The 49,327-nt window shown below is 48.8% G+C and carries 51 protein-coding genes (1 of these 51 cut by a window edge); 48 read left to right on the plus strand and 3 right to left on the minus strand.

Features of this window, described 5'->3' with window-relative positions; all coding sequences use genetic code 11:
- From rplE to rpsI, 22 genes are all read left to right on the plus strand, one after another.
- Nucleotides 1-414, plus strand: partial view of a 50S ribosomal protein L5 gene (rplE, locus tag OCU14_RS03205; RefSeq protein ID WP_057879255.1) — the 3' portion only. 129 nt of this gene lie to the left of the window's left edge; 414 of the gene's 543 nt are visible here — the last part of the coding sequence; the start codon falls outside the window, past its left edge; it ends in the stop codon at nt 412-414.
- Nucleotides 415-432: 18 nt separating this feature from the next.
- The gene (locus OCU14_RS03210; protein WP_083488579.1) at nt 433-618 is read left to right on the plus strand and encodes a type Z 30S ribosomal protein S14; all 186 of its coding nucleotides are present in this window, start codon (nt 433-435) and stop codon (nt 616-618) included.
- 33 nt (nt 619-651) lie between these two features.
- Nucleotides 652-1,050, plus strand: a complete 399-nt coding sequence (rpsH, locus tag OCU14_RS03215) for a 30S ribosomal protein S8 (RefSeq protein ID WP_057879254.1) — start codon at nt 652-654, stop codon at nt 1,048-1,050.
- Between the two features lie 30 nt (nt 1,051-1,080).
- The gene (rplF, locus tag OCU14_RS03220; RefSeq protein ID WP_057879253.1) at nt 1,081-1,617 is read left to right on the plus strand and encodes a 50S ribosomal protein L6; all 537 of its coding nucleotides are present in this window, start codon (nt 1,081-1,083) and stop codon (nt 1,615-1,617) included.
- A gap of 31 nt (nt 1,618-1,648) precedes the next feature.
- Nucleotides 1,649-2,014 carry a 50S ribosomal protein L18 gene (gene rplR / locus OCU14_RS03225; protein WP_309296919.1) on the plus strand — a complete coding sequence of 122 codons (366 nt, stop codon included), beginning with the start codon at nt 1,649-1,651 and terminating at the stop codon, nt 2,012-2,014.
- A gap of 22 nt (nt 2,015-2,036) precedes the next feature.
- Entirely contained in the window at nt 2,037-2,540 is a 504-nt protein-coding gene (gene rpsE, locus OCU14_RS03230; protein WP_057879251.1) for a 30S ribosomal protein S5, read from the plus strand.
- 14 nt (nt 2,541-2,554) lie between these two features.
- Entirely contained in the window at nt 2,555-2,737 is a 183-nt protein-coding gene (gene rpmD / locus OCU14_RS03235) for a 50S ribosomal protein L30 (RefSeq protein WP_057879250.1), read from the plus strand.
- Between the two features lie 35 nt (nt 2,738-2,772).
- Nucleotides 2,773-3,207 (plus strand): 50S ribosomal protein L15, encoded by a 435-nt coding sequence (gene rplO, locus OCU14_RS03240; RefSeq protein WP_057879249.1) that lies wholly within the window; start codon nt 2,773-2,775, stop codon nt 3,205-3,207.
- On the plus strand, nt 3,207-4,517 hold the full coding sequence (secY, locus tag OCU14_RS03245; protein WP_125544908.1) for a preprotein translocase subunit SecY: 1,311 nt from the start codon (nt 3,207-3,209) through the stop codon (nt 4,515-4,517). Before rplO ends, secY begins: the two co-directional genes overlap by 1 nt.
- 92 nt (nt 4,518-4,609) lie before the next feature.
- A complete protein-coding gene (locus OCU14_RS03250) occupies nt 4,610-5,260 on the plus strand; it encodes an adenylate kinase (protein ID WP_309296920.1) in 651 nt (216 codons plus the stop codon).
- A gap of 162 nt (nt 5,261-5,422) precedes the next feature.
- The gene (gene infA / locus OCU14_RS03255) at nt 5,423-5,641 is read left to right on the plus strand and encodes a translation initiation factor IF-1 (RefSeq protein WP_057879246.1); all 219 of its coding nucleotides are present in this window, start codon (nt 5,423-5,425) and stop codon (nt 5,639-5,641) included.
- A 30-nt stretch (nt 5,642-5,671) separates the two neighbouring features.
- The gene (gene rpmJ / locus OCU14_RS03260) at nt 5,672-5,791 is read left to right on the plus strand and encodes a 50S ribosomal protein L36 (protein WP_008855781.1); all 120 of its coding nucleotides are present in this window, start codon (nt 5,672-5,674) and stop codon (nt 5,789-5,791) included.
- Nucleotides 5,792-5,818: 27 nt separating this feature from the next.
- Nucleotides 5,819-6,184, plus strand: a complete 366-nt coding sequence (gene rpsM / locus OCU14_RS03265; RefSeq protein ID WP_057879245.1) for a 30S ribosomal protein S13 — start codon at nt 5,819-5,821, stop codon at nt 6,182-6,184.
- Nucleotides 6,185-6,201: 17 nt separating this feature from the next.
- Nucleotides 6,202-6,591, plus strand: coding sequence for a 30S ribosomal protein S11 (gene rpsK, locus OCU14_RS03270; protein ID WP_125544904.1), 390 nt, complete (start codon nt 6,202-6,204; stop codon nt 6,589-6,591).
- 87 nt (nt 6,592-6,678) lie between these two features.
- Entirely contained in the window at nt 6,679-7,629 is a 951-nt protein-coding gene (locus OCU14_RS03275; protein ID WP_057879243.1) for a DNA-directed RNA polymerase subunit alpha, read from the plus strand.
- Nucleotides 7,630-7,659: 30 nt separating this feature from the next.
- On the plus strand, nt 7,660-8,043 hold the full coding sequence (gene rplQ / locus OCU14_RS03280) for a 50S ribosomal protein L17 (protein WP_125573697.1): 384 nt from the start codon (nt 7,660-7,662) through the stop codon (nt 8,041-8,043).
- 313 nt (nt 8,044-8,356) lie between these two features.
- The gene (locus OCU14_RS03285; protein ID WP_261809798.1) at nt 8,357-9,199 is read left to right on the plus strand and encodes an energy-coupling factor ABC transporter ATP-binding protein; all 843 of its coding nucleotides are present in this window, start codon (nt 8,357-8,359) and stop codon (nt 9,197-9,199) included.
- Nucleotides 9,175-10,047, plus strand: a complete 873-nt coding sequence (locus OCU14_RS03290) for an energy-coupling factor ABC transporter ATP-binding protein (RefSeq protein ID WP_261809770.1) — start codon at nt 9,175-9,177, stop codon at nt 10,045-10,047. The genes OCU14_RS03285 and OCU14_RS03290 overlap by 25 nt, the downstream gene beginning before the upstream one ends.
- A complete protein-coding gene (locus OCU14_RS03295; protein ID WP_261809771.1) occupies nt 10,040-10,840 on the plus strand; it encodes an energy-coupling factor transporter transmembrane component T family protein in 801 nt (266 codons plus the stop codon). Before OCU14_RS03290 ends, OCU14_RS03295 begins: the two co-directional genes overlap by 8 nt.
- Nucleotides 10,841-10,848: 8 nt before the next feature.
- A complete protein-coding gene (gene truA / locus OCU14_RS03300) occupies nt 10,849-11,646 on the plus strand; it encodes a tRNA pseudouridine(38-40) synthase TruA (protein ID WP_261809772.1) in 798 nt (265 codons plus the stop codon).
- A gap of 137 nt (nt 11,647-11,783) precedes the next feature.
- Entirely contained in the window at nt 11,784-12,227 is a 444-nt protein-coding gene (gene rplM, locus OCU14_RS03305) for a 50S ribosomal protein L13 (RefSeq protein ID WP_057879237.1), read from the plus strand.
- Nucleotides 12,228-12,240: 13 nt separating this feature from the next.
- Entirely contained in the window at nt 12,241-12,633 is a 393-nt protein-coding gene (gene rpsI, locus OCU14_RS03310) for a 30S ribosomal protein S9 (RefSeq protein ID WP_057879236.1), read from the plus strand.
- Between the two features lie 136 nt (nt 12,634-12,769).
- On the opposite strand, the gene OCU14_RS03315 is transcribed toward rpsI, so the two are convergent.
- Nucleotides 12,770-13,081: a helix-turn-helix domain-containing protein gene (locus OCU14_RS03315; RefSeq protein ID WP_125544884.1), complete on the minus strand. Its 312-nt coding sequence runs from the start codon at nt 13,079-13,081 to the stop codon at nt 12,770-12,772.
- A gap of 429 nt (nt 13,082-13,510) precedes the next feature.
- On the opposite strand from OCU14_RS03315, the gene OCU14_RS03320 reads away from it, so the two are divergent.
- The 6 genes from OCU14_RS03320 (at nt 13,511) to OCU14_RS03345 (ending at nt 20,208) form a co-directional block, all read left to right on the plus strand.
- Nucleotides 13,511-14,299 carry a CAP domain-containing protein gene (locus OCU14_RS03320; protein ID WP_261809773.1) on the plus strand — a complete coding sequence of 263 codons (789 nt, stop codon included), beginning with the start codon at nt 13,511-13,513 and terminating at the stop codon, nt 14,297-14,299.
- A gap of 40 nt (nt 14,300-14,339) precedes the next feature.
- Nucleotides 14,340-15,128, plus strand: a complete 789-nt coding sequence (locus tag OCU14_RS03325; protein ID WP_261809774.1) for a CAP domain-containing protein — start codon at nt 14,340-14,342, stop codon at nt 15,126-15,128.
- 184 nt (nt 15,129-15,312) lie between these two features.
- The gene (locus OCU14_RS03330) at nt 15,313-16,677 is read left to right on the plus strand and encodes a TrkH family potassium uptake protein (RefSeq protein WP_261809775.1); all 1,365 of its coding nucleotides are present in this window, start codon (nt 15,313-15,315) and stop codon (nt 16,675-16,677) included.
- A gap of 12 nt (nt 16,678-16,689) precedes the next feature.
- Nucleotides 16,690-17,352 (plus strand): potassium channel family protein, encoded by a 663-nt coding sequence (locus tag OCU14_RS03335; protein WP_057879231.1) that lies wholly within the window; start codon nt 16,690-16,692, stop codon nt 17,350-17,352.
- A 162-nt stretch (nt 17,353-17,514) separates the two neighbouring features.
- Nucleotides 17,515-18,939 (plus strand): APC family permease, encoded by a 1,425-nt coding sequence (locus OCU14_RS03340; protein WP_261809776.1) that lies wholly within the window; start codon nt 17,515-17,517, stop codon nt 18,937-18,939.
- A 186-nt stretch (nt 18,940-19,125) separates the two neighbouring features.
- Nucleotides 19,126-20,208, plus strand: a complete 1,083-nt coding sequence (locus OCU14_RS03345; RefSeq protein WP_261809777.1) for an LCP family protein — start codon at nt 19,126-19,128, stop codon at nt 20,206-20,208.
- Nucleotides 20,209-20,334: 126 nt separating this feature from the next.
- On the opposite strand, the gene OCU14_RS03350 is transcribed toward OCU14_RS03345, so the two are convergent.
- Entirely contained in the window at nt 20,335-21,282 is a 948-nt protein-coding gene (locus OCU14_RS03350; protein WP_261809778.1) for an NAD(P)-dependent oxidoreductase, read from the minus strand.
- A gap of 287 nt (nt 21,283-21,569) precedes the next feature.
- Here OCU14_RS03350 and OCU14_RS03355 point away from each other — a divergent pair, with 287 nt between their 5' ends.
- From OCU14_RS03355 to cydC, 4 genes are all read left to right on the plus strand, one after another.
- On the plus strand, nt 21,570-23,021 hold the full coding sequence (locus tag OCU14_RS03355; RefSeq protein WP_261809779.1) for a cytochrome ubiquinol oxidase subunit I: 1,452 nt from the start codon (nt 21,570-21,572) through the stop codon (nt 23,019-23,021).
- On the plus strand, nt 23,014-24,024 hold the full coding sequence (gene cydB / locus OCU14_RS03360) for a cytochrome d ubiquinol oxidase subunit II (RefSeq protein WP_261809780.1): 1,011 nt from the start codon (nt 23,014-23,016) through the stop codon (nt 24,022-24,024). Before OCU14_RS03355 ends, cydB begins: the two co-directional genes overlap by 8 nt.
- A 181-nt stretch (nt 24,025-24,205) precedes the next feature.
- Nucleotides 24,206-25,942 carry a thiol reductant ABC exporter subunit CydD gene (gene cydD / locus OCU14_RS03365; protein ID WP_261809781.1) on the plus strand — a complete coding sequence of 579 codons (1,737 nt, stop codon included), beginning with the start codon at nt 24,206-24,208 and terminating at the stop codon, nt 25,940-25,942.
- The gene (gene cydC / locus OCU14_RS03370; RefSeq protein WP_261809782.1) at nt 25,939-27,681 is read left to right on the plus strand and encodes a thiol reductant ABC exporter subunit CydC; all 1,743 of its coding nucleotides are present in this window, start codon (nt 25,939-25,941) and stop codon (nt 27,679-27,681) included. Before cydD ends, cydC begins: the two co-directional genes overlap by 4 nt.
- A 352-nt stretch (nt 27,682-28,033) precedes the next feature.
- On the opposite strand, the gene OCU14_RS03375 is transcribed toward cydC, so the two are convergent.
- Complete coding sequence (locus OCU14_RS03375; RefSeq protein ID WP_261809783.1) at nt 28,034-29,011, minus strand: polyprenyl synthetase family protein; 978 nt, start codon at nt 29,009-29,011, stop codon at nt 28,034-28,036.
- 106 nt (nt 29,012-29,117) lie between these two features.
- Here OCU14_RS03375 and OCU14_RS03380 point away from each other — a divergent pair, with 106 nt between their 5' ends.
- The 16 genes from OCU14_RS03380 to OCU14_RS03455 all read left to right on the plus strand — a co-directional run bounded on the left by OCU14_RS03380 (nt 29,118) and on the right by OCU14_RS03455 (nt 49,241).
- Nucleotides 29,118-30,026, plus strand: coding sequence for a 1,4-dihydroxy-2-naphthoate polyprenyltransferase (locus OCU14_RS03380; protein WP_261809784.1), 909 nt, complete (start codon nt 29,118-29,120; stop codon nt 30,024-30,026).
- 90 nt (nt 30,027-30,116) lie between these two features.
- Entirely contained in the window at nt 30,117-30,692 is a 576-nt protein-coding gene (locus OCU14_RS03385) for a xanthine phosphoribosyltransferase (RefSeq protein ID WP_261809785.1), read from the plus strand.
- Nucleotides 30,693-30,830: 138 nt separating this feature from the next.
- The gene (locus OCU14_RS03390; RefSeq protein ID WP_261809786.1) at nt 30,831-31,970 is read left to right on the plus strand and encodes an ATP-grasp domain-containing protein; all 1,140 of its coding nucleotides are present in this window, start codon (nt 30,831-30,833) and stop codon (nt 31,968-31,970) included.
- Between the two features lie 202 nt (nt 31,971-32,172).
- On the plus strand, nt 32,173-34,401 hold the full coding sequence (gene pcrA, locus OCU14_RS03395; RefSeq protein ID WP_373875068.1) for a DNA helicase PcrA: 2,229 nt from the start codon (nt 32,173-32,175) through the stop codon (nt 34,399-34,401).
- A 22-nt stretch (nt 34,402-34,423) separates the two neighbouring features.
- A complete protein-coding gene (gene ligA / locus OCU14_RS03400; RefSeq protein WP_261809788.1) occupies nt 34,424-36,457 on the plus strand; it encodes an NAD-dependent DNA ligase LigA in 2,034 nt (677 codons plus the stop codon).
- Nucleotides 36,454-37,626 (plus strand): CamS family sex pheromone protein, encoded by a 1,173-nt coding sequence (locus OCU14_RS03405; protein WP_261809789.1) that lies wholly within the window; start codon nt 36,454-36,456, stop codon nt 37,624-37,626. The genes ligA and OCU14_RS03405 overlap by 4 nt, the downstream gene beginning before the upstream one ends.
- Nucleotides 37,627-37,784: 158 nt before the next feature.
- Complete coding sequence (gatC, locus tag OCU14_RS03410; RefSeq protein WP_057879216.1) at nt 37,785-38,096, plus strand: Asp-tRNA(Asn)/Glu-tRNA(Gln) amidotransferase subunit GatC; 312 nt, start codon at nt 37,785-37,787, stop codon at nt 38,094-38,096.
- Entirely contained in the window at nt 38,097-39,566 is a 1,470-nt protein-coding gene (gatA, locus tag OCU14_RS03415) for an Asp-tRNA(Asn)/Glu-tRNA(Gln) amidotransferase subunit GatA (RefSeq protein WP_261809790.1), read from the plus strand.
- Nucleotides 39,566-40,987, plus strand: a complete 1,422-nt coding sequence (gene gatB, locus OCU14_RS03420; RefSeq protein ID WP_261809791.1) for an Asp-tRNA(Asn)/Glu-tRNA(Gln) amidotransferase subunit GatB — start codon at nt 39,566-39,568, stop codon at nt 40,985-40,987. Before gatA ends, gatB begins: the two co-directional genes overlap by 1 nt.
- A gap of 18 nt (nt 40,988-41,005) precedes the next feature.
- Nucleotides 41,006-42,022, plus strand: a complete 1,017-nt coding sequence (locus OCU14_RS03425; RefSeq protein WP_261809792.1) for a diacylglycerol kinase — start codon at nt 41,006-41,008, stop codon at nt 42,020-42,022.
- A 63-nt stretch (nt 42,023-42,085) separates the two neighbouring features.
- Nucleotides 42,086-43,453 (plus strand): 23S rRNA (uracil(1939)-C(5))-methyltransferase RlmD, encoded by a 1,368-nt coding sequence (gene rlmD, locus OCU14_RS03430; RefSeq protein ID WP_261809793.1) that lies wholly within the window; start codon nt 42,086-42,088, stop codon nt 43,451-43,453.
- A gap of 178 nt (nt 43,454-43,631) precedes the next feature.
- Nucleotides 43,632-45,152 carry a gamma-glutamylcysteine synthetase gene (locus OCU14_RS03435; protein ID WP_261809794.1) on the plus strand — a complete coding sequence of 507 codons (1,521 nt, stop codon included), beginning with the start codon at nt 43,632-43,634 and terminating at the stop codon, nt 45,150-45,152.
- A 232-nt stretch (nt 45,153-45,384) separates the two neighbouring features.
- Complete coding sequence (gene rbsD / locus OCU14_RS03440; RefSeq protein ID WP_125573670.1) at nt 45,385-45,780, plus strand: D-ribose pyranase; 396 nt, start codon at nt 45,385-45,387, stop codon at nt 45,778-45,780.
- A 31-nt stretch (nt 45,781-45,811) separates the two neighbouring features.
- Nucleotides 45,812-47,296 carry a sugar ABC transporter ATP-binding protein gene (locus OCU14_RS03445; RefSeq protein WP_261809795.1) on the plus strand — a complete coding sequence of 495 codons (1,485 nt, stop codon included), beginning with the start codon at nt 45,812-45,814 and terminating at the stop codon, nt 47,294-47,296.
- A complete protein-coding gene (locus OCU14_RS03450) occupies nt 47,293-48,270 on the plus strand; it encodes an ABC transporter permease subunit (protein ID WP_057879208.1) in 978 nt (325 codons plus the stop codon). The genes OCU14_RS03445 and OCU14_RS03450 overlap by 4 nt, the downstream gene beginning before the upstream one ends.
- 14 nt (nt 48,271-48,284) lie before the next feature.
- Nucleotides 48,285-49,241, plus strand: coding sequence for a substrate-binding domain-containing protein (locus tag OCU14_RS03455; protein WP_261809796.1), 957 nt, complete (start codon nt 48,285-48,287; stop codon nt 49,239-49,241).
- The last annotated feature ends 86 nt before the right edge of the window (nt 49,242-49,327 follow it).

Here is a 49,327-nt window from a genome sequence, read left to right on the forward strand (position 1 = left end):
GCTGTTACCAACGCTAAGAACCTTGATGAAGCCGTTGAAGAGCTTGGTTTGATTTCTGGTCAAAAGCCATTGGTTACTAAGGCCAAGAAGTCAATCGCAACCTTCCGTCTTCGTGAAGGCATGTCAATTGGTGCTAAGGTTACCCTCCGCGGGGACCGCATGTACGAATTCCTGGATAAGTTGATCAACGTGTCATTGCCACGTGTTCGTGACTTCCATGGTGTTAGCTCCCGTGCCTTTGATGGCCGTGGTAACTACACTTTGGGGATCAAGGAACAATTGATCTTCCCAGAAATTAACTTTGATAACGTTAACCGTGTTCGTGGTTTGGACATTGTTATCGTAACGACGGCTAACACCGATGAAGAATCACGTGAATTGTTGACTCAATTCGGTATGCCGTTTACACACTAAAAAGGAGGTTCACACAAATTGGCTAAGAAATCACAAATTGCTAAGAACAAGCGTCCTGCGAAGTTCTCTACTCAGGAATATACTCGTTGCGAACGTTGTGGACGTCCACACTCTGTTTATCAAAAATTCCACCTTTGCCGTTTATGCCTACGCGAACTTGCCCACAAGGGTCAAATTCCTGGTATGAAGAAGGCTAGCTGGTAATACGAATTTTAAACAAAGGGAGGGAAATCGTTAATGTCCATGACTGATCCTATTGCAGACTTCTTGACTCGGATCCGTAACGCGAACATGGTTCGCCACGAATCACTCGAAGTACCTGCATCAACAATTAAACGTGACATCGCTGAAATCCTGAAGCGCGAAGGTTTCATCCGTAACGTTGAATACATCGATGATGACAAGCAAGGTATCATCCGCGTATTCCTCAAGTACGGTAAAGACAACCAACGTGTTATCAGTGGTTTGAAGCGTATTTCAAAGCCCGGCTTACGTTCATACGTTAAGGCCGATGCTGTTCCAAAGGTATTGAACGGTTTAGGTATCGCTATTATCTCCACCTCTGAAGGTGTAGTTACTGATAAAGAAGCGCGTGCCAAGAAAATCGGTGGCGAAGTTCTCGCCTACGTTTGGTAAAACTTTTAAGAAGATAGGAGGTGCCTTACAGTGAGTCGTATTGGTTATAAAACTGTCAAAGTCCCAGCTGGCGTTGATGTTAAGCGCGATGGCGATCAAGTTACGGTTAAAGGTCCTAAGGGTTCTTTAACCCGTACTTTCTCTGACTTCATTACGATGAAGATCAGTGACGGTGCCGTTGATTTCGACCGTCCAGATAACAACAACAAGACGCGGGCCCTTCATGGTACGCAACGAGCTAACTTGAACAACATGGTTGAAGGTGTTGTCAATGGCTTCGCAAAGACCTTGAAGTTAGTCGGTGTTGGTTACCGTGTTCAGGCTAAGGGTAAGACCTTGGTATTGAGCGTTGGTTATTCTAACCCTGTTGAAATGGCTATTCCAGAAACTTTAGAAGTTAAGGTTCCTGACAACACCACTATCAACATTTCAGGCATTAGTAAGCAAGAAGTCGGTGACTTCGCTGCTGAAATCCGTGCCGTCCGTTCACCAGAACCTTACAAAGGTAAGGGTATCCGTTACGAAAACGAATTCGTTCGCATTCGTGAAGGTAAAACTGGTAAGTAAAGCAGCTTAATGCTGATAATTCTACAAAGAGGTGACTATTTTGATTACGAAACCAGATAAGAACAAGACACGTCAAAAGCGTCATATGCGTGTCCGCAACAAAATTTCTGGAGATGCAGTACGCCCACGCTTAAACGTTTTCCGCTCTAACAAAAACATCTACGCTCAAGTCATTGATGACGTAGCGGGTGTCACGCTTGTTAGTGCCTCGACGTTAGATAGCGAAGTGACTGGTGACAACAAAACTGACCAAGCTAAGGCTGTCGGTGTTTTAGTTGCTAAGCGCGCTATCGAAAAGAAGATTAGCAATGTTGTGTTTGACCGTGGCGGATACTTATATCATGGCCGGGTACAAGCATTAGCAGAAGCTGCTCGTGAAAACGGGTTGAAATTTTAACAGTAAGGAGGAATAACCACACATGGCAAAATTTATTGATCCCGACAAGTTAGAACTTGAAGACAACGTTGTTGCTATCAACCGAATTACCAAAGTTGTTAAGGGTGGCCGTCGTCTTCGGTTCTCTGCTTTAGTAATCGTTGGTGATAAGAACGGCCACGTTGGCTTTGGTACTGGTAAAGCACAAGAAGTCCCAGAAGCCATTCGTAAGGCTGTTGAAGCCGCTCGTAAGAACTTGATCGAAGTTCCAGTCGTGGGAACGACCATTCCTCACGAAGTACTGGGAACATTTGGTGGTGGCAAGATTATGCTCAAGCCAGCCGCTGAAGGTTCTGGAGTTACGGCCGGTGGTGCCGTTCGTTCCGTCATGGAACTTGCAGGTATCGCTGACGTTACTTCAAAGCGTTTAGGTTCTAACACGCCGGTCAATGCAGTTCGTGCCACTTTTGCTGGCCTGACTGAATTGAAGCGTGCTGAAGAAGTTGCCGCTCTCCGTGGTGTCTCTCTTCAACACTTAGCTGAATAAGGAGGGGTATTAAAATGGCTCAATTAAAAGTTACTTTAATTCATAGTGTCGCTCACCGCCTCCCTAAACAGCGGAAGATTGTGGAAGCTATGGGCTTACACCGAGTTAACAGCTCAGTGGTACAGCCTGATAACGAAGCAACTCGCGGTGCGCTTTTCCAAATCGCACATTTGATTAAGGTTGAAGAAGTTAAGTAGTACTCATATCATTAAATAAGGAGGTGCGCAATAGCATGAAGTTGAATGAATTAAAACCTGCTGAAGGCTCACGGAAGGTTCGTAACCGAGTTGGCCGTGGTGATTCTTCTGGTAATGGTAAGACCTCTGGTCGTGGCCAAAAGGGTCAGAAGGCTCGTAGCAAGACTCGTTTGGGTTTTGAAGGGGGCCAAATGCCTCTTTACCGTCGTATTCCAAAGCGTGGGTTTACCAACATTAACCGTAAGGAATTTGCTGTCGTAAACGTATCCGCTTTGAACGTCTTCGATGACGGCGCCGAAGTAACCCCAGTTAACTTGGTAGAAGCTGGTATCGTGAAGAACGAAAAGGCCGGTATCAAGGTTTTGGGTAACGGTGAGTTAACGAAGAAGTTGACGGTAAAGGCCGCTAAGTTCTCCAAGTCAGCTGTACAAGCTATCGAAGCTGCTGGTGGTAAGACTGAGGTGATCTAATGCTATCAAGCTTGAAAAACGCCTTTAAGATTAAAGACATTCGTAATAAGATACTCTTTACTCTTCTGGTTTTGATTGTCTTTCGGTTGGGTACCTACATTACTGTCCCCGGCATTAACGCGAAGGCACTTCAAAGCGTCGCGTCTTCTGGGTTGGTTAGTATTTTAGATACTTTTAGTGGTGGTGGGTTGAGTAACTATTCCATCTTTGCGATGGGGGTCTCACCTTACATCACGGCACAAATCGTTATTCAATTGCTACAAATGGACATCGTACCGCGCTTCGTTGAATGGAGTAAGCAGGGTGATGTTGGTCGTCGGAAGTTAAACCAAGCCACACGTTACTTGGCGATTTTTCTCGCTTTCGTTCAGTCTATCGGGATTACGGCTGGTTTCAGTGCCTTAAGTTCACTGAAATTAGTTCAAAACCCGAGTGTCACAACGTACCTCTCGATCGGGTTAATCCTGACCGGTGGGACGATGTTGACGACTTGGATGGGTGACATGATCACCGACCGTGGGTTAGGGAATGGGATCTCAATGATTATCTTTGCGGGTATCATTGCTCGGACACCTAATTCCGTCTACAAACTTTACAAAACTTATTTTGTCGACATTGCATCAGGTGACATGTGGAAGAGTGTTTTGTTCATCTTAGGCTTGATTGTTTTGGTTCTGATGATCGTCACGTTTACGACGTGGGTTCAACAGGCTGAACGTCGAGTACCGATGCAATACACACGTCGAGTATCTGGTTCGCCAGATAGCAGCTACCTTCCTTTGAAGGTTAACGTTGCTGGTGTTATCCCAGTTATCTTCGCAAGTTCGTTTATTGCGACGCCTCAAACTATTTTGATGGCGTTCCAAAATACGCACTCATCGGATGGCTGGTATCAAACGCTCTCGAACATCTTTAACATGCAAACCTTGGATGGTGCCATTTTGTACACCGTTCTGATCGTTGTGTTCACGTTCTTCTATGCGTTTGTTCAGGTTAACCCTGAAAAGTTAGCTGAGAACCTGCAAAAGCAGGGGAGCTACATTCCAGGCGTTTGGCCAGGACATGAAACGCAGTCATATGTTTCCAACTTACTTATGCGTCTCAGCACTGTTGGGGCCTTGTTCCTTGGATTCATTTCCTTAATTCCGTTATTAGCCCAAAACCTTTGGGACTTAGATGAGTCAATTGGTTTGGGTGGTACCAGCCTCTTAATCGTGGTTGGGGTTGCCATTGAAACCATGCGCCAAGTTGACGGATTGATGATGAAGCGCGAATACGTTGGCTTTATCCAAGATCCAGAACCAGCTTAATGAGTTTCCAGCGGGTGTGTTGATCTCTTAGCACACCTGCTTGTGTTTTTAAGGCGAATAATTTCGAAGTAAGGAGCATGAACATGACAGCAATGAATTTAATTCTCATGGGCTTACCGGGTGCCGGTAAGGGGACACAAGCCCAAAAAATCATCGATGAGTTCCATTTGCCACATATTTCAACGGGAGATATCTTCCGTGCGGCAATGAAGAATGAAACGAAGATGGGCTTGGCCGCTAAAACCTACATCGACAAAGGCGAATTGGTTCCTGACGAAGTCACTAACGGCATCGTTAAGGAACGGTTAGCCGAAGCCGATACGGCTAAGGGGTTCATGTTGGATGGGTTCCCCCGTTCCATTGTTCAAGCCGAAGCTTTAGATAGCTTTGGCCCAGAACTGGACCGGACCATCAACGCCGTGATTAATATTCACGTCGAACCGGATGTTCTAATCGAACGACTCTCAGGTCGTTACATTTGCCGGAATTGTGGGGCAACTTACCACAAGCTCTACAACAACCCTAAGGTTGAAGGAACTTGTGATGTTTGTGGTCACCATGACTTTTACCAACGTGAAGACGACAAGCCGGAAACGGTTAAGAATCGTTTAGCAGTTAACTTAAAGGCCAACACGCCTTTGGTTGATTACTATACGAAGAAGAACCTCTTGTTTACGGTGGATGGTAATCGAGATATCGATGACGTTTACGTCGACATTGAAAAGATCTTGAAGGCCCTGTAAGTCGAGGTAATTCTTGCGTCAATGTAAGAATTATGGTAGACTTATTCAGGTTTAGCCTGTAAATGGCGCGCTGTCGCAATTCACAGGTGCTAGGTGGGTGCCGCATCCGCGGCCCGACCGCTTTTACGTGTGTATGCACGCAATTAAAAGGGAGGTACTTTCGTGGCGAAAAGCGATGTCATCGAAATCGAAGGTAAAGTTACCGAAACATTACCTAATGCAATGTTTCGAGTCGAATTAGAAAACGGTCATGAGATTCTTGCTCATGTCTCCGGTAAGATTCGGATGCATTATATCCGGATTCTACCTGGTGACCGAGTAACTGTTGAAATGTCACCGTATGACTTGTCTAAAGGCCGGATTACTTATCGTTTCAAGTAATCGGTTTGGACAGATGTAGGAGGGATATTCATGAAAGTAAGACCATCAGTTAAGCCAATGTGCGAACACTGCAAGGTTATCAAGCGTAAAGGCCGAGTTATGATTATTTGCTCAGCCAACCCTAAGCATAAACAACGCCAGGGTAAGTAATTTCAATTTATAGGAGGTGTACATTCAATGCCACGTATTGCTGGAGTGGATTTACCACGTGATAAGCGTATCGCTTATGGTTTAACTTACATTTTTGGGATTGGTATCAACACGGCTCACAAGATCGTTGCTGCTGCCGGTGTCTCTGAAGACGTTCGGGTTCGTGATTTAACTCCCGACCAAGAAGACAAGATCCGTGCTGAAGTCGACAACTACAAAGTTGAAGGTGACTTACGGCGTGAGGTTACGCTGAACATCAAGAACTTACAAGAAATTGGTTCTTACCGTGGAATGCGTCACCGTCGCGGATTACCTGTTCGCGGTCAACACACTAAAAACAATGCCCGCACTCGGAAGGGTAAAGCCGTTTCCGTTGCCGGTAAGAAGAAGTAAAGGAGGGTTATCACTTTATGGCTACTAGAAAAACTAGTCGCAAGCGTCGGGTCAAGAAAAATATTGAAGCCGGTGTTGCACACATTCATGCTACGTTTAACAATACATTAGTTATGATCACTGACGTTCAAGGGAACGCCATTGCTTGGTCATCAGCTGGTGCCTTGGGCTTTAAGGGTAGTCGGAAGTCAACACCATTTGCTGCGCAAATGGCTGCTGAAGCCGCTGCTAAGTCCTCAATGGAACACGGTGTCAAGTCCGTAGAAGTTGCTGTTAAGGGTCCTGGTTCAGGACGTGAAGCTGCTATCCGGGCCATCCAAGCTGCTGGTATCGAAATCACCGCTATTCGCGATGTTACGCCAGTGCCTCATAATGGGACTCGTCCTCCAAAGCGCCGTCGGGTTTAACGTGAGCGTTTCATTAATGAGGGCAACCTTCATGATGGGATTGACTTATAGAAGCTCAACGCGGTTTGAAAGGGGTAAACGATAAGAATGATTGAATTTGAAAAGCCTAACATTCATAAAATTGACGAAAGCAGTAACTACGGTAAGTTCATTGTCGAACCGTTGGAACGTGGTTACGGGACAACGCTTGGTAATTCCTTACGTCGGATTCTGCTTTCTTCATTACCTGGTGCAGCTATTACCAGCATTCAAATCGACGGGGTTTTACATGAATTTTCAACTATCGAAGGTGTTGTTGAAGACGTCACGCAAATCATCTTGAATGTTAAGAAGATTGCGCTGAAGCTCAACGGTTCTGACGAACAAGAAGAATCCATGGAAATCAACGTTAAAGGACCAGCACAGGTCACTGCCGGTGACATTGTTGCAGGTGCGGACGTTGACGTTTTAAACCCAGATCTGTACATTGCTACGGTTGCCGATGGGGCAACGTTCCATATGCGGATGACTGCGGATAAAGGCCGGGGTTATGTTTCTGCTGACGAGAATAAGACTCGCAACACGGACATGCCAATTGGTGTCTTAGCCGTTGATTCCATTTATACCCCTATCGAACGGGTTAACTACCAAGTAGAGAATGCACGGGTTGGCCAACGGGCTGACTACGATAAATTGACCCTGGATGTTTGGACAAACGGTTCAATTAATCCAAGCGAAGCCATTGCTCTGGCTGCAAAGATCTTAACCGAACATTTGGCAATGTTTGTCGACTTGACTGACGAAGCTAAGAATGCGGAAATCATGGTTGAAAAAGAAGAGACGCACAAGGAAAAGATGCTTGAGATGACCATCGAAGAGCTCGACTTGTCCGTACGTTCTTACAACTGTTTGAAGCGTGCTGGTATCAACACGGTTCAAGAATTGACTAATAAGACTGAAGCAGACATGATGAAGGTTCGTAACTTGGGTCGCAAGTCCCTCGAAGAAGTTAAAGCTAAGTTAGCTGACTTAGGTTTGTCACTTCGGAAGGAAGACTAATTTTAGACACTCAAAGGAGGGTTTCTGGTTATGAGTTACCGTAAATTACAACGGACTAGTTCACAACGTCGCGCATTATTACGTGACTTGACCACTAGTTTAATCTTAAACGGCCGCATCGAAACGACTGAAGCACGCGCTAAAGAAGTTCGCAAGACGGCTGACCAAATGATTACTTTAGGTAAGCAAGGCGATTTACATGCTCGTCGGCAAGCTGCTGCTTTCATCCGTAACGTTGTTGCAGATGTTAAAGAAGATGGCGACGATGTTGTTGTTACCAGTGCATTACAAAAGGTATTTAGCGAATTAGCACCTAAGTACGCAGACCGTAAAGGTGGTTACACGCGTATCTTGAAGACGATGCCTCGTCGTGGTGATGGTGCCGCAATGGCTATCTTAGAATTCGTTGACTAATTTTTAATTAGTTAAAGGGTGTGTCGTCCCTTAAACGGCTCACGGTTACAAATTAATCACTAGGATCATGTGGTATAGAGCGTTATGATGATGGATTTTTCCGAGTCTAGCTTGAATGGGGGCAATCGCCTCAGCGCCGCTGGTTTGTTAGTGATTTTTTTTGTGCCCAAAATTTGAGATGGCCATTTACATAGACCGTTGACTGGTTGGCGACTACCTGTTTCTCCTGGTGGCAAAAGGACCCGAAAGTTTCGTAAATGTCGAGATTTTTGGTATAATTACGGGTGACTTTTCAAAAGGAGAATCGACAGCGCTGATGGAAAATATTATTGATGTACAACACTTGAGTTACCGTTATCAGGACACTGATGGACGGCCGGCTTTGGATGATATCAGCTTCACCGTGAGAGCGGGGGAGTGGTTGGCACTGGTCGGTCATAACGGTAGCGGAAAGTCCACATTGGCGCGAGCCGTTGATGGACTTCTCCCGTTCAGTGAAGGGACGGTCACCGTGGGGGGGATTAAGTTAACCCCGGAAACGGTTTGGGAAGTTCGCGAGAAGATCGGCATGATCTTTCAGAATCCCGATAATCAGTTTGTTGGCGCCACGGTCGAAGACGATGTCGCCTTTGGCCTCGAGAATCGGCAAATTTCACGTGCTGAGATGGTTCCACGCGTTAAAGCAGCCCTCGATGAGGTTGGCATGCAGACGTTCGCACAGCGCGAGCCAGGGGCCTTATCCGGTGGGCAGAAACAGCGGGTGGCTTTAGCTGGAATTGTGGCGATTGCCCCTGACATTCTGATCCTGGACGAGGCGACCAGCATGCTGGACCCACAGGGCCGGCGAGATATGTTGGCCTTGGTTCAACGTCTCCGTGAAGAGAAACATCTGACGGTTATTTCCATTACCCATGACATTGACGAAGCCGCCAGCGCCGACCGCATCCTGGTGATTGATGACGGCAAGCTCGTGGAAGAAGCGCAACCGGCGGAGATTTTTGCTCAGGGTGAGCGTCTGGTTCATTTGGGATTAGACGTACCGTTCACTGCTAAATTAAAACAAGCCTTACAAGACCGTGGAATTACGGTTCCTGCGGGTTATCAAACGACGACAGAAATGGAGGAATGGTTGTGGCAATCACTTTCGAACACGTAGGGTATACCTATCAGGCGGGTACGCCGATGGCGACCCCTGCACTGAGTGATATTTCCTTTACCGTTCCCGACCATGGCTACCTGGCGATTATTGGTCATACCGGGAGTGGCAAATCTACATTGATTCAGCAGATCAATGCGCTCCTGAAGCCGACTACGGGAAAAATTACTGTGGATGATTTCACGATTACCCCTCAGACGACGAATGCCGATTTGAAGCCTTTACGTCGGCATGTGGGTATGGTTTTCCAATTTCCAGAAAGCCAATTGTTTGAGGAGACTATTCAACGTGACATCGCATTTGGTCCGCAGAACTTTGGTGTGAGCGAAGAAGAGGCAAATCAACGTGCCTTGGACATGTTGAAAACGGTGGGGCTAGACGAGAGTTTTGCTGACCGGTCACCATTCGAATTGTCCGGGGGACAGATGCGTCGGGTGGCGATCGCTGGGGTATTGGCCATGCAGCCTAAGGTCTTGATTCTCGATGAACCGACCGCAGGACTTGATCCCCAGGGACGCCAAGAAATGATGACACTCTTTAATCGGCTACACCAGGAACAGGGACTCACCATCATCTTGGTCACGCACCAGATGGAGGATGTGGCCGCTTATGCCGATGAGGTGGCGGTGATGCAGGCTGGCAAGCTCTTGACCTGTGCGACCCCTCAGGAGGTCTTCAGTGACCCCACTTGGGTTCAGAACAGTGACATTGACGTCCCACGGGCAGCGAAGTTTGCCCAACGTCTCGGTAAACGTGGTGTGAAGTGGGACCAGCTTCCCTTGACCGCCGACCAGTTGGCCGATCAATTGGTTCAGCACTGGCCGGGAATGGGGGGCCAACATGAGTAATTTTATCTTTGGGCGTTATTTACCCCTGAATTCCATTGTCCATCGCCTGGATCCCCGATCAAAGCTCCTATTGAGTTTCTGCTATCTCATCGTGGTGTTCCTTGCCAACTCTTGGTTGAGCTATGCCATCCTGATTGGGTTTACCTTGGCGGCCATTTTGTCGTCTAAAATCAGTTTGGGATTCTTTCTCAAAGGACTCCGGCCCATGCTGTGGCTGATCGCCTTTACTGTAGTGGTCCAGCTACTATTCAGTCCGGCTGGGGGCCACGTCTACTTTCACTGGACAATTCTTAACATTACCCAAGCGGGTCTGGTGAATTCGGGTGTGATTTTCATTCGGTTTTTATTAATTATCATGATGTCCACGCTCTTGACCCTGTCAACGCAACCCCTGGATATTGCCACGGGGTTGTCCTCGCTGATGAAGCCGCTACGTTGGGTGCGTATTCCTGTAGATACGCTGGCAATGATGCTGGCGATCGCCCTGCGGTTTGTGCCTACGTTGATGGATGAAGCAACTAAAATTATGAATGCGCAACGTGCACGGGGCGTGGACTTTGGTGAAGGTGGTCTGATCAAGCAGGCCAAGTCCTTCATTCCCTTAATGGTGCCGCTGTTTATGAGTGCCTTTAATCGGGCAGAAGATTTATCGACGGCCATGGAGGCTCGCGGTTATCGTGACAGCGAGCATCGCAGTCAATATCGTATTTTAACTTGGCAACGACGGGATACGATGACCTGGATTGTCTTTCTCATGGTCGTAGCGACCATGTTAGCAACACGTCGTTGGTAGGAGGAAACATGCCACGTTATAAAATTACTTTGATGTATGATGGAACAAACTTTGCGGGCTTTCAACGCCAACCGGATCGCCGGACCGTCGAAAGTGTTTTGACCAAGGTCATTAACAAGATGGCTAAGAATCCGGATCCCAAGATTCTTGTGTATGGGTCGGGGAGAACGGATGCCGGCGTGCACGCCTTAGCGCAGGTCGTCCACTTCGACTTTCCCTTTACGATTCCGGAAGAGAGCATGCGCAAGGGCCTTAATAGCATGTTACCCATGGATATGGAGATTCGACGCGTTGAGATTGTGCCAGCAACTTTTCATGCCCGTTACGACGTATCCGGCAAACGGTACTTGTATCGCATGGATATGGGGGAATTCCGCAATCCCTTTAAACGCAATTATACGGGCCACTGGAAGTTTCCAGTTGATTTAGATAAGATTAATCAGGCCTTGGGTGATCTCGTCGGAGAACACGATTTTACCAGTTTCGTGGCCTCTGGGGCGCAGACTCGCACCTTCGTGCGGACGATCTATGAGGCAACCTGTCATATTGACGAGACGAACCACGAGCTCGTCTTCGAATTTTATGGGAATGGCTTTATGTACAATCAGGTCCGGATTATGGTCGGGGTGCTGGTCGAAATTGGTTCTGGAAGCCGACCTGTTCACGACATTCTGCGCCTCTATCAGGTCAAGGATCGCAGGCAGGCACGGCGAACCGTCCCGGCAGCGGGGCTTTACTTAAAACATGTGTATTATCAGGGGGAAGACCCCGAACATCCGACAAAATTGCCGCAAAGACAGCGCTAATTTTGCTGAGGGCATAAACAATCATTGACTTTAGGGTGAAAACTTTGTATTATGGTCATTGGTATTGTTTGCCCCACGATAAGCCCCGGAAAGTTTACTTGGTGTCAGACAAACTCAGATTTATGGAGGAATATAACGTGCGTACAACTTATATGGCAAAACCCAACGATATTAACCGCAAATGGTACATCGTTGATGCAACTGACGTTAGTTTAGGACGTCTTGCTTCAGTCGTTGCTTCTGTATTACGTGGCAAGAACAAGCCAACGTTCACCCCTAACGTGGACACTGGTGACAACGTAATTGTTATCAACGCAAGCAAGATTGCTTTGACTGGCCGTAAGGCTTCGGGCAAGATTTACTATCACCACACTGGTTTCCCAGGTGGTTTAAAGTCCCGTACTGCTGGTAACTTCCGGGCCCAAAACCCAGAAAAATTGATCGAAACTTCTGTCCAAGGTATGCTTCCTAAGAACTCCTTAGGTCATCAGATGGCATTGAAGCTTCATGTGTATGCTGGTGAAGACCACAAGCACGAAGCCCAAAAGCCGGAAGTATTAGACATCACTAACCTAATCTAAGGAGGAAACCAAAATGGCACAAGTTCAATATCGCGGCACTGGCCGTCGTAAAAACTCCTCTGCTCGGGTGCGTTTAGTACCAGGCTCAGGTAAGATTGTTATGAACAAGAAGGCAATTGAGGATTACATCCCATTTGCTAGCATTCGTGAAGTTGTTTTACAACCATTCAACGTTACGGAAACGCTCGGTAACTACGATGCATTAGTTACTGTTCACGGTGGCGGTTTCTCCGGTCAAGCCGGCGCAACTCGTCATGGGATCGCTCGGGCATTGCTCGAAGTTGACCCAGACTTCCGTGGTCCGCTGAAGCGTGCGGGTCTTTTGACTCGTGACCCACGGATGAAGGAACGGAAGAAGCCAGGTCTCAAGAAGGCCCGGAAAGCTTCCCAATTCTCAAAGCGTTAATATTTCGATATTATCTATTTGGGGAAAGCTCTCGCCGTTATGGCGGGGGCTTTTTTTGTGCAATCAGGGATTGGGGATGAACAAGTCATAAAAAAACAGGCCAGCCTTCCTGTAGAAGACAGCCTGTTACATTGGTCTATGCTTTGTCGATAATCTCGTTGGCGCGTTCAATTAAGGCAACGAACTGTAAGACACTTTCGACTTGTTCGTCAGTCAGGCCCCCGAGACTAAAGGGTAAATCATCGGTTCTACCAAGTAGGTAATCTGATGAGGTGTCCAAGACATCACAGATCTTGGTCAGTGTTTCAATTGAGGGATAGGATAGGCCTTGTTCGTAAGCCGAAATCGTTCCCTTGCTGACTTCAAGCCTTTGAGATAGTTCGAGTTGCGTTAAACGCTTGTGCTTGCGAACGGCTTTTAACCTCTCGCCAAAGAATTGTACAGTCATGAGTTTTCACCCTCCGTTTAGGGTAGCAAAAACTTGTAACAGAATTACGTGCATTAGGTATATGTAATATTGATTTTCCTGTGATTTATTGATAATATTAGACATATGAAGTATCAGCCCAAGATATATTTTTAACACGAAAATATTTTGATGGATTAACGAGTCAACTTGTTTTCCCGTTGTATTTTATATTTAAGGGGGTGTACTCTATTAATGGGTGAAGTTCTTTGGCGATAAGTTTGCTAAACGTTGGCATTAAGCGTGTAGTGACGGGCCGGAGAAGTGAGCCAACCTAAGTCGAGAGTGAGTCCCGAAATCCTAGTGGAACCCAGTTCACGGCCACAGAAAGCAAAGTGATAATTAACTTTTTTGTTCGGATGTAGGCATCACCAATTTTGATTGAGTTAACACAAATGGAGGGTATCAAGGATGAAAGCAAAAAAGATGATGATTTCGGCACTCACGGTTCTCAGTGTGACTGCCATGGGGCTCACCACCGTAACGACTGGTTCGAACACGGCTTTTGCCAAGTCTAAAGCGGCAAAAGTTTTGAAGACAAGCACTTATAAATCTAAGAAAAAAGTACACGTCACTGGCAGTTGGATGTATTCAAATACGAAGTTGACGCATAAGAATCACCACATGACGAAGTTCCTCTACACCAAGTTCTATGCGACGAAGAAGGTTCAGATTCGTCAGGCCAATGGCAAGAAAGTTACATACAATTACTTGAAGTCTAAGGACGGCAAGACGAAGGGCTATGTCGCGACAAAGTATGTTTATAATCAGTGGGGGCACGGCAAGTATAGTGTGGCCGCTTACCGAAAAAACGCTGTGAAGGAGCTTAATAAATTCCGGGCCGAAAACGGTGTCGCACCGCTAAAGGAAGACGCTAAGCTGGACAAAATTGCCCAGAAGAATGCGGACCGGATGCGTAAAGAAGGTAAGTCCTTTAAGATCAATGTCGAAGGTACGCCACATGCTGGGATGATTTACGATGACTATGTTGCACCTAGGTCGACGCCAATTATTGGCTATGAAAATGGGGCGCAGTGGGGCCAAGGGACGATTCTTTCATGGATGCGGATTACCGACAGATGGCGTGATATTGGTGCCATCCCTCATTTGATGAATCCTAACCAAACCAAGGTTGGTTTTGGTGCGATGCAGCATGGCCAAGAACTCTATGAATTTGCTATCTTGTCCCATAAAGACTAAGCAACGGTTTCGATGATGACATAATTTGGAGGAATCAGGCATGAAAGCTCAAAAAATGTTTCTCTCGACCTTAGCCGTACTGGGAATTTCCGTCATGGGGTTGTCGGCGATTACGATACCAGCCGACACGGCGTTAGCCAAGACCAAGGCTGCCAAGGTGGTTAAGACCACAACTTACAAGTCCAAGCATAAGGTCCACGTCCGTGGGAGCTGGATGTATTCAAACACGACCCTCACCCACAAGAATCACCACATGACCAAATACCTCTACACTAAATTCTATGCGACCAAGAAGGTTACCCTGCGTAAGGCCAATGGAAAAACGGCCACGTACAACTACTTGAAGTCTAAGGATAGTAAGGTCAAAGGTTACGTGGCTTCGACCTATGTTTGGAACCGATGGGGCTATGGCAAGTACAGTGTGAAGGCTTACCGGAAGAGCGCTGTTGCAGCTATCAACGAGGACCGTGTCGCTCAAGGCTTAAAGCCCTATAAGGAAGATCCTAAGTTGGACAAGATTGCGCAAAGCAACAGTGACCGGATGCTCAAGGATGGCAGTAAGTTTAAGCGAGACCTTGAGGGGACTCCGCATGCTGGCTGGATTCAAGACCACTATATTGCACCTAAATCCAATCCAATCGTTCACTACAAAAATGGTAGAGAATGGGGAATTGGGTCCGAAAACTCTTGGATGCATCGAAGTGACATTGACCGACCGGCCTTTGCCATCCCTTACCTGATGAGTGCTCACCACACGTCAATCGGCTTGGGCGGGACGCAACACTGTGAAGCTGTCTATGAATTTGTTCTGTTTTCTCATAAGGGTTAAGTTCAACACTAATGTTAACTAACTGGATGGTGACATCCGAGGTACCGCTAATTCTATAACTGAATTAGCGGTACTTTTTTTGGTACCACGGCTAACCCCAGAATTCTCCGGAAAGGGTGTTGTGTTCCCCCTGGGGATGTCTTAGACTTAAGGATAAGTATAGTTAGACGGGATAAGGGCGGTTATGGACAAAATACAACATTCAAAACTTTATTCGATTTTCTTTGATACCTTGTCGAAGAAAATGGTGGCGGGGTTCCTATTGATTATTTTAATCGGGACGGTGCTCCTTAGCTTACCGATTGCGACTCGCAGCGGGCAGGGAACGTCATTTATTGATGTGCTCTTTACGGCCACCTCGGCGACCTGTATCACGGGGTTAACGGTGGTGAACACGGCGGCCAACTGGACCACGTTCGGTCAGGTGGTCATTATGGTCATCGCGGAAATTGGGGCGTTGGGCTACATGACCTTCGCCGTCCTGCTCTTCAACGTGATGCGCCGCAATCTGAATCTGTCGACGCAGATCATGGTCAAGGAATCCTTAAACTTGGAAAATTTGCACGACACAAAGAGTGTGATGCGCTACGTGATTGGGTTGTCTGCCTTGTTCCAGTTACTGGGGATGGCGTTGTTTGCCTTCGATCTGGTCCCACGTTTCGGCTGGGGCCGGGGGTTGTATGTCTCTGGGTATCACTCGGTGATGTCCTTTTGTAACGCCGGCTTCGATGTCTTCGGAAACAGTCTCATGAGCTTCCGCAATGATTCCTACTTGCTTCTGGTCACGACGATTCTGATTATTGCCGGCGGGCTGGGGTTCTTGGTTTGGCGGGATCTCTTACTCTATCACGAACGCCATCGTTTAACGCTAAATTCTAAGCTGACACTAACGACGACGATCTCACTCTTTATCGTGGGGTTCCTGATGTTGCTGGTCACGGAGCGTAACTTGAATTGGTTACCAGCGGGGACATCCTGGTTTAATCGGACCGTTAACACACTGTTCCTCAGTGTGACGCCGCGAACGGCTGGCCTGATTTCACTGCCGACCGACAGTCTACATGCTGGGAGTATCTTCCTGATTATGATTTTGATGTTTATTGGGGGAACGCCTGGGTCGACGGCCGGGGGGATTAAGACCACGACTTTTGGGGTTCTGATGATTCAGAGTATCGCACAGCTTCGTGGGAAGAAGGACGCGGAGTTTGCCCATCGGCGTTTCAGCCAATCCAACGTGAGCCGGGCCCTTCTCCTGATCTTTATGGCGAGTGTTGTCATCTCGTTAGCAACGTTGATTCTGACGCAGACGGAAACGATTCCTTCTCGTTATGGGTTGGAGTACATCGTCTTTGAGGTCTTGTCGGCCTTTGGAACCGTGGGCCTCAGCCTCGGTCTGACGCCACATCTCACGGTCATTGGCAAGGTTGTGATCATGCTGCTGATGTTCATCGGTCGAGTCGGGATCTTCACCACGCTGTACTCACTGTCGAAGCGGCAAGTTAAACAGAATCTAATTCGCTATCCGGAAGAAAATATTCTAATTGGTTAAGGAGTCGAAACGATGAAGAAGAGTTTTGCAGTGTTGGGTCTCGGACGATTTGGCCAGAGCGTAGTTGAAACATTGGCGGAGACCAATCAAGACGTGTTAGCCGTCGATGTTCGCGAGGAACCCGTCAACGAGGTGATGGATATTGCTACCCAGACGTTGATTGCGGATACCCGTGATGAAGATGTTTTGCGTGGTCTCAACATCGACACCTTTGACTACGTCATTGTGGGGATTGGGAATAATATGGAAGCCAGTATTCTGACAACCATGCTGACCAAGGAGCTCGGGGCCAAGAAGGTGATTGCCAAGGCCGAAACCAACGACCACGGCCGAGTCTTAAAGCGGGTCGGGGCCGATCAGGTAGTCTTTCCAGAACGCGACATGGGCCACGGCATTGTCCGTAAGCTCCTGTCGAATCATATTTTGAATTTTATCGATCTGAGTGACAAATACACGTTGGCGGAACTGGTGATTACCGATCCGACGTTCGTGGACCAGGACCTGATCAAGTTAAACTTACGGCAACGTTTTGACCTGACCGTGATCGCTATTCAACATGGGCAGGACATCAATATTTCTCCACAACCGACCGATGTTGTCCGGTTACATGATGTGTTAACCGTGGTCGGTCCAATCGACAGCGTCGAAGAACTCGATGCCACCCTTAAAAAATAAGAAAGTTCACCTAAAGGGACCTCACAATGTGGGGCCCCTTTAATGTGGGCCGAATCGGTTGTCTTGGGCAATCTTCTATTGACATTTGGGCCAAAAAAAATTACACTATTACAATTGGCTTCATCGAAATCTCATCATTTACTCATAAAAGGAGGCTGCGCCATGGCTAAGCCCATGCACCTATTTATCAAGAAGCAGGTCCAGACCGATCTGTACAAGAAAACCGGTCTAGAAAAGACGCTGACGGCGTTTAGTCTGACAACAATGGGGATTGGCGCCATCGTCGGCTCCGGGATCTTCATTACTCCGGGGCTGATTGCTGCCAACTATACGGGACCGGGTGTAATGCTTTCCTACCTGATTGCCGTGATAGTCTGTGCCATGGCCGCTCTGTGTTACTCTGAATTTTCATCGACGATTCCACTGGCAGGGAGTGCTTACACCTATGTTTATGCGGTCTTTGGCGAGTTCCTGGCCTGGATCCTTGGGTGGGCCCTGATTTCCGAATATCTCTTTGCAGTGTCGTCAGTGGCTGTGAGCTGGTCGTCGTACTTTCAAAATCTCCTGGCGGGCTTCGGTCTGAACCTGCCGCCGTACTTACAAGCGGCCGCCGGAACCGCCGGTGTTAAGGGCGGGGGCGTCGACATTGTGGCGCTAGCGATTACGCTACTCGTTGCCTGGCTCCTCTCAAAGGGCATTCGGGAGTCTGCCCGTATCAATAACATCATGGTTATTGTTAAAATTCTCGTGATCCTACTTTTTATCGGCATTGCCGTCTTCTACGTGAAACCCGCAAACTACCGACCATTCTTACCATTTGGTGTTCACGGTATCTTCAAGGGAGCCGCGGTGGCGTTCTATGCCTACATTGGGTTTGATGCCGTTTCCACAGCCAGTGAAGAAGTGAAGAATCCTAAAAAGAATATGCCAATTGGGATTATCTCATCGTTACTGGTGGCCGCCGTGCTCTATATCAGTCTCTCGGCCGTCTTGGTTGGGGTCGTTCACTACAGCAAATTAGGTGTGGCGGATCCCGTAGCCTTAGCTCTCAGCCTGATTCATCAGAATTGGGCTGCTGGGGTTATCTCGTTTGGGGCGATCGTGGGGATGACCACGGTGCTCATCGTGATGTCTTATGGGGGGACCCGGTTACTCTTTGCGATTAGCCGAGATGGCTTGTTGCCACAATCACTGCGCAAGCTTAATCCTAAGACGCATGTGCCCGTCGCCAACACCTGGATCTTTGGCATCATTGCGAGTGTCTTCGCCGCGTTTATCCCGATCGACAAGATTGCCGAACTGGTTAATATTGGCACGTTGTCGGCCTTTGCCATGGTTTCACTGGGGATTGTCTTCCTCAGGCATGACGAACGGTTTAAGGACTTTGACGCGTCGTTTAAGGTGCCTGGTTACCCAGTCCTACCCATTGTGTCATTTCTAGCTTGCGTGTACCTCATGACGCAATTACAGCCCTTCACGTGGGAAGCATTTGGTATCTGGGTAGCCATTGGGTTGGTCGTCTACGCTGCCTATGGCTATCACCATAGTGAAGTCCGGTCACAATTGGATCAAGATCCACAAGCTTAATGAGCCAAGATTAGATAGCAAGGGATTTACTGCTTAGCCGGTGACCCCTTGCTTTTTGGTAAAGATTGGGGCGTCCTTAGGTAGTGTTAAGAAAAGCCTATTATAATGGCTAAGTCGATTAATATGAGAATAAATTAACCCCATCTAATAAATAATAGGTGGATGAAAGGTGGTTTAACCAATACCATGGAGAAACGACAACGACCGATAAAAAAACATCATCCCATTCGAAACATCATTTTAACGTTGATTCTGGCCCTCTTAGTCGGAGGTACAGCTTACGGGATGCATCGCTATCAGAACCTAAAGGAAACTGTCAAGAGTTCCTATAAGCCCTCTGGAGCAACCAAACTGCGTAATGTTGATAAACAGTTGAAGAACAAGGAGCCCATTTCGATTCTCTTGATGGGGACCGATACCGGCGCCCTGGGCCGAACCTTTGCCGGCCGAACTGACAGTATGATGGTCGTCACGATTAATCCGAAGACTGACAAGACGACGATTACCAGTATTCCTCGGGATACGGCATTGACCATTCCTGGCTACGAGAGTTATGGCCTCTCCAAGATTAATGCGGCCTACGCTTACGGGAAGTCCAAGACGGCCATTACCACGGTTCAGCAGATGCTAAACGTACCCATTGATTTCTACGCCATTATCAATATGGGTGGGATGAAGAAGATTATTGACGAGGTTGGTGGCGTGACCCTGACCCCAACGTTGAGCTTTAGCTATGGTGGTTACACCTTTGAAAAAGGCGTGAAGACCCACATGAACGGGAAGAAAGCCTTAGCCTACGCTCGGATGCGTGACGACGATCCGAAGGGGGACTATGGACGTCAGACGCGGCAACGGAAGGTCATCATGGCCTTGCTCCACAAGTCTGGATCCATTTCCAGCTTGCTAAACGAGAGTTTTGTGAGCTCGCTGACCAAGCAGACGCAGACCGACTTAACCTTTAACGATCTGACGGCCTTGGCCAAGGATTACTTGTCGGCAACGAAGCACATCAAGACGACCCACTTGCAGGGGACTAGCGAAACCTTAGACGGTCAGAGTATGGAAGTCATGACGAAGACTGAACTTCAACGCGTGACGGACTACATTCGATCCGGGTTGAGCTTGAGTCACAAGTCAACTGGGACGATTGCGCAGATCGATTCGACGACGGGGACGACCAGCACGACCACGGATTCTACCGATACCACGACTAACGATAGTAATAATACCGGTAGCAACAACGCCGGCGGTTCAGGCAATGGTTATTAACCGCCACTGAAATAGACTATCTGTCGCTTAAGGGCGAGCTAAGAAGCCACACTGACTCAGTAATAATCGAAAAGCGCCTCCTCCACCAATTGGTGAAGGGGGCGCTTATTTTAGTTGCTAATGTTTTTAGTAGCCTTGCGTTGGGTTGGTGAAGTTGACGGTTAATTTGCCGTCACTTAACCAGCCTTGCAGGTTCTTCATGAACATGTCGAAGACAGGCTTTTCGTCATCCTTGGCGAAACCAGTTTGATGCGGTGTGATCAAGACGTTAGGGTAATCCCAGAGACGTGACGTCTTTGGAAGTGGTTCCGTCTCGAAGACGTCCAGGGCGACGTGAAGGACGTTTTGATAGAGCAACGCGTTCATCAAGGCCTTTTCGTCCACGGACTTACCACGGCCAACGTTGACGAAGATCCGAAGACCATCGAGTTGCTTGAAGAAACTCTCATCGAAGTAGCCAACGGTCGTCGTGGTTGCGGGCATCGCGTTGATAATGATATCAGCATCTTTAATAACCGAGCTGTCCTCATCAAGCGAAACGGCTGACTGGAAGCCTGGCACATCATGGCCGGTCCGGTTAACCCCAATTGGTTGATTGCCAAAGCCATTCAGGAGCTTAGCAATTGCTTGGCCGATACTCCCAGTCCCGTAAATCACGATGGTTTGGCTACCGATCATGGCCAAATCACTGCGAAGGGGACGCTGCCAGAAGTGACCGGCTTGGTTCTTAACGGCTTCGTTGAAGCCCCGTAAGAAGTAAAGCAGGTAACCGATAGTGGATTCAGCGATGGCCGGTGAAAAGGCCCCGCTGGCGTTGGTGACGGCAATGTCATGCGCGCGAATCCAGTCTAGTGGCAGGTAATCGATCCCGGCGCTGGTCGTTTGAATCCAGCGAACTTGATTGTTGGGTGCCATCAAAGCGGCAGGGCCCACTTCTGGGTCCCAGCCGAAGATCGCTGTGATTGGTTCGGAAGACTCCCAGTTAGCGGCGTCGACAATTTCGACGTTCGTTTTGGCCAGGCGGTCCCGTTGTTCGGTGGTTAATGGTTGTAAGGCAAGAATTCGTTCTGTCATAATGAAAAACCTCCTCATACCTTGTACTTACTTTCATTCTAGCACGAGATCTCATAGTTTTTGAACATAATTTCACGAACCGCCAATAAAAATCTGGCAACAAATAGCACACATTCCCAAAAGTGTTACGAAAGTTAACGAACAATCCCCATAGTAATTTCGAATATTAGCCATTAACTTTCAGTATATTAGTGGTGAATCATTGAAAGTTGACTTATCACTCGATATAATGAAACCAGGATAGCAATTATTTATTCACACCAAAAACGTTTGGGGAGGTTGGAAAAATGCTAAATCTAGGTCTGGATATCCTGGGCCTCGCGCGATTTCAATTTGGAATGACCACTGTCTTTCATTTCTTCTTCGTTCCATTTTCAATCGGGTTGGCCTTTGTTGTGGCAGTCATGGAAACCATGTATGCCATCAAGGGTGACCAGGATTACAAACGCATGGCGCAGTTCTGGGGCAAGATGTTCCTCTATAGTTTTGCCGTTGGGGTTGTGACTGGGATTATTCAAGAATTCCAATTCGGGATGAATTGGTCGGAATATTCACGGTTCATGGGGGACATCTTCGGTGCACCACTGGCCATCGAAGCCCTCGCAGCGTTCTTCATTGAATCTACGTTCATCGGAATGTGGATGTTTACCTGGGATCGCTTTAACAAGTGGGTCCACACACTCTTTATTTGGTTAGTCATGTTCGGGTCTTCACTTTCCGCTTTATGGATTCTGGCGGCCAACAGCTTTATGCAAAACCCATTGGGTTACATCATTAACAAGCAGACTGGCCACGTTCAAATGGTTAGTTTCTCGAAGGTGTTGAGTAACCCACAACTGTGGAACGAATTTCCTCACGTGATCTTTGGGGCCTTCGTCACCGCAGCCTTCGTGATTGCCGGCTGTTCAGCTTGGCGGTTACTCAAGCGTGACCATGTGACCTTCTACCGGAAGTCACTGAACGTTGCTTTGATTATTGGTCTCATCTTCTCTCTGGGTTCCATTGCCAGTGGGGACTTACAGACCCGTTACTTAATTAACAACCACCCGATGACATTCGCTGCCATGGAAGGGTTGTACAAGGATTCCACAAACAAAGGGGAATGGACGGCTGTTGGGGGATTTGATACGAAGAATCATAAATCCACTTGGTCAGTCGATGTTCCTTATGTCTTGAACTTATTGAGTTACCACAAGACGACTGGGACCGTTAAAGGCATGAATAAAGTTAACAAAGAATTGCATGCTAAGTATGATAAGAAATTTGGTAAAGACATTAACTATTACGTGCCTACCAAGACCTTGTTCTGGAGCTTCCGGATCATGGCCGGTGCCGGCGCCTTATTTGCCCTGTTGGCGGTTGTCGGTTTGATTATGAACCGTAAGAAGTCGCAGGCCATTATGAAGCAACGTTGGTTCCTGTACATCTTGGGGCTGTGTCTGTGGTTACCATTCGTGGTTAACACTGCGGGTTGGTTTGTCACCGAATTTGGTCGTTACCCATGGGTTGTTTATGGGCTCTTAACGATTGCAGATGCCGTCTCACCAAACGTTTCAGTAGCCTCGCTGCTGACGTCTAATATTGTTTACTTCCTGATGTTTGCCGGTATGGGACTTGTCATGGTTGTTCTGTGTCACCGGACGTTGAAGGCTGGTCCTGATGCCGCCAATACCGATGGTTATGCAGCAGGTGACAAGGAGATTGACCCATATTCGAAGGGGGCGTTCAACCATGACTAGTTTTCAATTAATCTGGTTCATCCTCATCGGGGTGCTTTTCAGTGGGTTCTTCTTCCTTGAAGGCTTTGACTTCGGTGTAGGAATGCTGATCAAGAGCTTTGCACGTAACGATGCTGAGGAGGACGTGGTCATTCGGACCATTGGCCCTCACTGGGATGGTAACGAAGTTTGGTTAATTACGGCTGGTGGGGCAATGTTTGCCTCATTCCCAATGTGGTATGCCACCTTATTCTCAGGTTACTACTTGGTGCTGTTCCTCATCTTAGCTTCTCTGATCTTCCGTGGGGTGTCATTTGAATTCCGGGCTAACATGGAAACCGCTAAGTGGCGGAATTTCTGGGGCTGGGCCGGGACCATCGGGAGTCTCTGTGCGGCGTTCCTCTTTGGGATGCTGTTTACCTCAATGATTGCAGGGATGCCAATCGATAAGAATGGGGACATGACCGCGCACTTCCTGGATTACGTCAACCTGTTCTCCGTGGTTGGTGGGGTTGCCGTCACGGTACTCTGCTTGGTCCACGGGTTGAACTTCATTCGGTTGAAGACATCTGGCGAATTGCGAGAACGAGCCTTATCTTGGAATAAGATTCTGTATCCAGTGTTGTTTGCTGGTGAAGTGGTCTTTGCCATCTTACTGTTCTTCTCCACCGATTTCTTTGACAAGAAGCCATTGTCAACGACCGCGATTGTGGTGGCCTTAGTGGTTGTCACCGTCCTGGCTTACTGGGGCGTTCTGGGGAATCACGAGTGGTTGTCATTTATCGGGAGTGGCTTGTCCTTAATCAGTGTTGTGGTGCTCATCTTTAATGGTTTGTTCCCACGAGTCATGATTGCCAATAACTCGGCTTACTCCTTACTCATTAAGAACTCGTCAAGTTCACCATACACGTTAAAATTGATGACCATTTTGGCCTTTAGTATCCTGCCAATTGTCCTGGTTTACTTCATCTGGAGTTACTGGGTCTTTTACAAGCGGTTGGCTTCACCAAAGCAAAATGCTTAGGCTTAACAATTGATTTATGGGGATGTGATTTCGGTCACATCCTTTTTTGTTATCTCTGAGTGTCCATTGGCGAAATGGGGGCTACCTTAACGCTTTCTGGTACACGTCGAACTCGATAAATACCCATGAAAGCTGTATCATGGCAGTAAGAGATATCACTTGTTACGAGGGGGCGTTTGTTTTGATTGATCAACGGGTTTTTAAGTTTCCTGGGGTGAAGCCGGCCGCACTTATCATGGCCGTTTTGACCCTGATTCAGGCGGGGATGATTATCCTGCAAGCCAAGTACCTATCGCTAGCCATCGTCAATCTTTGGCAGTTGAAGGGGATTCGGACGATTGTGATGCCTTTGGCTATTTTTGGCGTTGTTTTCTTAGCCCGTCATTTGTTAACGCTATCAAAAAATTGGCTGCTGTATCCATTTGTAGAGACCACCACCAAAACGTTGCGTAAGCAATTCATGGCGAAGCTCTTCGATCTGGGACCCAGTGTGGTGGCCCAGAAGGGGACTGGAAATGTGGTCACCATGGGACTGGAAGGGATCGATAAGATTCAAACCTATCTCATGATGATTATCGGTAAGGTCTTGGACCTTGGGATTACCCCATGGCTGATTCTGATTTATATTGCGTTTATCAAATGGGAAGAGGCCTTGTTCCTACTGGCCATCTATCCTTTAATTATCTTCTTCATGATTATCCTGGGCTTGGCGGCGCAGGCCAAGGCCGACCGACAGTATGCCGGCTATCAACGGCTATCCAATCACTTTGTGGATACCTTGCGGGGTCTGCCGACCCTGAAACAACTGGGGTTGAATAAGGCGTATGCGGACAACGTCTATCAGGTCAGCGAGGACTATCGGAAGAAAACCATGGCGACACTGGTGATTGCGATGACCTCGACCTTTGCCTTGGACTTCTTTACTACATTATCAATTGCTATTATTGCGGTATTTCTAGGATTTGGGTTGATGAATAGCACGATTCAATTGTTGCCGGCCTTAATTATTTTGACCCTGGCACCAGATTACTTTGCGCCAATTCGTAACTTTGCCAACGATTATCATGCAACGTTGAATGGGAAGAATGCGTTGACCGCTGTACTCGATATTCTACAGCGACCGACGCCGAAGGACCGCGAACAATTGCCATTGCGCGACCCGGTCTGGGAAGACCAGGATACGCTGACCTTCGATCACGTGAACGTTAAATATGGGGATTCGAAGCAGGCCACTCTCCAAGATCTTAATTTCAAAATCAAGGGCTTTCAGAAGGTCGGCATCATTGGTGCGTCTGGTTCTGGGAAGTCGACACTGATTAACACCCTAGGTGGCTTTCTCAGCCCCCAGGACGGCCAGATTACGGTTCGGGGGACGGCAGTACCTCATTTGGACCAGCAGGCCTGGCAGCGGAGTTTTGTGTACATACCGCAAGCACCCTATCTGTTCCATGCGAGTCTGCGAGAAAATATTACCTTTTACGATCCTCAGGCCAGTGAGGCGGCCGTTCAGTCGGCGGTGGCTAAGGCCGGTCTGAGTGACTGGATTGCCACCTTACCCGAGGGACTTGAGACGGCGATTGGTGAAGGGTCGCGAGGCGTCAGTGGGGGCCAAGCCCAACGAATTGCGTTGGCTCGGGCCTTTCTGGACGATTCCCGCCGGGTCCTGTTGTTCGACGAACCCACGGCGCATTTGGATATTGAAACCGAAGTCGGTCTGAAGCAAACGATGATGCCGGTCTTTGACCACCATCTGGTCTTCTTTGCCACGCACCGCTTACACTGGATGAATGAAATGGATTATATTCTGGTCATGGATCACGGCCGGATTGTGGAACAAGGGACGCCAGCTGAACTGCAGGAGAAGAATGGGGCCTACGTCAGATTACGGTCAGAGATGGAAGGGGCGACGGTGAAATGAAAGGGTTCTTCGCGACATTTAAGCACGATCACTGGGTCATGCCATACCTCCGTCGCTATCGGAAATTGCTAGCGCTAGTGCTCTTCTTAGGTTTCATGACGTTCTTCTGTGGTGGGGCGCTGATGTTTAACTCAGGCTACCTGATTAGCCGAGCGGCGACCCATCCCTACAACATTCTCATGATTTATGTGCCCATTGTTTTGGCACGAGCCTTTGGGATTGGTCGGCCAGCCTTCCGTTATGCGGAACGCTTGACCAGTCACAACTGGGTTCTCCGCATCGTCTCTGATTTTCGTAAGCGACTGTATCAGGCCGTGGAAAAGCAAGCGGTGGCGATTCGTCAGACGCATCAGACTGGGGATGTCCTGAGTATTCTGGCCGAGGATATCGATCATATCGAGAACCTCTACCTACGGACGGTATTTCCGCTGGTCATTGGTTGGTTACTCTATCTATTTGTGGTGTTAGGCATTGGGTATTTCAACTGGGCCTTTGGCTTGTTAATGCTGGTCTTGTTGGGGGTCATCGTGATCGTGATGCCGCTCTTGTCGGTCGCCGCAAACGGTCGGCGAGAATTTCAAGCGCGACAGATTCAGCGACGATTCTACACGCAACTGACTGATTCCGTCTTAGGATTGGGTGACTGGTTGATTTCCGGTCGACGTCAAGATTTCCTGGATCAACAGGACGCCCCCATTGACCAGATTGCGGCCTTACGGCGTAGTGACCATCATTTCCAGTGGTGGCGTAACTTTGCCATTCAGGCGATCTTTGGGGCCGCCGTCATCCTCATCGTGTGGTGGGCTGGGTTGACCTTTACAGGGAGTCAGGCTCAGGCCAACTGGGTCGCAGCCTTCGGGTTGGCACTCTTTCCAACTGTGGAACCCTTTGCCGATATGAGCCAGGGGGTCAGCGAGTGGCCAGTCTACCGGGATTCCATTCAACGGGTGAATGCCTTGGATGAATCGGAACCTGAGCAGGCGGCGCAGACGACGATCGGCGACTTTGAAGTGTTGGCCATTGATCACGTTGATTTTCAGTACCAAGGTGCCCAGCGCCAGGTCTTGCGCGATCTGTCATTGACGGTCCATGCTGGTGAAAAATTAGCCTTACTGGGGCCGAGTGGAACCGGGAAGAGTACGTTATTGAAACTAATTCTCGGGGATGAAGCGCCAACCCGTGGGACGGTGCATCTAAACGAGGTGCCTATCGCACAATTACAACAACAGCGCGCCCAGCTTTTTGGTGTCTTAGACCAACAGCCTTACCTGTTCAATACGACGGTCATGAATAATGTTCGTTTGGGGAACCTGAACGCGACCGATGAACAGGTTCGCGCGGCCATCAAGGCGGTTGAGCTGGATGATCTGATCTCTCGACTGCCGATGGGCTACGAGACTCAGGTTCAAGAGGCCGGTAGCCGGTTCTCTGGTGGGGAACGGCAACGGTTATCCCTGGCCCGGATCCTGTTACAAGATGCACCGATCATTATTTTAGATGAAACAACTGTCAGTCTGGATCCAATCACGGAACAGCATCTCTTAGACACGGTCTTCGATGTTCTTAAGGACAAGACGATTATCTGGGTGACCCACCATCTGGCGGGAATCAACCACGTCGATCAGGTTCGTTTCATCGAAGATGGGTCGTTTGATATGCAAGGGACGCCGGCGGAACTTTACCGCGACAACGCCCGTTTCCGCTCTCTCTACGACTTGGACCGAGGACATAACGATTAAGTGAAATGAAAAAATCCTGTTTGATTTAACCAGTAAAGGTTAGGTCAAGCAGGATTTTTGTTTGAATTTTTAACTTAAATAATGAGTTCTGGCAAACTATCCAAGGCTAGATTTTGGTTAGGCATGCGTTACTGTTACGTTGCGTTAACGGTCGATCAAAGCCGGAGGAGGCCAGGGATGGAGCCGGCCGTGGTGGTGCTGTTAACTGGTGATTTTCCAGTTTACAGCACGGGCGACTTTGAAGACTCGCGGTCTTGGCGAGGCTTCAAATCGAGCGAGAAGCCCAAGGGGCTGAAGCGTCCCCACAGCAGGCGTAATCCCTGGCAGCCGCAGGCGGCCAATTGAAACAGAATTAATGATCGCGCTGCAACAGCAGTGTCGTCAATTTGGCGAGATCGTCGCGAGCCGTTCCAGCCGGCAAAGCCTGAATATCAGCAAGTGCCTGTTCCGTGAACTGGGTTGCCAGTGCCTTAGCCGCGGTGACCCCACCGTGTTGGGTCACTAGCTGTTGAACGGCAATAATGTCGGCCTCGGTCATTTCGTGACGTTTCTTTAGGAGCTGATGGAAATCTTTGCGAGCCAGAGGCATCGCCAGAATCAGGGGGAGTGAGTAAACACCTGACCGCAGATCTTCGAGCACTGGTTTGCGGGTCTTGTGGGGATCGCCGGTGTAATCAAGAATATCGTCCAAAATTTGATAGGCGCTCCCGATGGCCAACCCAATTTTTCGAGCACGGGTGATCACGCTCTGTGGCGCATTGGTCAGCGCGGCACCTTGATAGCAACTCAAGGCAAAGAGCTCTGCCGTTTTTCCAGCAATCTCTTCTAAGTAGCTTTCCTGAGTGACGTCTTCGCGGTAGTTCAACGTCATTTGATGAAGTTCACCTTGAAGGATGCGGTGCATCGAATCAATGTGGCCCTGGACCAAGGCCCGGTCACCAGTAGATTTCAAGACTTGATTGAAGTAGACCGTGAACATGAAGTCACCGGCATAGATGGCGTTACGCTGGCCGTATTTCATTTGAATGGTGCGGACCCCGCGCCGGGTAGGAGACTCGTCGATCACATCGTCGTGAATCAAGGTCCCAACGTGGAGAATTTCGAGCGCTGCCGCCCCAGCCTGAAGCGCCAGTGGATCCACTGGTTGGCCGAAAGCAGTAAATAAGTAAAAATATCCGGGGCGGAGAAGCTTGCCACCGGATGTTAACAGACTGATAATTTTGTGATGAATCGGTTGATTGTCGAGTTGAATGGCCGCCAATAAATAGGCTTGCAAGTCATTTAACTGCGGCGCCACTGAAGGGAATCGCCGCCAAAGTTGTTGATCCATACTGCACCTCACTATGTACCCGTTAAAATTTATCTTACCGACAAGTGGAAACGTTGTCAAATAAAGGTTATCATCGAATTTAGAAAAGACATTCGGGGGGATTTGTGTGACTGTCAAAAACTTTTTAGAATTAGTGGAAATTAAGGCTAAGATTGCTTCGGTTTGGCCCTTTTTATTGGGACTGATCTTCGTTGCCTTTAACTATAATCACGTGAATTGGGACGTGACGGGGGTCTTCTTTGTGGCGATGTTTCTCTTTAACATGGCTGTTGATATTAACGATAACTATCAGGATTACCGTCATGCCGGGACCCAGGCCGAACGGTGGAAACGTGAAACCAACATTATTGGCGTCCAACACCTGCGGATGGCGCGCGTGTTCGGCCTCATGGCAACCTTCGTGGTCATCGCTGGGGCACTGGGCCTCTGGTTGGTCTGGGTTACGGGGTGGCCGCTCCTGATCATGGGGGTCGGGTGTTTCTTAGTTGGGTATCTTTACGCCGGCGGACCGCGGCCGTTATCCGGGACTCCAACGGGAGAATTTTTTGCTGGCTTTACCATGGGGTACCTGATCACATTGATCACGGTGTACCTCAATGTCTATCAGCGCGGAGGGTTGTCTTGGCCACTCGCCGGCCGGGTTCTACTAGCGTCTGGCATTGCGGTGACAGCGATTGCGGCCTTACTCTTGGCTAACAACATCTGTGATGCCAAGGAAGACCTCGCCTTAAACCGCCGGACGATCGTTTATTATCTGGGAAAACGCGGATCACTCATCCTGTTCGCAGCCTTTTATATTGTGGGCTACTTAGCACTCGTGGGATCGGTGGCTGTCGGTGATCTGCCAAAGTGGTCGCTCCTGGCCTTACTTGGTATCCCCTTAATTTACCGAAATGTCCGGGCCTTCTTTGCCGTTCAGGTGAAGAAGCAGACGTTCATTCTAGCCGTACGAAATCTAGCAATTTTGGCAGCCACGACGGTTTTAGCAGAGGTCATTGGATTATTTTTCGGTTAAGCCTGCTAAAATGTAGCGCACCACCGTTGTTTTTTTAAGGTTCAATCAGGTAGAATATAAACAAAACAAAGTGATGGAGGCCGCGAAAATATGAAAATTTTAGAAGATCGGATTCGACGTGACGGCACGGTGTTGCCAGGTGACGTTCTTAAGGTGGATAATTTCTTAAATCATCAAATTGACCCCCAACTCATGAATGAACTGGGAGCGGAGTTTGCCCGTCGATTCGCCGATGCCGGGATTACCAAGATCCTGACAGTGGAATCGTCTGGTATTGCGCCGGCTGTGATGGCAGGGTTGCATCTCAAGGTGCCCGTCATCTTTGCCCGCAAACACAAGAGTCTGACGCTAACGGATCACCTCTACACGGCCAAGGTTTACTCTTACACCAAGCGAGTAAACAATGATATCTCAATCGACCGGCGTTTCCTGGATGCCAAAGATCGGGTGCTGATTATCGACGACTTTTTAGCCAATGGCCAGGCCGTTCAGGGACTCTTGGATATTGCCGAGACGGCTCAGATTTCGGTCGCCGGGGTTGGTGTCGTGATCGAGAAGCGGTTCCAAAAGGGGCACCAGTTAGTTGTGGATGCTGGCATTCAGTTGGAAGCCTTGGCTAGCATCGCTTCATTTGACCACAATGAGGTTCAGTTCGCCCAGGATTAGGGGACGGATACTTGTGTAATTGTCAGGCAAACTTTAAACTTATAGTGAAGGGCTGAACACGAGCGTCCGCCAGGATCTCGTGATTTAGTGACAGTGATCATTGTTTAGATAATATTAAGTCAGAAAGTAGGGAGCAAATTGGCGAACACGGTCTTATATCCGGGAGATACAATTGGCGTGATTGGAAATAGCGCCAACGCAGCAATGTTGGTGACCACGGCTCGAAAGATGGGGTTACGCGTGGGGGCTTACGGTCCCGATGAAACTAGCGAAGCTCTCCAATTGGCTGATTTCAAGGCAGTTGGGACGCGCAAGGATCATGACAAGCTCCAGCACTTTGCCGAGAGCTGTGCGGCCATCGTCTATGATTCCGAACAGGTTAGTACCGATGTTGTGAAATTTTTGTCCCAGTATACGCGGATTCCTCAGGGGACGGATATGCTGGAAATGATGCAAGACCGGTTGCTTGAACGGGCCTTCTTCGAACAACTCAATGTCAACATCGCGCCATATGCCACGATCATTAACCTGGATGACGTTTATCAGTCTGTTAATTCTATCGGGTATCCTTGCGTGTTGAAGCCCATCCAAAAGGAATGGTCACACGGCAGAGAACTCGTGATTAAGACGCAGACCGATATTGCTAAGGCGGCCGGTCTTTTGGACTGGGGAACCTACATCCTGGAATCCCAAATCGCCTATGACCGGGAATATTCAATCGTCGTTGCCCGTGATCAGGACGGCAACCAACAGGATTTTCCAATTACGGAAACGGCCTCTGTATCCGACCGGCCGGTGAAGACTTGGGTGCCTGCTCAGGTCGACGATGCGGTTGCCAGTGAAATTCACCGGATTGCCAACGAAGTCGCCAAGCACGTTAGTTATGTGGGGGTCTTTGAGGTCTCCTTCTACCTGACCAGCAGTGGCGCCATCTACGTGAAGAAGATCGTGCCAGCACCAAGTGAGACGGGTTACATCTTTGACGCCTCTGCCACGGTCAATGAGTTTGAACAACATCTGCGGGCAATCGCTGGTTTACCATTGGCTACCCCAGAAATCTTGACGCCGGCAGTTACGGCGGCCTTTACCACCGATCAGCTCTCAGCCATTCGGACGCAGTGGCAGTTGAAGTCTAACTGGCACTTCACCTTCTATCACCTGAAGAAGCAGGCGGGAGATGAGGTCATGGGTCACATCTCGGTTCAGGGTGAATCGGTTAAAACGATATTAGATCAATTGGATGATACCGGAATCTGGAACACGCCGGCGGAATCTTAATTTAGAACTTCTTTAAGGGTTGCCAAATGACCCGAAGGAGCGGGGGTCGAGGCAGCGGTCTCGACCCTTTTTCATGGACAAAAGTAACCCACGTAACTGGGGGAGTTCACCTCGCAGAACGTATGTTTTTTTGCTATAATGGTCAAGACTAATTACAGAGAGGATTGTGTTCACGGTGGCAGGAGAAGAATTGTTAACTGGCATGAATGATAAGCAGACGGAGGCCGTTCTCCAAACGGAGGGCCCTCTGTTGGTATTGGCGGGTGCCGGTAGTGGCAAGACCCGAGTATTGACGCACCGAGTGGCATATCTCATTGAACACAATAATGTGATGCCTTGGCGGATTCTGGCGATTACCTTTACGAATAAAGCCGCTAAGGAAATGCGCGAGCGGGTCGCCAAACTCTTGGGGCCAGATGGCCGCGACGTATGGGTTTCCACGTTCCATGCCTTGTGTGTTCGGATCTTGCGTCGCGATGCTGATAAATTAGGGTACAATCGGGCGTTTACGATCGCCGATCCCGGTGAGCAACGGACCCTGGTTAAGCGAGTCTTACAAGACTTGAATTTGGATGTGAAGAAGTTCGATCCCCGTTCCGTTTTAGGGGCCATTTCGAACGCTAAAAATGCCTTACAGACACCGGCCATGATGCGCGCAGCCGCTGGTAATCCTTTTGAGGAAACGGTGTCGAATGTTTACGAGAACTACCAGCGTGAACTCAAGGCGAACCAGGCCATGGATTTCGATGACCTGATCATGCTGACCATCAAGTTATTTAAGGAAAATGACGATGTGCTGGGTTACTACCAAGAAAAGTTCCAGTACATTCACGTTGACGAATACCAAGATACCAACGATGCGCAGTACACGCTGGTAAACATGCTGGCTAAGAAGCACGGCAATCTCTGTGTTGTTGGGGATGGCGACCAAAGTATCTACGGTTGGCGGGGTGCCAACATGGAAAACATCCTGAACTTTGAACATGATTATCCCAGTGCCCACGTGACACTGTTGGAACAGAACTATCGGTCAACCAAGACCATCTTACAGGCCGCTAACGACGTGATTCAGAAGAACGTTAACCGGAAGAAGAAGGATCTGTGGACCGAGAATCCCGAGGGCGACAAGATCTCCTATTACCGGGGTCAAAATGAAAACGACGAAGCCCATTATGTGGTGGCCAAGATTCAAGAGGAACGGACGCAGAATCACCATGACTACGGGGATTTTGCAATTCTGTACCGGACCAACGCGCAGTCACGGGTGATTGAAGAAACGCTGGTTAAGGCGAATATCCCTTACACCATGGTCGGGGGCCACAAGTTCTACGACCGTAAGGAAATCAGAGACGTCCTGGCTTACCTGACGTTAGTGGCTAATCCCGCGGACTCCATGAGTCTCGAACGAATCATTAACGAACCCAAGCGAGGGATCGGGGCTACGAGCCTGACCAAGCTCCGGGAGTTCGCCGAATTCAATGATTGGACGGAACTCGAAGCCACCCAGAACATTAGTCTGGCCAATAACCTGGGGACCCGAATTCGCAATTCGATGGAAAAGTTTGGGTTGACCATCAAGGCCATTCAGGAGGCCGCACCAACTAGTGGGGTCTCCGATATTACCAACCAAATTTTAGATGAGACGGGCTACATGAAGGCCTTGAAAGCCTCTAAGTCCCTGGAAGCCGAAACCCGAATTGAAAATATCGAGGAATTCCTGTCCGTGACCCAGAAGTTTGATACGGATTGGGACAACGCCGATCACGACGAGGATGAGGACCGTCTAGTTGAATTTCTAGCTGATTTAGCCTTGGTTTCTGCCCAAGACGACGTGGAGGAAGAACCTGCTGAGGTCACGTTGATGACGTTGCATGCGGCTAAGGGACTAGAATTTCCAGTCATCTTCCTCATGGGGCTGGAAGAGGGGATCTTCCCTCTGTCCAGAGCGATGCTTGAAGACGATGAGCTCGAGGAAGAACGGCGGTTAGCATACGTGGGTATCACGCGGGCCCAGACCAAGCTTTATTTGACGAATGCGTATTCCAGAATGCTTTACGGTCGCCGGCAAACGAATCCCCAGTCCCGTTTTGTGACCGAAATCGAACCAGAACTGCTTCATTTGGATTACAGTGAAACGAAGTCTGGGCTGACACCAAGTCGGCGTGACTTACCATTTGAACGGCGGACAGCCAGTGCCGTTGCGACACCTTATCGCGGTAAGACCGGTCGCGTCAGTGAATCCGGCGGAACCGGTGCTGGCAAGGTTACTTGGGGTGTGGGTGACAAGGCCAGCCACAAGAAGTGGGGTATCGGAACCGTGGTTAAGGTTAACGGGACCGGTGAAGATGCCGAACTCGATATTGCCTTTCCAGAACAGGGTGTCAAGCGGCTCTTAGCAGCGTTTGCCCCAATCAAACGAGTGGATGACTAGAAGTTAACGTGGGAGGAAAACAATGACTGACAAACCTACTAATACTTTAACGGAAGAACAGGCCGCTACTGAGGCCGCTAAGCTCCGTCCTCAGCTCTTAGCCTGGGGAAAACAATACTATGATGCCGATGCGCCTTCGGTAGAAGATGACGTCTACGATCGCGTGTATGCTCGGTTGGTCGCGCTGGAAGAAGCCTTTCCTGCCATCGTGACACCGGAGTCGCCAACACAGCACGTGGGTGGCACCACCCGTGGTGACTTACCTAAGGTGGCGCATACGATTCCCATGCTTTCCCTAGGGGATGTCTTCTCCTTGGAAGAACTGAGTGAATTTAACGATCGCCTGCGGGCCAACGTGGACGAGGACTTTGACTACAATTGTGAATTAAAGATTGATGGTCTGGCGATTTCCTTACGCTATGAGAACGGGGAATTTGTTCAGGGATCCACACGAGGAAACGGGCAAATTGGGGAAGACATTACGGCCAACCTCAAGATGATTTCCTCCATCCCACAGACGCTGAGTCGTCCGCTGACCATCGATGTGCGCGGTGAGTGTTACATGCCTAAGGCGGCCTTTCTCGCGCTTAACGAGCGTCGTGAGGCCGCAGGGCAGGCACCATTTGCCAACCCACGGAATGCCGCGGCGGGTTCGTTGCGTCAACTGGATACTCAGGTGACGGCGGACCGGAAATTGGCGACCTTCATGTACAACATTGCGGATTATGAACCGCTGAATACTCGGACCCAGAGTGGGTTGCTCGACGAGCTAGCGGAGTTGGGTTTCACGACCAATCCAGCCTATCAAGTTGCCCACAACATGGACGAGGTGAATGCCTATATCGATACCTACCAGGCCCAACGTTCCGATCTTCCCTATGGGATCGATGGGATCGTCATTAAGGCCAATTCGTTGCCACTTCAACGGGCGATCGGGGCAACGGTGAAGGTGCCTCGCTGGGCGATTGCCTACAAATTCCCACCAGAAGAGGTCCAAACAATTGTCGAGGATATCGAATGGACGGTTGGTCGGACGGGGATTGTGACGCCAACGGCGGTCATGGATCCCGTGGTTTTAGCCGGAAGTACGGTGGCCAGAGCGTCATTACACAATCCAGATTACCTGCAAGCCAAAGATATTCGGCTGGGCGATACGGTGTTGTTGCACAAGGCTGGAGATATCATTCCAGAAATCTCACAGGTTGTGGCCGACAAACGGCCAGCCGATGCCGAAGTCTACCCGATTCCGACACACTGTCCTTCCTGTGGGGCCGAGTTAGTTCACCTAGACGAGGAAGTTGCCTTACGGTGTATCAACCCGAACTGCCCGGCACAACTGGCCGAGGGGATGAATCACTTTGCCTCCCGGAATGCCATGAACATCGCGGGCTTAGGTCCTCAGATCGTGGCCCAGTTATTTGATCGCCAGCTGGTGACCAATGTGGCCAGTCTCTACCGGTTAACGGCGGACCAATTATTAACTTTAGATAAATTTGGGGAGAAGTCGGCCCAAAACCTCTTGACAGCCATTGACAATAGCCGCAATAATTCATTAGAACGTTTGCTGTTTGGGTTAGGTATTCGTCACGTGGGCGCCAAGGCTGCGCGGTCATTGGCCGCAGATTTTGGCGATCTCGACAGCCTCATGGCCGCCGATAGCGAGACGATTGCTGCCATTGATACCATCGGTGGCATTATTGCCGATAGCGTCGTGACCTACTTCAGCAGTGAGCCAGTTCAAGCATTGATGCAAGAGTTAGCCACGGTGGGGGTTAACCTCACCTACACTAGTGGTCCGAGTGAGCCGGTCGATCCGACGGGCACCTTCGCCAATCAACGTGTGGTTCTGACGGGAAAGCTCAATGAGCTGACTCGACCGGAAGCGACGGCTTGGTTGGAACAACACGGGGCGACCGTCACAGGGAGTGTCTCGAAGAAGACCGACCTGTTGATCGCGGGGGAAGCCGCTGGAAGCAAACTCACGAAGGCCCAGAGCCTCGACATTCCCATTTGGAATGAGGCCCGGCTGTTAGCAGCGATGAATGAAAACAAATGAAGACCTTTAGGAGGAAACAAGTCGTGAAACGGTTACGAATCTTGATTGCGTTAGCCACAGTACCGTTATTTTTGGCTGCGTGTGGTAATTTAAGTAGTTCCAACATGTCTTCTGGTTCGGGTTCCAACAAGACGGGGAGTACCCAACTGACCGGCCAGTCGACGGATGGCGACTACGAAGGGGTCATTAAGAGTGGCCACTACCAGACCAGTAAGTCACGGGGAGTCACGAACAGTCAGGACTCCGGGAACACCTATAATTTGAAGAGCTTTGAAACGGGGATGTTGAACGTCTCCAAGAAGGTCTTTTCAACCAAGAAGTACGTCTTCCAGGAAGGTCAATACCTGAGTTCATCCACGGTTCAGAACTGGTTAGACCGTCAGTCGAAGTCTAATGACACGGGATTGAATCCCAAAGACAATGGTTCAAAATCACCTAACAAGCGAAATCCAGTTTACATCCAGGCACTGGAAGAACAAGACTACATGACGCAAAAGAACAGTAAACTTTCGCTCAGTGGGGTGACTGTTGGGATCGCCGTGAACTCCGTGGACTACTACAAGAAGGAACAGTACGGGGCCACCTACGAGACCAAGATCAGCAAGGCAGCCGGCCTGGCATACGCCAAGAAGGCCGCCAACACTGTTTTGAAACGGATGCGCCAGAAGTCAGCCTTGAAGAACGTGCCGATCGTGATTGCTATTTACCGGCAGGCTTCTAACGACAGTCTGGTGGGGGGAACCTTCATGGCTTACTCTCAGAACAAGGCAGGCGCCACGACGGTCAATAGCTGGACGGCATTAGGTCAGAAGAACGTGGTCTTTCCAGTTGAAAGTGGAGAAACGGCACCGAACAGTAATGATGCCAGCTCCTTTACCAACTTTAAGTCGCAGGTCGAGAACTTCTTCCCGAACTTGAGTGGGGTGACCGCTCAGGCGCAATACGACGGGAACACGTTACAGGGGATGCACGTGAACATTAATACCCAGTTCTACAGTCAAACGGAAATCATCAGTTTCACACAGTATCTCCAGACGGCGGCCCAGAAATACCTGCCAACCGGCGTGCCAATTGACGTCAAGGTTTCTTCGACAGATGGTGTTCAGAGTTACCTGTCACGGGCAAGTGGCGAAAAGAAATTCACGAGTCACGTCTTTAATAGTTATTAAACAGATTGCGAGTCGGTGGCCGTCAGTTGAACGGTTGCCGATTTTTTGTCATTATCCTTTGTCTGACGTGGATATATGGTAAAATGGCAATGTATGTTTATCTTTGGATTTTAGAAGGTAAATGGTGAATGCGGATAAATTAGAAAGAGGGATAATTGATGGCTAATCGAATTACTCGAGAACAAGTTCAACACGTTGCCGGATTGGCAAAGCTTGAATTTACGGATGCCCAGTTGGACGCGTTTACGCCCCAACTTGACGACATTATTGGCCTGTTTGAGACGCTGAGTGAAGTCGATACGACCGGTGTCGAAGCAACCAGTAGTGTTTCTGACCAATTAAATGTGATGCGTGAAGATGTCGCCGATAACTGGGGACAAAGTGAGGCGTTGTTAAAGAACGCGCCGGACGCTGCCCGCGGCTTCATCAAGGTACCAGCCATCATCGATGAAAGCGAGGATAATGAATAGATGAACTACTTTAACCAAGATCTCGCTAGCCTCCACGCCGACCTGGTTGCCAAAAAGGTCAGTGCCAAGGAATTAACCCAAGCGACACTCGACAACATCAAGGACACGGATACCAAGATTGACGCTTTCTTAAACCTCAATGAAGACGCCGCCTTGGCTCAGGCCGCAAAGATTGATGAGGCCGGTATCAGTGAAGACCAGCCATTGGCCGGAATTCCTGTGGCTTTAAAAGATAATATTGTGACCAAGGGTCTGACGACGACTGCTGCCTCTAAGATGTTAGAGGACTTCAAGCCGGTCTACGATGCCACGGTTACTGAAAAATTGGCCGCTGCGCAAATGATTACGGTCGGGAAGACCAACCTGGATGAATTTGCCATGGGTGGATCGACCGAAAACTCTGCCTTCAAGCCAACGAAGAATGCCTGGGACCAAACTAAGGTTCCCGGTGGGTCTTCTGGTGGTTCTGCGGCCGCAGTGGCTTCTGGTCAAGTGCCAGTTGCCCTGGGTTCAGATACCGGTGGTTCGATTCGGCAACCCGCTTCATTTAATGGAATCGTTGGTATCAAGCCAACGTATGGTCGCGTGTCTCGTTGGGGCCTGATCGCCTTCGGGTCAAGTTTGGATCAGATCGGACCTTTGACTCATGGTGTTAAGGACAATGCCACGGTACTGAGTGCCATTGCCGGCCATGACGATCACGATTTAACCAGTTCGACGCAGGCCGTTCCTGACTTTGCCGCCGACTTAAACGACGCCACGAGCGTCAAGGGCTTACGCATTGGTTTGCCTAAGGAATACTTAGCCGATGGGGTCAGTGATGACGTCAAGGCTGCGATTCTGGCCGCTGCCGACACCTACCGTAAGTTAGGAGCCACGGTTGACGAAGTTTCCTTACCACATAATAAGTATGGCGTTGCCGCCTACTACATCATTGCGTCTTCCGAAGCTTCCTCTAACCTGCAACGGTTCGATGGGATTCGTTATGGCTACCGGGCCAAGGATGTTCAGAACTTGGAAGATGTTTACGTGAAGTCTCGTTCCGAAGGATTTGGCGACGAAGTTAAGCGCCGGATCATGTTAGGGACGTTCTCATTGTCCGCTGGGTTCTATGACGCCTACTTCTTGAAGGCTGCCAAGGTCCGGACGGTGATCATGAATGACTTCAAGGCTATCTTGAAGGATCATGACTTCATCATGGGTCCCGTTGCGCCAACACCAGCCTTTGGTTTGGGTGACGAAATCAAGGATCCCATCACGATGTACATGAATGACGTTTTGACGATTCCCGTTAACTTGGCTGGACTGCCAGGTCTTTCCCTGCCAGCCGGCTTCAGTAATGGATTACCCGTTGGGATGCAACTGATCGGCCGTCCATTTGACGAAAGTACGCTTTACCGGGCCGGGTACGCGTTCGAACAGAGCACGGACTTCCATACCCAACTTCCAACGTTAGGAGGTCAAAACTAATGAACTTTGAAACGACTATTGGACTTGAAGTCCACATTGAGTTAAAGACCCATTCAAAGATCTTTAGCCCATCACCAGTGGCCTACGGGGCCGAGACTAACGCCAACACCAACGTCATCGATTGGGGATACCCTGGGGTATTGCCAACGACCAACAAGGGTGTTGTCGCCGATGGGATTATTGCTGCCTTGGCATTGCACGCCACTGTTGAGCAGCACACCCACTTCGACCGGAAGAACTACTTCTATCCGGATAACCCGAAGGCCTATCAAATCACGCAATCCGACAAGCCTATCGGTCACGATGGCTGGGTTGAGGTTGACGTGGATGGTGTGAAGAAGAAAATCGGAATCTCCGAGATGCATATCGAAGAAGATGCCGGGAAGAACACCCATGAACGCGATTATTCTTACGTCGATTTGAACCGGCAAGGGACGCCATTGATTGAAATTGTTTCTAAGCCAGACATTGCTTCGCCAGCCGAAGCCTATGCCTACCTGGAAGCCTTACGTCAACGGATCCAATTTACCGGGATCTCCGATGTAAAGATGGAAGAAGGATCCATGCGGGTCGACGTTAATATTTCCGTTCGTCCCGTGGGTCAAGAAAAGTTTGGGACTAAGACCGAACTGAAGAACTTGAACTCGTTTAACTACGTGCAACGGGGACTTGAGTACGAAGAAAAGCGGCAACAGCAGGTCTTAATGGCCGGTGGCGCCGTGCAACAGGAAACTCGTCGGTTCGATGAAAAGACCGGCGAAACGATCCTGATGCGGGTCAAGGCCGGTGCCGATGACTACCGGTACTTCCCAGAACCCGATCTGCCAGCACTGAACATCAGTGACGAGTGGATCAAGGAACTCGGGGATGCCATGCCAGAAATGCCAACTAAGCGGCGGGAACGTTACGTTAACGAGCTTGGTTTGACGGATTATGACGCTATGGTTATCACCCAAACCAAGGAAATGTCAGACTTCTTCGATGCAACGGTTGCCTTGAAGGCTGATCCTAAGATGGCGGCTAACTACCTGCAAGGGGACGTTAACGCCTTCCTGAACGACAATCACGTTGATTTACAGGCAACGAAGCTGACACCAGATAACTTGGCCGGCATGATCAACTTGATTTCCGATGGGACCATTTCTAGTAAGATGGCCAAGAAGGTCTTCAAGGCCATCACCAATGGTGAAGAACCTAAGGCCTTCGTCGAAGCACATGGCTTAGTTCAATTGTCCGATCCAGCTAAGCTCCAACCGATTATTGATGACGTCCTAGATGCCAATCCACAATCGATTGAAGACTTTAACAACGGGAAGAAACGTGCCGTTGGTTACCTGGTTGGTCAAATCATGAAGCAAACCCACGGACAAGCTAACCCGCAGGTTGTCAATCAGTTACTGATGACAGCCTTAAAGCAATAAGAACAATGGAGGCACAGCATGCGTAAACGGGCAAGGGTGATCTACAATCCAACCTCAGGACGTGAGGCATTAAAAAAAGATCTGATTGATATTCTGGCAGTGTTTGAACAAGCCGGTTATGAAACCAGTGCATATGCAACAACTGCCGCCCCGGATTCGGCACAGAGTGAGGCAACGCGCGCCGCTAAGGCCGGGTTTGAACTCATTGTGGCTGCCGGTGGTGATGGGACCATCAACCAGGTTGTGAACGGGATTGCTGGGTTACCCCATCGTCCGAAGATGGCCATCATTCCGGCCGGAACGACCAATGACTATGCGCGGGCCTTACACATTCCACGTGAGGATCCGTTAGCGGCAGCCAAGGTGGTTCTGAAGAATCAAACCATCAAGATGGACATTGGTCAGGCAGGCGAAGCCTACTTTATTAATATTGCCGGTGGGGGCTTACTGACCGAGTTAACCTACGATGTGCCGTCCAACTTAAAGTCGATCTTCGGCTACCTGGCCTACCTGTTGAAGGGTGCCGAGTTGTTGCCACGGATCAAGCCGATTGATATGGACTTGACCTATGACGATGGCCATTTCCGAGGGAAGGCGTCGATGTTTCTCTTGGCGCTGACCAACTCCATCGGGGGCTTCGAGCAGATTGTGCCCGACGCTGCCTTGGACGATGGTAAATTTACGATGATTATCGTGAAGACTGCCAGCATGCCGGAAATCCTGCGGTTGATGGGCCTCGTCTTAAACGGCGGGAAGCATATCAACGATCCCCACATTATTTACAAGAAGACCAGCAAGGTCATTGCACGGCCGGTAGAAGACCGCATGATGATTAACCTGGACGGTGAATACGGTGGCGATGCACCAATGAAATTCACCAACTTGGCCCAACACATCGAAATGTACGCCAATCTCGACGACATTCCGGATGCGGCGGTTACCAATGAATCACCGGAGGTCCTTGAGGCCGAAGAAAAATTCGTCAAGCAAGTGGAAAGCTTACCCGACGGATCAACGACATCAACGGAAGATTAAGATACTGAAGGGATTTTGCACGGCATTTTCAGGGCAAGATCCCTTTCTCATTAAGGAGAACGAATGAAAACTAAAGCACCCGTAACAAAGAACGAACGCCTCGACGTCACCATTGCCGATTTAACTTATCAGGGAATGGGTGTCGCTAAGGTTGATGATTTCCCTCTGTTTATCGAAAACGCCTTACCAGGTGAAGAACTCACGATTCAAGTGACGAAGGTCCAGAGCCACTATGGTTTTGCCCGTGCCGTGACTTGGAAGACGGAATCCCCTGACCGGGTAAAGGATGTCGATAAGACGTACCGTCAGACTGGGATTGCGCCACTGCAACACTTGGCTTACCCAGCCCAATTGACTTTCAAGCAACACCAAATTGCCGAACTCTTCAGTAAGGCTCACGTCGATGTTGAAGTTGCCCCAACGCTGGGGATGGCTAACCCAACCCAATACCGGAACAAGGCCCAAGTACCTGTTCGCAAGGTTAAGGGACAGTTGGAGACCGGCTTCTACCGTCAACACAGCCATGACTTGATTCCATTGACGGATTTCTACATTCAAGACCCAGCCATCGATGCGGCCATTGTCAAGGTCCGCGATTTGCTCCGTCAGTTTGAGATTCCAGCTTACGATGAAATTAGTGACAAGGGTGTCTTACGGACGATCATGGTTCGTCGGGGCTACTACAGTCATGAAATGATGATTGTGCTGGTTAGCCGGACGCAAAAGATTCCTAGTCAGGCCCAACTGGTCGACCAGATTCACAAGGCCTTGCCAGAGGTTACCAGCATCGTCCTGAACGTTAACGCCAAGAAAACGAATGTCATTATGGGTAACGTGACGCGGACGTTGTACGGTAAGCCAACCATCGAGGATAGCCTGTTAGGTTTGACCTTCGCTATTTCGGCCCGGTCATTCTACCAAGTGAACCCCCAACAGACTGAAAAACTTTACCAAATGGCCATCGACAAGGCTGGTTTAACTGGTAAAGAAACCGTGATCGATGCCTACTGTGGGATCGGGACGATTTCATTGGCTTTGGCTAAGCATGCCAAGCAAGTTTACGGGGTCGATGTGGTTCCTGAAGCCATCGAGGACGCCAAGGTTAACGCGCAGAAGAACCATTTGAGCAACGTGACTTTTGAAGTGGCTAAGGCCGAATCACAAATGGCTAAGTGGCAAGAAGACGGCATCAAGCCCGACGTTGTGGTGGTTGATCCCCCACGCAAGGGTCTGGCCGAAAGCCTGATCGATTCCACTGCCAAGATGGGTCCTAAGAAGGTCGTCTACGTCAGCTGTAACCCAGCAACGTTGGTTCGTGACGTGGTTCGTTTCCAAGAACTCGGCTACGACATTGACGGGGCTATTCAGCCCGTTGACCAATTCCCACAAACACCACACGTGGAAAGTGTCACGGTTTTAGTTAAGAAGTAATTTTTAAACGGTTTTGAGGTGTCTGGATGCGAGTCCGGGCACCTTTTTTGCTCCTTGATTACCGGTTAGGGGCGTTTACAAAAATTTATTTCGTAAAAAGGAACAATATCAGTGACACCGTCGCCATTTTTGTTTACACTTTAGTAAACCAAGTCTAAGGTCAGGGGATGTTACCGCCATGTTAGAAAATCTATTAGCGGTTATTCGTGAAGAAAATTTAGCAGAACAGTTGTATCACAGTTTAATTGGTGTGGAAGTTGAAGAGCAACGAATCGATCCGCATGGTCGGCTGAGTCGTCGTCCCCATCCCAGTACCTTAGGTTCCCGGACCTTCCACCCGTACTTTCAAACGGACTTTACTGAAAGCCAACTCGAAGTCATTACGGACCCCAATCCAAATATTGGCGGAACGTTAGATCAGTTAGATACCCTGCAAACGGTGGCTTATCGTTCTTTAGAAGGGGACGATCGCATCTGGCCGTTTAGCACGCCACCCAAGATGGATGACACTGACTGGCAGTTTTTAGCCGATCACTTCGATCGACCGGCTATTCGGCCTTACCGGTCTTATTTGGTCAAAAAGTATGGCTTACAACATGGCAGTCTGACCGGTGTCCATGTGAACTACAGTCTACCGGACCCAGTCTTACATCGGTTATTCAGCCACTATACGCAGGAGTTCACGTCTATTGTGGCCTTCAAGAATGCCCTGTACTTCCGTTTGGCCCAGAACTTCGTGCGCTACCAGTGGTTATTGACCTATCTCTTTGGGGCCAGTCCCGTGGCCGAGGAAGGGTTCTTTGACCCGATGCCATCGGAATTGAGCCAACCGGTGCGGAGTATTCGCAACAGTCGTTTCGGATTTGTGAACCGCCCAGATGAGCAGGTCACGTATACGTCCCTAGAAGCGCATTTAAACCAGCTCCAGCGTTTGATTGACAATGGCACGTATTTCTCCGCTCACGAGTTCTACGGGCCTGTGCGGCTTCGAGGACAGGACAACCAGCGAGACTATCTCACCGGTGGCATTCGCTACCTGGAATTACGAGACTTCGATAACACGCCATTCATACCAAATGGGGTTAGTCGTCACGCGCTGTATTTCTTAAAGGTCTTCATGATTTATCTCTTAACGCAACCGTTGCCGACCCAAGAGCTGGAACAACAACTCGCCGAGGCCCAGACGCGAAATAAGCGAGTAGCGTTGGAGAATCCATTGGAACCGACGCAGTATCAGGCCGATGGCGAACGGGTCTTCCAAGAATTACGAGAGATGACCGATCAACTCCAGATTCATGCGGAGCAAACCTCGGTTATTGATGATCTTGAAGAGGTGCTCACGCATCCCGAACTGACGCCGTCTGCCAAGATGGTGGCTCACCTGCAGGATGGGAGTCTCATGGCTTATGGTCAGGAGATTGCAGCCGACTGGTATCGTCAACGGGTAGAGGCCAAGCCACTATTGCCTCGTTTGAAGCAGGTTAGTGATCAGACGCAGCGATTTGTCATGACTGCCTTGCAACTTGGCGTGAAATTCTTTCAAGTTCGCGACGAGGAGGGTGACGATTTACTGATGTTTACATTCAATGGGGTCACCCAGGTTCTTCAGGAACGAGACACTCAGGATCCTCATCCAGAGGTCAAGTTACGGCGTCTATTCCCTGATCTACCGGCGTTACCGGAGTCTTTGCACTATTAGAATAGTATTAGAATGATTAGAACGCGCATCCAAGAGATGCGCGTTTTTTTTGAAAAACTTATGAATTTTTATTGAAAGCGCTTTTCTTTTGTGGTATCTTAGGTCTTGTAGAAATAATGTAAACGGTTTTACGAACGGTGTCTCGGTTCAAGCCTCGCGACTTAGTGGCTCAGGTAAAACCATTTACCTTATGAAGAATCTGCAAGTGTTCTGAAAGGTGGATAAGGCAGGAATGAAAAAGACAACAGTTATTAATTCTGATTTGTCACGGGTCATCTCCCAAATGGGACACTTCGACACGTTGGCTATCGGGGATGCCGGAATGCCAGTTCCTAAGGGAACCGAAAAGATTGATTTAGCCGTGACTAAGCAACTTCCAAGTTTCTTAGACGTCCTAAAGAATGTCTTAGCTGAATTACAGGTACAACGTATTTATTTGGCAGAAGAGATGAAGACCGAGAATCCGGACCAATTATCAGCGGTTCTGCAATTATTACCGGATGTCGATGTTAAGTTCATCCCACATGATCAAATGAAGCAAGACTTGAGTAAGTGCCACGCATTCGTCCGTACAGGCGAAATGACACCGTTCTCAAACATTATATTGGAAAGCGGCGTAACGTTTTAAGCTGCGACTTGCAAAAGGAGGTTTGGCGTAAATGCAAATTGATATGCAGCATATCTCAAAATCATTCGGTTCTAACGAAGTTTTAAAAGATGTCAATTTCTCCGTGAAGGGCGGCGAGGTTCACGCGCTCATGGGCGAAAACGGTGCTGGTAAGTCTACGATGATGAACATTCTTACCGGGTTGCTGGAACCAAATAGCGGGACTATCTTGGTTGACGGTAAAGAAACCCACTTTGACAACGCGTTGGAAGCCGAACAACACGGGATCGCATTCATTCACCAAGAAATGAACAACTTCGGTGAGATGCCGGTTCTGGATAACATGTTCTTGAACAAGGAAATCAAGAAAGGTTTCGGCCTGATTGACAATGCAAAAATGAAAACGATTGCACAAAAAGCCTTGGATCAACTGGACATGAAGGTTGATTTCTCTCAACCAATTGGTGAATTATCAGTTGGGCAACAACAAATGATTGAAATTGCCAAGTCACTGATGACCGATGCCAAAATTATCATCATGGACGAACCAACGGCGGCTTTAACCCAAGACGAAATTCAAAAGTTATTCGTCGTTATCCGCAAGCTTCGTGACCAAGGTGTTGGGTTGATTTACATCTCTCACCGGATGGAAGAATTGTTTGAAATCGCTGACCGCGTGACTGTAATGCGTGATGGTTTAACCATTAATACGTACAACACGGCTGATACGAATGTTAAGCAAATCGTCCACGACATGGTTGGTCGTGACATGGGGGACTTCTATCCAGAACGTCATCCTAAGTACGGTAAGACAATGTTGGAAGTTTCTGGTTTGACGAACAGCAAGTTCAAGGATGTCAGCTTCTCAGTTCGCTCCGGTGAAGTCCTCGCCTTCTCAGGTTTGATGGGTGCCGGTCGTACTGAAATTATGCGGGCAATCTTCGGGATTGACAAGTTGGATGCCGGGACCATCAAGGTTGACGGTAAGGAACTGGTCATCAAGAATCCTAACGACGCTATCAGTCATAACGTTGGGTTCTTAACTGAAGACCGGAAGACGGAAGGTTTAATCCTCGATGCAACGTTAGCTGATAACATTGACTTACCAAGTATCGACGGGTTCTCCAAGCACGGTTTAATCGACGAAAAGGCCGACAAAGACTTCGTTGACATGTTACTGAAACGCCTGAACGTTAAGGCTAACGGTCGTGATGATGAAGCAGGTAGCCTCTCTGGTGGTAACCAACAAAAGGTTGTCTTGGCTAAGTGGGTTGGATCTGGTTCGCAAGTTCTGATTTTGGATGAACCAACTCGTGGTGTCGACGTTGGTGCCAAGCGTGAAATCTATGATCTCATGAATGAATTAACCGATCGTGGAACAGCTATTATTATGGTTTCGAGTGATTTGGATGAAGTGCTTGGTTTCTCTGACAAGATCGCGGTGGTCTACGAAGGTCACCTGATGGATGTCGTCGATACTAAGGATGCTACGCAAGAAAGTATTATGACGTTAGCAACAGGAGGGAAAAACGAATGAGTAATCAAACAGAAGCAGAGGCAAAGAAAAAATTTAGTTTTGGCGACTTCTATAAGAAACTAGGACCAATGGTCGCCTTAATCGTATTGATTGTTTTAGTTTCAGTACTTAACTTCTCGTTCTTGGATCCGTTAAACTTACTGAACTTATTACGTCAAGTTTCAGTTAATGCTTTAATCGCCTTCGGGATGGAATTTGTTATCTTAACCGGTGGGATTGATTTATCCGTTGGGGCCATCGTTGCCTTGAGTGGTGCCTTCACCGCTCAACTGGTATTAGCCGGTGTGCCAACGCTCTTATCTCTTTTAATCGGGATGTTAACCGGTGCCATCTTCGGTGCCATCAACGGTGTTATCATCGCCTATGGGAAAGCTGCACCATTTATCGCCACTTTGGCAACGCAAACCATTTTGCGGGGTGCTACTTACGTCTTCACCAAAGGTAACCCAATCACTGGGACTAAGATGAGTAACAACTTTGGCTTCCAATTCTTTGGCCAAGGTTACTTATTCGGAATTCCATTCCCAGTTTACATTATGGCTATCTTCTACATCTGTGCTTACATTCTGTTACACCGGACCACGTTTGGTCGTAAGACTTATGCTTTAGGTGGTAACCCTAAGGCTGCCTTCGTTGCTGGTGTTAAGAACAACAAGATGATTATCTTAATCTACACGATTGCTGGTTTCTTATCAGCCGTTGCCGGTGCTATCTTGACTTCACGTTTAGCTTCCGCACAACCTGATGCCGGGAATGCCTACGAAATGGATGCCATCGCCGCCGTTGTTTTAGGTGGGACTAGTCTTGCCGGTGGGAAAGGTCGTATGTTTGGGACCTTAATTGGTGCTTTGATTATTGGTGTCCTGAACAATGGGATGAACTTACTGGGTATCTCCAGTTTCTACCAACAAATCGTAAAAGGTATCGTGATCTTAGTTGCCGTCTTACTCGATAGAAAACAAGCTAAAGCTTAGGGGGAAGGTTCCTTATGAAAGGGAAAAAATATTTAGTCGTACTACTGACCGTATTTGCTGGCTTCTCAATGTTCCTTGCCGGATGTAAAGCCGTCTCCTTGACGCCACCATCCTTCGGAACAACTAAAACTGCCAAGAAGAGTCAAAAAGACTTAAAGATTGGGGTTTCACTGTCAACCTTGAGTAACCCATTCTTCGTTTCCGTCCGTGACGGGATTACGAAGGTTGCTAAGGAAAACGGGAGCTCAACTCAAATCTTCGATGCTCAAAACGACAGTGCCAAGCAATCTAACGACGTTGAAGATTTAATTCAAAAGAAGGTTGACGTTATTATCATCAACCCTGTTGACTCTGACGCCATTGCTACTGCTGTTAAGGATGCTAACAACGCTGGTATTCCAGTTATCGCCTGTGACCGTGGGTCTAACGGTGGTAAGTTGTTAACGACTGTTGCTTCTGATAACGTTTTGGCCGGGAAGATGGCTGGTAAGTTTATGATGAGCCAGTTGAACAAGAACGACCAAATCGCTGAACTTGAAGGTACCCCAGGTGCCGATGCTGCTATCCAACGTGGGAAAGGTTTCAACAACACGGTTAAGGGTACTTTAGACATCGTCACTAAGCAAACTGCCAACTTTGACCGTGCGCAAGGGATGTCTACTACTGAAAACATCTTACAAGCTCACCCTAAGATTAAGGGTGTCTTCGCTCAAAACGATGAAATGGCTTTAGGTGCTATCAAGGCTATCAACGACCCAGATATGGTTGTTGTCTCCATCGATGGTGGGGAACAAGGACTCAAGGCCGTTAAGTCTGGTAAGATTACGGGTATCATTGCCCAATCACCAAAGGTTGAAGGGGAATTAGCTGTTAAGGCTGCTTACAAGCACTTTAAGGGCCAAAAGGTTCAAAAGGCCACGCCTTCACCAATTCACTTGGTTACTAAGAAGAACGTCGACAAGTTCGAATAGTCTCTAATGAATTAAAAAATACTAAGCTTAGAGGCATAAGAGTTATCCGACGGGATGCTCTTATGCCTCTATTACTTTATAGTGGT

It is taken from the genome of Levilactobacillus humaensis, from assembly GCF_024345185.1.
Classification (GTDB): domain Bacteria; phylum Bacillota; class Bacilli; order Lactobacillales; family Lactobacillaceae; genus Levilactobacillus; species Levilactobacillus humaensis.

What these genes read in the sequence shown, in the direction of transcription:
- rpsH (WP_057879254.1), top strand. Translation starts at nt 652, where the DNA reads ATGTCCATGACTGATCCTATTGCAGACTTCTTGACTCGGATCCGTAAC.
- rpsE (WP_057879251.1), top strand. Translation starts at nt 2,037, where the DNA reads ATGGCAAAATTTATTGATCCCGACAAGTTAGAACTTGAAGACAACGTT.
- rpmD (WP_057879250.1), top strand. Translation starts at nt 2,555, where the DNA reads ATGGCTCAATTAAAAGTTACTTTAATTCATAGTGTCGCTCACCGCCTC.
- rplO (WP_057879249.1), top strand. Translation starts at nt 2,773, where the DNA reads ATGAAGTTGAATGAATTAAAACCTGCTGAAGGCTCACGGAAGGTTCGT.
- secY (WP_125544908.1), top strand. Translation starts at nt 3,207, where the DNA reads ATGCTATCAAGCTTGAAAAACGCCTTTAAGATTAAAGACATTCGTAAT.
- OCU14_RS03250 (WP_309296920.1), top strand. Translation starts at nt 4,610, where the DNA reads ATGAATTTAATTCTCATGGGCTTACCGGGTGCCGGTAAGGGGACACAA.
- rpmJ (WP_008855781.1), top strand. Translation starts at nt 5,672, where the DNA reads ATGAAAGTAAGACCATCAGTTAAGCCAATGTGCGAACACTGCAAGGTT.
- rpsM (WP_057879245.1), top strand. Translation starts at nt 5,819, where the DNA reads ATGCCACGTATTGCTGGAGTGGATTTACCACGTGATAAGCGTATCGCT.
- rpsK (WP_125544904.1), top strand. Translation starts at nt 6,202, where the DNA reads ATGGCTACTAGAAAAACTAGTCGCAAGCGTCGGGTCAAGAAAAATATT.
- OCU14_RS03275 (WP_057879243.1), top strand. Translation starts at nt 6,679, where the DNA reads ATGATTGAATTTGAAAAGCCTAACATTCATAAAATTGACGAAAGCAGT.
- rplQ (WP_125573697.1), top strand. Translation starts at nt 7,660, where the DNA reads ATGAGTTACCGTAAATTACAACGGACTAGTTCACAACGTCGCGCATTA.
- OCU14_RS03295 (WP_261809771.1), top strand. Translation starts at nt 10,040, where the DNA reads ATGAGTAATTTTATCTTTGGGCGTTATTTACCCCTGAATTCCATTGTC.
- truA (WP_261809772.1), top strand. Translation starts at nt 10,849, where the DNA reads ATGCCACGTTATAAAATTACTTTGATGTATGATGGAACAAACTTTGCG.
- rpsI (WP_057879236.1), top strand. Translation starts at nt 12,241, where the DNA reads ATGGCACAAGTTCAATATCGCGGCACTGGCCGTCGTAAAAACTCCTCT.
- OCU14_RS03315 (WP_125544884.1), bottom strand. Translation starts at nt 13,081, where the DNA reads ATGACTGTACAATTCTTTGGCGAGAGGTTAAAAGCCGTTCGCAAGCAC.
- OCU14_RS03320 (WP_261809773.1), top strand. Translation starts at nt 13,511, where the DNA reads ATGAAAGCAAAAAAGATGATGATTTCGGCACTCACGGTTCTCAGTGTG.
- OCU14_RS03325 (WP_261809774.1), top strand. Translation starts at nt 14,340, where the DNA reads ATGAAAGCTCAAAAAATGTTTCTCTCGACCTTAGCCGTACTGGGAATT.
- OCU14_RS03330 (WP_261809775.1), top strand. Translation starts at nt 15,313, where the DNA reads ATGGACAAAATACAACATTCAAAACTTTATTCGATTTTCTTTGATACC.
- OCU14_RS03335 (WP_057879231.1), top strand. Translation starts at nt 16,690, where the DNA reads ATGAAGAAGAGTTTTGCAGTGTTGGGTCTCGGACGATTTGGCCAGAGC.
- OCU14_RS03340 (WP_261809776.1), top strand. Translation starts at nt 17,515, where the DNA reads ATGGCTAAGCCCATGCACCTATTTATCAAGAAGCAGGTCCAGACCGAT.
- OCU14_RS03345 (WP_261809777.1), top strand. Translation starts at nt 19,126, where the DNA reads ATGGAGAAACGACAACGACCGATAAAAAAACATCATCCCATTCGAAAC.
- OCU14_RS03350 (WP_261809778.1), bottom strand. Translation starts at nt 21,282, where the DNA reads ATGACAGAACGAATTCTTGCCTTACAACCATTAACCACCGAACAACGG.
- OCU14_RS03355 (WP_261809779.1), top strand. Translation starts at nt 21,570, where the DNA reads ATGCTAAATCTAGGTCTGGATATCCTGGGCCTCGCGCGATTTCAATTT.
- cydB (WP_261809780.1), top strand. Translation starts at nt 23,014, where the DNA reads ATGACTAGTTTTCAATTAATCTGGTTCATCCTCATCGGGGTGCTTTTC.
- cydC (WP_261809782.1), top strand. Translation starts at nt 25,939, where the DNA reads ATGAAAGGGTTCTTCGCGACATTTAAGCACGATCACTGGGTCATGCCA.
- OCU14_RS03375 (WP_261809783.1), bottom strand. Translation starts at nt 29,011, where the DNA reads ATGGATCAACAACTTTGGCGGCGATTCCCTTCAGTGGCGCCGCAGTTA.
- OCU14_RS03385 (WP_261809785.1), top strand. Translation starts at nt 30,117, where the DNA reads ATGAAAATTTTAGAAGATCGGATTCGACGTGACGGCACGGTGTTGCCA.
- pcrA (WP_373875068.1), top strand. Translation starts at nt 32,173, where the DNA reads ATGAATGATAAGCAGACGGAGGCCGTTCTCCAAACGGAGGGCCCTCTG.
- ligA (WP_261809788.1), top strand. Translation starts at nt 34,424, where the DNA reads ATGACTGACAAACCTACTAATACTTTAACGGAAGAACAGGCCGCTACT.
- OCU14_RS03405 (WP_261809789.1), top strand. Translation starts at nt 36,454, where the DNA reads ATGAAGACCTTTAGGAGGAAACAAGTCGTGAAACGGTTACGAATCTTG.
- gatC (WP_057879216.1), top strand. Translation starts at nt 37,785, where the DNA reads ATGGCTAATCGAATTACTCGAGAACAAGTTCAACACGTTGCCGGATTG.
- gatA (WP_261809790.1), top strand. Translation starts at nt 38,097, where the DNA reads ATGAACTACTTTAACCAAGATCTCGCTAGCCTCCACGCCGACCTGGTT.
- gatB (WP_261809791.1), top strand. Translation starts at nt 39,566, where the DNA reads ATGAACTTTGAAACGACTATTGGACTTGAAGTCCACATTGAGTTAAAG.
- OCU14_RS03425 (WP_261809792.1), top strand. Translation starts at nt 41,006, where the DNA reads ATGCGTAAACGGGCAAGGGTGATCTACAATCCAACCTCAGGACGTGAG.
- rlmD (WP_261809793.1), top strand. Translation starts at nt 42,086, where the DNA reads ATGAAAACTAAAGCACCCGTAACAAAGAACGAACGCCTCGACGTCACC.
- OCU14_RS03435 (WP_261809794.1), top strand. Translation starts at nt 43,632, where the DNA reads ATGTTAGAAAATCTATTAGCGGTTATTCGTGAAGAAAATTTAGCAGAA.
- rbsD (WP_125573670.1), top strand. Translation starts at nt 45,385, where the DNA reads ATGAAAAAGACAACAGTTATTAATTCTGATTTGTCACGGGTCATCTCC.
- OCU14_RS03445 (WP_261809795.1), top strand. Translation starts at nt 45,812, where the DNA reads ATGCAAATTGATATGCAGCATATCTCAAAATCATTCGGTTCTAACGAA.
- OCU14_RS03450 (WP_057879208.1), top strand. Translation starts at nt 47,293, where the DNA reads ATGAGTAATCAAACAGAAGCAGAGGCAAAGAAAAAATTTAGTTTTGGC.
- OCU14_RS03455 (WP_261809796.1), top strand. Translation starts at nt 48,285, where the DNA reads ATGAAAGGGAAAAAATATTTAGTCGTACTACTGACCGTATTTGCTGGC.